At 69.7% G+C, this 55,024-nt stretch carries 60 protein-coding genes (1 of these 60 cut by a window edge); 24 read left to right on the top strand and 36 right to left on the bottom strand.

The window, feature by feature from the left end; genetic code table 11:
• The 6 genes from MKK49_RS14920 to croR form a co-directional block, all read right to left on the bottom strand.
• Window positions 1-706, bottom strand: the 5' portion of a protein-coding gene (locus MKK49_RS14920; protein ID WP_244029710.1) for an ABC transporter permease. Its footprint begins 497 nt before the window's first position; the window shows 706 of its 1,203 coding nt (coding positions 1-706); its start codon is at window positions 704-706; the stop codon falls past the left edge of the window.
• Entirely contained in the window at window positions 703-1,689 is a 987-nt protein-coding gene (locus MKK49_RS14915; RefSeq protein WP_244029708.1) for an ABC transporter ATP-binding protein, read from the bottom strand. Before MKK49_RS14915 ends, MKK49_RS14920 begins: the two co-directional genes overlap by 4 nt.
• A gap of 8 nt (window positions 1,690-1,697) precedes the next feature.
• Entirely contained in the window at window positions 1,698-2,126 is a 429-nt protein-coding gene (locus MKK49_RS14910; RefSeq protein ID WP_244029771.1) for a DUF2141 domain-containing protein, read from the bottom strand.
• Between the two features lie 11 nt (window positions 2,127-2,137).
• On the bottom strand, window positions 2,138-3,730 hold the full coding sequence (gene crtI / locus MKK49_RS14905; protein WP_244029706.1) for a phytoene desaturase family protein: 1,593 nt from the start codon (window positions 3,728-3,730) through the stop codon (window positions 2,138-2,140).
• A gap of 136 nt (window positions 3,731-3,866) precedes the next feature.
• A complete protein-coding gene (locus MKK49_RS14900) occupies window positions 3,867-4,613 on the bottom strand; it encodes a TrmH family RNA methyltransferase (RefSeq protein WP_409565081.1) in 747 nt (248 codons plus the stop codon).
• Between the two features lie 64 nt (window positions 4,614-4,677).
• Window positions 4,678-5,157 carry a 3-hydroxybutyryl-CoA dehydratase gene (croR, locus tag MKK49_RS14895; RefSeq protein ID WP_056175651.1) on the bottom strand — a complete coding sequence of 160 codons (480 nt, stop codon included), beginning with the start codon at window positions 5,155-5,157 and terminating at the stop codon, window positions 4,678-4,680.
• A 216-nt stretch (window positions 5,158-5,373) separates the two neighbouring features.
• Here croR and MKK49_RS14890 point away from each other — a divergent pair, with 216 nt between their 5' ends.
• From MKK49_RS14890 to MKK49_RS14875, 4 genes are all read left to right on the top strand, one after another.
• On the top strand, window positions 5,374-5,778 hold the full coding sequence (locus tag MKK49_RS14890) for a hypothetical protein (protein ID WP_244029703.1): 405 nt from the start codon (window positions 5,374-5,376) through the stop codon (window positions 5,776-5,778).
• A 119-nt stretch (window positions 5,779-5,897) separates the two neighbouring features.
• On the top strand, window positions 5,898-6,500 hold the full coding sequence (locus MKK49_RS14885) for a cation transporter (protein WP_244029701.1): 603 nt from the start codon (window positions 5,898-5,900) through the stop codon (window positions 6,498-6,500).
• Between the two features lie 19 nt (window positions 6,501-6,519).
• Entirely contained in the window at window positions 6,520-7,380 is an 861-nt protein-coding gene (locus tag MKK49_RS14880) for a metallophosphoesterase (protein WP_244029699.1), read from the top strand.
• A gap of 57 nt (window positions 7,381-7,437) precedes the next feature.
• On the top strand, window positions 7,438-7,659 hold the full coding sequence (locus tag MKK49_RS14875; protein ID WP_244029697.1) for a hypothetical protein: 222 nt from the start codon (window positions 7,438-7,440) through the stop codon (window positions 7,657-7,659).
• 3 nt (window positions 7,660-7,662) lie between these two features.
• Here MKK49_RS14875 and MKK49_RS14870 read toward each other — a convergent pair whose 3' ends face one another.
• Entirely contained in the window at window positions 7,663-8,040 is a 378-nt protein-coding gene (locus tag MKK49_RS14870; RefSeq protein WP_244029695.1) for a 4a-hydroxytetrahydrobiopterin dehydratase, read from the bottom strand.
• A gap of 183 nt (window positions 8,041-8,223) precedes the next feature.
• Here MKK49_RS14870 and MKK49_RS14865 point away from each other — a divergent pair, with 183 nt between their 5' ends.
• The 7 genes from MKK49_RS14865 to MKK49_RS14835 all read left to right on the top strand — a co-directional run bounded on the left by MKK49_RS14865 (window position 8,224) and on the right by MKK49_RS14835 (window position 15,407).
• On the top strand, window positions 8,224-9,207 hold the full coding sequence (locus tag MKK49_RS14865) for an ABC transporter substrate-binding protein (RefSeq protein ID WP_244029693.1): 984 nt from the start codon (window positions 8,224-8,226) through the stop codon (window positions 9,205-9,207).
• A gap of 34 nt (window positions 9,208-9,241) precedes the next feature.
• Entirely contained in the window at window positions 9,242-9,979 is a 738-nt protein-coding gene (locus tag MKK49_RS14860) for an ABC transporter permease (protein ID WP_244029691.1), read from the top strand.
• The gene (locus MKK49_RS14855; RefSeq protein WP_244029689.1) at window positions 9,960-10,754 is read left to right on the top strand and encodes an ABC transporter ATP-binding protein; all 795 of its coding nucleotides are present in this window, start codon (window positions 9,960-9,962) and stop codon (window positions 10,752-10,754) included. The genes MKK49_RS14860 and MKK49_RS14855 overlap by 20 nt, the downstream gene beginning before the upstream one ends.
• A gap of 652 nt (window positions 10,755-11,406) precedes the next feature.
• Window positions 11,407-13,209, top strand: coding sequence for a lanthanide-dependent methanol dehydrogenase XoxF1 (gene xoxF1 / locus MKK49_RS14850; protein WP_244029687.1), 1,803 nt, complete (start codon window positions 11,407-11,409; stop codon window positions 13,207-13,209).
• A 134-nt stretch (window positions 13,210-13,343) separates the two neighbouring features.
• Window positions 13,344-13,979, top strand: a complete 636-nt coding sequence (locus MKK49_RS14845; RefSeq protein WP_279595537.1) for a c-type cytochrome, methanol metabolism-related — start codon at window positions 13,344-13,346, stop codon at window positions 13,977-13,979.
• Window positions 13,979-14,833 carry a rare earth element methanol dehydrogenase accessory protein XoxJ gene (xoxJ, locus tag MKK49_RS14840; RefSeq protein WP_244029685.1) on the top strand — a complete coding sequence of 285 codons (855 nt, stop codon included), beginning with the start codon at window positions 13,979-13,981 and terminating at the stop codon, window positions 14,831-14,833. The genes MKK49_RS14845 and xoxJ overlap by 1 nt, the downstream gene beginning before the upstream one ends.
• Window position 14,834: 1 nt before the next feature.
• Window positions 14,835-15,407, top strand: a complete 573-nt coding sequence (locus tag MKK49_RS14835) for a murein L,D-transpeptidase family protein (RefSeq protein ID WP_244029683.1) — start codon at window positions 14,835-14,837, stop codon at window positions 15,405-15,407.
• Here MKK49_RS14835 and folK read toward each other — a convergent pair whose 3' ends face one another.
• The 12 genes from folK to MKK49_RS14775 all read right to left on the bottom strand — a co-directional run bounded on the left by folK (window position 15,408) and on the right by MKK49_RS14775 (window position 24,642).
• Entirely contained in the window at window positions 15,408-15,881 is a 474-nt protein-coding gene (folK, locus tag MKK49_RS14830) for a 2-amino-4-hydroxy-6-hydroxymethyldihydropteridine diphosphokinase (protein WP_244029767.1), read from the bottom strand.
• An 11-nt stretch (window positions 15,882-15,892) separates the two neighbouring features.
• Complete coding sequence (gene folB / locus MKK49_RS14825) at window positions 15,893-16,270, bottom strand: dihydroneopterin aldolase (RefSeq protein WP_244029681.1); 378 nt, start codon at window positions 16,268-16,270, stop codon at window positions 15,893-15,895.
• Window positions 16,267-17,040 (bottom strand): dihydropteroate synthase, encoded by a 774-nt coding sequence (folP, locus tag MKK49_RS14820; protein ID WP_244029765.1) that lies wholly within the window; start codon window positions 17,038-17,040, stop codon window positions 16,267-16,269. Before folP ends, folB begins: the two co-directional genes overlap by 4 nt.
• 165 nt (window positions 17,041-17,205) lie before the next feature.
• Window positions 17,206-17,577 (bottom strand): hypothetical protein, encoded by a 372-nt coding sequence (locus tag MKK49_RS14815; protein WP_244029679.1) that lies wholly within the window; start codon window positions 17,575-17,577, stop codon window positions 17,206-17,208.
• Window positions 17,558-18,238, bottom strand: a complete 681-nt coding sequence (locus MKK49_RS14810) for a hypothetical protein (protein ID WP_409565080.1) — start codon at window positions 18,236-18,238, stop codon at window positions 17,558-17,560. The genes MKK49_RS14815 and MKK49_RS14810 overlap by 20 nt, the downstream gene beginning before the upstream one ends.
• Window positions 18,239-18,276: 38 nt before the next feature.
• A complete protein-coding gene (pqqE, locus tag MKK49_RS14805; RefSeq protein ID WP_244029675.1) occupies window positions 18,277-19,434 on the bottom strand; it encodes a pyrroloquinoline quinone biosynthesis protein PqqE in 1,158 nt (385 codons plus the stop codon).
• Entirely contained in the window at window positions 19,431-20,513 is a 1,083-nt protein-coding gene (pqqC, locus tag MKK49_RS14800) for a pyrroloquinoline-quinone synthase PqqC (RefSeq protein ID WP_244029673.1), read from the bottom strand. Before pqqC ends, pqqE begins: the two co-directional genes overlap by 4 nt.
• 236 nt (window positions 20,514-20,749) lie before the next feature.
• A complete protein-coding gene (pqqB, locus tag MKK49_RS14795; protein WP_244029671.1) occupies window positions 20,750-21,649 on the bottom strand; it encodes a pyrroloquinoline quinone biosynthesis protein PqqB in 900 nt (299 codons plus the stop codon).
• Between the two features lie 45 nt (window positions 21,650-21,694).
• A complete protein-coding gene (pqqA, locus tag MKK49_RS14790) occupies window positions 21,695-21,784 on the bottom strand; it encodes a pyrroloquinoline quinone precursor peptide PqqA (protein ID WP_018043604.1) in 90 nt (29 codons plus the stop codon).
• A gap of 184 nt (window positions 21,785-21,968) precedes the next feature.
• The gene (locus MKK49_RS14785; RefSeq protein ID WP_056095386.1) at window positions 21,969-22,673 is read right to left on the bottom strand and encodes a response regulator transcription factor; all 705 of its coding nucleotides are present in this window, start codon (window positions 22,671-22,673) and stop codon (window positions 21,969-21,971) included.
• Entirely contained in the window at window positions 22,670-24,304 is a 1,635-nt protein-coding gene (locus tag MKK49_RS14780) for a sensor histidine kinase (RefSeq protein ID WP_244029669.1), read from the bottom strand. Before MKK49_RS14780 ends, MKK49_RS14785 begins: the two co-directional genes overlap by 4 nt.
• A 131-nt stretch (window positions 24,305-24,435) precedes the next feature.
• On the bottom strand, window positions 24,436-24,642 hold the full coding sequence (locus MKK49_RS14775; protein ID WP_244029668.1) for a hypothetical protein: 207 nt from the start codon (window positions 24,640-24,642) through the stop codon (window positions 24,436-24,438).
• 170 nt (window positions 24,643-24,812) lie between these two features.
• Here MKK49_RS14775 and MKK49_RS14770 point away from each other — a divergent pair, with 170 nt between their 5' ends.
• Entirely contained in the window at window positions 24,813-25,151 is a 339-nt protein-coding gene (locus tag MKK49_RS14770) for a type II toxin-antitoxin system RelE/ParE family toxin (protein WP_279595536.1), read from the top strand.
• A gap of 39 nt (window positions 25,152-25,190) precedes the next feature.
• Complete coding sequence (locus MKK49_RS14765) at window positions 25,191-25,511, top strand: HigA family addiction module antitoxin (RefSeq protein WP_244029666.1); 321 nt, start codon at window positions 25,191-25,193, stop codon at window positions 25,509-25,511.
• Between the two features lie 7 nt (window positions 25,512-25,518).
• Here the strand turns inward: MKK49_RS14765 and MKK49_RS14760 are convergent, their stop codons facing one another.
• From MKK49_RS14760 to MKK49_RS14745, 4 genes are read right to left on the bottom strand one after another with little or no spacing between them, the layout of a single operon-like run.
• On the bottom strand, window positions 25,519-26,316 hold the full coding sequence (locus tag MKK49_RS14760; protein ID WP_244029664.1) for a formylmethanofuran dehydrogenase subunit C: 798 nt from the start codon (window positions 26,314-26,316) through the stop codon (window positions 25,519-25,521).
• Entirely contained in the window at window positions 26,313-27,269 is a 957-nt protein-coding gene (fhcD, locus tag MKK49_RS14755) for a formylmethanofuran--tetrahydromethanopterin N-formyltransferase (protein WP_244029662.1), read from the bottom strand. Before fhcD ends, MKK49_RS14760 begins: the two co-directional genes overlap by 4 nt.
• A gap of 51 nt (window positions 27,270-27,320) precedes the next feature.
• Window positions 27,321-28,964 (bottom strand): formylmethanofuran dehydrogenase subunit A, encoded by a 1,644-nt coding sequence (locus MKK49_RS14750; RefSeq protein WP_244029660.1) that lies wholly within the window; start codon window positions 28,962-28,964, stop codon window positions 27,321-27,323.
• The gene (locus MKK49_RS14745; protein WP_244029658.1) at window positions 28,958-30,037 is read right to left on the bottom strand and encodes a formyltransferase; all 1,080 of its coding nucleotides are present in this window, start codon (window positions 30,035-30,037) and stop codon (window positions 28,958-28,960) included. Before MKK49_RS14745 ends, MKK49_RS14750 begins: the two co-directional genes overlap by 7 nt.
• Window positions 30,038-30,297: 260 nt before the next feature.
• On the opposite strand from MKK49_RS14745, the gene MKK49_RS14740 reads away from it, so the two are divergent.
• The 7 genes from MKK49_RS14740 (at window position 30,298) to fae (ending at window position 37,372) form a co-directional block, all read left to right on the top strand.
• Complete coding sequence (locus MKK49_RS14740; protein WP_244029655.1) at window positions 30,298-31,365, top strand: beta-ribofuranosylaminobenzene 5'-phosphate synthase family protein; 1,068 nt, start codon at window positions 30,298-30,300, stop codon at window positions 31,363-31,365.
• A 139-nt stretch (window positions 31,366-31,504) separates the two neighbouring features.
• A complete protein-coding gene (locus tag MKK49_RS14735; RefSeq protein WP_244029653.1) occupies window positions 31,505-32,398 on the top strand; it encodes an NAD(P)-dependent methylenetetrahydromethanopterin dehydrogenase in 894 nt (297 codons plus the stop codon).
• A 54-nt stretch (window positions 32,399-32,452) separates the two neighbouring features.
• The gene (locus MKK49_RS14730; protein ID WP_244029651.1) at window positions 32,453-33,601 is read left to right on the top strand and encodes an ATP-grasp domain-containing protein; all 1,149 of its coding nucleotides are present in this window, start codon (window positions 32,453-32,455) and stop codon (window positions 33,599-33,601) included.
• On the top strand, window positions 33,598-34,584 hold the full coding sequence (gene mch, locus MKK49_RS14725; protein ID WP_056095349.1) for a methenyltetrahydromethanopterin cyclohydrolase: 987 nt from the start codon (window positions 33,598-33,600) through the stop codon (window positions 34,582-34,584). The genes MKK49_RS14730 and mch overlap by 4 nt, the downstream gene beginning before the upstream one ends.
• Window positions 34,585-34,753: 169 nt before the next feature.
• Window positions 34,754-35,668, top strand: a complete 915-nt coding sequence (locus tag MKK49_RS14720) for a RimK family alpha-L-glutamate ligase (protein WP_244029648.1) — start codon at window positions 34,754-34,756, stop codon at window positions 35,666-35,668.
• Window positions 35,665-36,501, top strand: coding sequence for a triphosphoribosyl-dephospho-CoA synthase (locus tag MKK49_RS14715; RefSeq protein ID WP_244029646.1), 837 nt, complete (start codon window positions 35,665-35,667; stop codon window positions 36,499-36,501). The genes MKK49_RS14720 and MKK49_RS14715 overlap by 4 nt, the downstream gene beginning before the upstream one ends.
• Before the next feature lie 358 nt (window positions 36,502-36,859).
• The gene (fae, locus tag MKK49_RS14710) at window positions 36,860-37,372 is read left to right on the top strand and encodes a formaldehyde-activating enzyme (protein ID WP_056175161.1); all 513 of its coding nucleotides are present in this window, start codon (window positions 36,860-36,862) and stop codon (window positions 37,370-37,372) included.
• Between the two features lie 130 nt (window positions 37,373-37,502).
• Here fae and MKK49_RS14705 read toward each other — a convergent pair whose 3' ends face one another.
• Window positions 37,503-38,186, bottom strand: a complete 684-nt coding sequence (locus MKK49_RS14705) for a HisA/HisF-related TIM barrel protein (protein WP_244029644.1) — start codon at window positions 38,184-38,186, stop codon at window positions 37,503-37,505.
• 28 nt (window positions 38,187-38,214) lie between these two features.
• Here MKK49_RS14705 and MKK49_RS14700 point away from each other — a divergent pair, with 28 nt between their 5' ends.
• On the top strand, window positions 38,215-39,264 hold the full coding sequence (locus MKK49_RS14700) for a hydantoinase/oxoprolinase family protein (protein ID WP_313899166.1): 1,050 nt from the start codon (window positions 38,215-38,217) through the stop codon (window positions 39,262-39,264).
• Between the two features lie 25 nt (window positions 39,265-39,289).
• Window positions 39,290-39,490, top strand: a complete 201-nt coding sequence (locus MKK49_RS14695) for a hypothetical protein (RefSeq protein WP_244029642.1) — start codon at window positions 39,290-39,292, stop codon at window positions 39,488-39,490.
• A gap of 7 nt (window positions 39,491-39,497) precedes the next feature.
• Here MKK49_RS14695 and MKK49_RS14690 read toward each other — a convergent pair whose 3' ends face one another.
• Complete coding sequence (locus MKK49_RS14690) at window positions 39,498-40,577, bottom strand: polyamine ABC transporter substrate-binding protein (RefSeq protein ID WP_244029759.1); 1,080 nt, start codon at window positions 40,575-40,577, stop codon at window positions 39,498-39,500.
• A 41-nt stretch (window positions 40,578-40,618) separates the two neighbouring features.
• A complete protein-coding gene (locus MKK49_RS14685; protein ID WP_147709357.1) occupies window positions 40,619-40,978 on the bottom strand; it encodes a RidA family protein in 360 nt (119 codons plus the stop codon).
• 223 nt (window positions 40,979-41,201) lie between these two features.
• On the opposite strand from MKK49_RS14685, the gene MKK49_RS14680 reads away from it, so the two are divergent.
• Window positions 41,202-41,468, top strand: a complete 267-nt coding sequence (locus MKK49_RS14680; RefSeq protein WP_244029640.1) for a GlsB/YeaQ/YmgE family stress response membrane protein — start codon at window positions 41,202-41,204, stop codon at window positions 41,466-41,468.
• Between the two features lie 58 nt (window positions 41,469-41,526).
• Here MKK49_RS14680 and MKK49_RS14675 read toward each other — a convergent pair whose 3' ends face one another.
• Complete coding sequence (locus MKK49_RS14675; protein WP_244029638.1) at window positions 41,527-41,748, bottom strand: DUF2892 domain-containing protein; 222 nt, start codon at window positions 41,746-41,748, stop codon at window positions 41,527-41,529.
• Window positions 41,749-42,061: 313 nt separating this feature from the next.
• Between MKK49_RS14675 and MKK49_RS14670 the strand changes: the two genes are divergently transcribed.
• A complete protein-coding gene (locus tag MKK49_RS14670) occupies window positions 42,062-42,484 on the top strand; it encodes a translation initiation factor 2 (RefSeq protein WP_244029636.1) in 423 nt (140 codons plus the stop codon).
• Between the two features lie 181 nt (window positions 42,485-42,665).
• Here MKK49_RS14670 and pnp read toward each other — a convergent pair whose 3' ends face one another.
• From pnp to MKK49_RS14625, 9 genes are all read right to left on the bottom strand, one after another.
• Window positions 42,666-44,837: a polyribonucleotide nucleotidyltransferase gene (pnp, locus tag MKK49_RS14665; RefSeq protein WP_244029634.1), complete on the bottom strand. Its 2,172-nt coding sequence runs from the start codon at window positions 44,835-44,837 to the stop codon at window positions 42,666-42,668.
• A gap of 215 nt (window positions 44,838-45,052) precedes the next feature.
• On the bottom strand, window positions 45,053-45,322 hold the full coding sequence (rpsO, locus tag MKK49_RS14660; protein WP_056095323.1) for a 30S ribosomal protein S15: 270 nt from the start codon (window positions 45,320-45,322) through the stop codon (window positions 45,053-45,055).
• Window positions 45,323-45,855: 533 nt separating this feature from the next.
• Window positions 45,856-47,679: a TniQ family protein gene (locus tag MKK49_RS14655; RefSeq protein ID WP_244029632.1), complete on the bottom strand. Its 1,824-nt coding sequence runs from the start codon at window positions 47,677-47,679 to the stop codon at window positions 45,856-45,858.
• On the bottom strand, window positions 47,676-48,791 hold the full coding sequence (locus MKK49_RS14650) for an AAA family ATPase (RefSeq protein WP_244029631.1): 1,116 nt from the start codon (window positions 48,789-48,791) through the stop codon (window positions 47,676-47,678). Before MKK49_RS14650 ends, MKK49_RS14655 begins: the two co-directional genes overlap by 4 nt.
• A gap of 5 nt (window positions 48,792-48,796) precedes the next feature.
• Window positions 48,797-49,396, bottom strand: coding sequence for a Mu transposase C-terminal domain-containing protein (locus MKK49_RS14645; RefSeq protein ID WP_279595540.1), 600 nt, complete (start codon window positions 49,394-49,396; stop codon window positions 48,797-48,799).
• 662 nt (window positions 49,397-50,058) lie between these two features.
• Window positions 50,059-51,009, bottom strand: a complete 951-nt coding sequence (locus MKK49_RS14640) for a hypothetical protein (RefSeq protein ID WP_244029629.1) — start codon at window positions 51,007-51,009, stop codon at window positions 50,059-50,061.
• A complete protein-coding gene (locus MKK49_RS14635) occupies window positions 51,006-51,752 on the bottom strand; it encodes a hypothetical protein (protein ID WP_244029627.1) in 747 nt (248 codons plus the stop codon). Before MKK49_RS14635 ends, MKK49_RS14640 begins: the two co-directional genes overlap by 4 nt.
• 679 nt (window positions 51,753-52,431) lie before the next feature.
• Complete coding sequence (locus MKK49_RS14630; protein ID WP_244029625.1) at window positions 52,432-52,689, bottom strand: hypothetical protein; 258 nt, start codon at window positions 52,687-52,689, stop codon at window positions 52,432-52,434.
• Window positions 52,682-54,643, bottom strand: a complete 1,962-nt coding sequence (locus MKK49_RS14625) for an AAA family ATPase (protein ID WP_244029623.1) — start codon at window positions 54,641-54,643, stop codon at window positions 52,682-52,684. Before MKK49_RS14625 ends, MKK49_RS14630 begins: the two co-directional genes overlap by 8 nt.
• Window positions 54,644-55,024: the final 381 nt, after the last annotated feature.

The following is a 55,024-nucleotide window of genomic DNA, read 5'->3' as shown; positions in this document are numbered from 1 at the left end:
CCTGGCGCTCCTCGACGAGGGACAGCGCGCCCTGCATGGCGGCGAACAGCAGGAACACCGCCGCGATGGCGCCGGCATAGTAGCTCACCCGGTCGTTGCCGCCGCCCGTGGCCGTGCTCTGCAGTTCGACGAGGGACGCGAACGAGAACGGCTCCTTGCGGGCGCGCTGCTCGGCGAAGGCTTGGTTCAGGAAGGCGCGCTCGTCGGCGCCAATCTTGCCCGAGCGCTCCACGTCGGCGACGATCCGCGCCAGCACCACGTCGGGCAGGGCCGCGTTGAGCACCCGCTGGAACTGGCCGAGCGCGATGGGCGTGGCGAGCGCCCGGGACGGGTTCTCGATGAGCACCACGGGCTGCTCGGCTGGGGCCGCCCCGGCGGGGGCGGCATCGAGGTCGCCGCGCAGGACCAGGGCGACGTCGACCTCGCCCCGGCGCACGGCGCTCGCGGCCCCGGCGACATCCGCGACGGACAGGCGCGCGATCCGCAGGGACGGGTCGGACTCCAGGGCGGCGGCGAGGCGCTCGGTCGTCGCGGTGCGGGCGAGGTCGACGAGGCCGAGATGGATGCGGATGCGCTCGCCGATGGCGCCGGAGAAGATCGCCGCGAAGATCACGAAGATCACGGTGGGCAGCACGAAGGCCATGACCAGGGCGGCGCGGTCGCGCACGAGGCCTAGCAGCATCACCCGGAAGGCGGCGGCGATCATGACGCGGCGCCTTCGCGGCGGCGGAGCCGGACGGGGTCGGCCGGGTCCCACAGGCCGAGGGCGTCGCGGTAGACCGCCTCGAGGCCGGGTGTGCGGATGCGGATCTCGGCGACGGGGACGCCCTCGGCCCGCAGGGCGTCGAGCAGTGCGGCCGCGTTGAGGCGCGGGCCAGCGGCGGGCAGCGCCCGCCAGGTCAGGCCGGTGTCCACGGGCGCGAAGCCCGCCCGCCGCAGGGCCGCCTCGGCCGGGCCGGAGGCGGGGCCCGACAGGGCGACCTCGTGCTCGGGCGCGCCGTCGCGCCGACGCGCCAGGAGGTCGGGCAGGGTACCCTCGCGGACGATGCGGCCTTCGGCCAGGAAGGCGGCCCGGTCGGCGAGGCGCTCGGCCTCGGCGAAATCATGGGTGGCGACGAGCACGGCCGCGCCCGCCCGGCGCAGGCGCTCCAGCACGGCGTGGATCGCCGCGCGGGCGTGGAGATCGACGCCCTGCGTCGGCTCGTCGAGGAGGACGAGGCGGGGCTGCGCCATGAGGCTCGCGGCGATGTTGACCCGGCGCTGGTAGCCGCCCGACAGGAGGCCGACGGGGCGACCGGCGACCGCGGCGATGTCCGTCTGGTCGAGGGCGTCGGCCACGGCCGCGCGCCGGGCGTGCCGGCCGAGGCCGGCGAGGCGGGCGAACACGTCGAGGTTCTCGGCCACGGTCAGGCGGGGATAGAGGGCGATGTCCTGGGGCACCCAGCCGATGGCCCGGCGGGCCTCGGGGGCCGCGAACGGATCGCACCCCGCGATCCGCACGTGCCCCGCCTGCGGGGCGAGGCGGCCGGCGACGAGGCGCATGAGCGAGGTCTTGCCGGCCCCGTTGGGGCCGAGCAGCGCCAGGGTCTGACCGGCGAAGAGATCCAGGTCGACGCCGTCGAGGACGCGCCGATCGCGGTAGCTCAGGGTGGCCCCCCGGACCACGACCAGGGGTGAATCGGGCGGCACGGGGGCGGTCAGCGGCGGGGCAGGGCGCGGGTCAGGCGCACGCGCAACGCCAGCCCGGGTTCGCGCACCGCGACCTGGGCGCGGGCGAAATCCGGCCGGGCCGTGCGCTCGGACGGCCCCGAGAAGCCGTAGGGCTCGGTCGGCAGGCCGAGGCCGGTGCGGTCGAGGCGGCGGTTGCCGTTCTGGTCCTGGAACGCCGCGACGGCGTAGGCGCCGGGCTCGACATCCGCGAACACCACCCGTTCGCTCGCGCCCCGCACGGGGGCCTCCTGGCCGATCCGGCACTCGGCCTCCGACAGGCCGCCCTGGCACAGGGCGACGTAGAGCGTGGAGGGCACCGCCTCGATCCCGTCCACGGTCACCGTCACGGTGGCCGCATGGGCGGGTCCGACCGAGACCACGGCGGTCGGACAGGCCGCGACACACGCCGCGAGCACGAGAAAACGCCTCACGCGGCGTCGCCGGACGTGGCGAGCGGCGCCGTGTTCGGTACGCCGGCGGCCTCGGCGCCGACGCGGCCCGCCGACAGTTCGTCGATGAGCAAGCGGGCGGTGATGCGCGCGCCCTCGTAGATCACCGGCAGGCCCGAGCCCGGATGGGTGCCGCCGCCGACGAGGTAGAGCCCCGGCCCGAACCGGTTGTGCGGGCGGAAGTAGAGCATCTGCATGAGGTCGTGGGCGAGGTTGAAGGTGGCGCCCTCGTGGACGAAGAAATCGTCGCGCCACTCCGTCGGATCGACGATGCGCTCGTAGCGGATGCGCTCCTCGATGTCGCCGAGGCCGAGGATCTTCAGGCGGTCGAGGACGAGGCGGCGATAGGTCTGCCGCGTGGTGGTCCAGTCGATGTCGGCCTTCAGGTTCGGCACCGGCACGAGGACGTAGAGGCTGGTATGGCCCGGCGGCGCCATGCCGCCATCGGTGAAACCGGCGTGCTGGACGTAGAGCGAGGGCTGCATCGGCAGGGTGCCGCCGGTGATCTCGCGGATGTTGCGGGCGTAATCCTCCGACAACAGGATCGTGTGATGGCCGAGCGCCTCCGGTGCCGGGCCCTCGATGCCGAGATACAGCATGAAGGTCGAGCACGAGAGGCGCGCCTTCGCGATCTTGGCGTCGCGCCAGCGCGGGCGGTGGGATTGGGGAACGAGGTCCTTGATCACCTTGGCGAAATCGCCGTTGATCACCACCGCGTCGGCGTGGATCGTTTCCGCGCCGCAGACCACGCCGCAGGCCTTTTTCCCCTCGAACAGCACCCGGTCGACGCTCGCGCCGAGGCGGATGTCGACGCCCATGCGCCGGGCCAGCCCCGCCATGGCCTCCGAGACGGCGCCGCAGCCGCCGACGGGATGGTAGACCCCGTGCTCGTATTCGAGGAACGACAGGATGGTGAACAGGCTCGGGCACCGGAACGGCGACATGCCGAGGTATTTGGTCTGGAACGCGAAGGCGAGGCGCACGCGCGGGTCGGCGAAGTAGCGCTGCAGGTCCCTGTCGACGCTGCGGCCCGGATGGAGGTGGGGCAGGGCGGCGATCATCGCCGGGGAGGCCATGCTGCGCAGGGTGTGGAAGGCCTGCTCCAGCACCGGCTTAAAGAACTTCAGCTTCACCCGGTTGTCGGCGAAGAATTTCCTGACGTTCTTCGCGTCGTCCGGCGCGATGCGGGCGACCTCGGCCTCCAGGCGCTCCATGTCGTTGGTCGCCTGGATCGTGCCCGAGATGCCGCCGTTCTCCTCGAAGACGAGGTGGTATTGCGGATCGAGGCGCTCGAGCTTGACGTGGTCCTCCAGGCGCTCGCCGCAGGATTCGAAGATGTCGGCGAGAATCTGTGGATAGAGGAAGAAGGTCGGCCCAATGTCGAAGCGGTAGCCGCCCGGCGCCTCCACGGTCTTGGTCCGGCCGCCCACCGCCGGGTCCTTCTCCAGCAGCGTGACGTGGACGCCCGCGCGCGCCAGCAGCAGGGCCGTGGCGAGGCCGCCGGGACCGGCGCCGACGATGATGACCCGGCGTCCGGACAGAGTCCGCAAGCCATCCCGTGACTGCAGCAACGCTCGCAACTCCCACTCGACGTCCCGGATTCCAGTCTCCTGGCCCGATCCGGTTTCCTTCGGATACGCCCGACGGCGCGCTCGCGTAATCTTGAGCGTAGCGCCCGGCAGGGCAAGGGCCACGGATTGTCGCGCGTCAGCGCAGGTGGGCCGCCGCGAGATGATGCAGGGCCAGCGCCCCGGCGGTGGCGACGTTGAGGGAATCGAAGCCGGGCGCCATGGCGATCCGCACGGTCCGGGCGCGGGCCATGAGGCTCTGGGGCAGGCCGGGCCCCTCGGTGCCGAGGAGCAGGAGGGCGCGCGGCGGGGGCGCGAGGTCGGACAGCCTCTCGCGGCCGGCGGGGCTCAGGGCCAGGGGGACGAGGGCGTGATCCTCGGCGAAGGCCAGGAGCGCCGCCCCGTCGGGCAGGCGCGCGAACGGCACCGTGAGGGCCGCGCCCGCCGAGACCCGAATCGCCTTGCGGTAGAGGGGATCGCAGGTGGCGGCGTCGAGGAGCACGCCATCGGCCCCGAAGGCGGCGGCGTTGCGGAACAGGCCGCCGACATTGTCGTGGTTGGTCAGGCCGACGAGGCCGACGACGAGGGCCGGCGCCGGGGCGGGCGGCACCGGGAGGCCGGTCTCCGGTCCGGCAAGCCCCACCGCCAGGACGCCGCGATGGATCGGGAAGCCCGCGATGGCGCTCATCACGGCCTTCTCGGCGACGTAGACCGGGACCGGGCCGGTCCGCGCCATGAGGATTTCGGTCAGGCCCTCCACGCGCTCCGGCGACAGCAGGATCGATTCGAGACCGAACCGCGCCCGCCCCGAAAGCATCACCCGCAGGGTGACCTCGCCCTCGACGATGAAGCGGCCTTCGCGCCCGACGAGGTCGCGCTCGCGCATGGCCGTGTAGGGCGAAAGACGCGGGTCGGCGGGGTCGGCGACGGGGATCGGCGGCAAGGGCGGATCAGGCGCTCGGCGGGCGGCCGCCCATGCGGATGGCGAGGGGGTCGGCCTCGGCCTTCGTCGGCACCTTCACCAGGGCCTCGCCGTCGAGGACGATCTCGCCGGCGACCGAGCAGGTGCATTTCAGGCGGGCGCGGCGGCGCTCGGGCACGAGCTCGGCCACCTCGACAGTGACCTGAACCGTGTCGCCGATGCGCACGGGCGCGCGAAAGTTCAGGGTCTGGCTGATGTAGATGGCGCCGGGGCCCGGCAGGCGGGTGCCGAGCACCGCCGAGATCAGGCCGGCGGTGTAGAGGCCGTGGGCGATGCGGGTTCCGAACGGCGTGCGGGCGGCGAAGTGTTCGGACAGGTGGATCGGGTTGCGGTCGCCGGTGATCTCGGCGAAGCCCACCACGTCGGAGGACGAGATCTCCTTGTTGAGGGTCTCGGACAGGCCGACTTCGAGGTCCTCGAAATACAGGACGCGCAGTTCGGGCATCATGGGCAGTTCCCCCGTCTCGTTCGTGGCACGCGGGCATCGCCCGCGCCGGCGGCGCGCCCGTTCGCCGCGCCGAAGATCCCTTTTCGCCTCGCACAGGCGCGCGGCCAAATCCAGTCTTAGGCCGCGCGGAGGCGGGCCGCGGCGCAGGGGCGTTCCGGACAATTCGAGCGGTCGTCTTCACGGGTCCGTGAAGCCCCATCCCGCACACTCCCCGGCATGTCCGATCCAGATCCTTTCGCGCCCCGGCATCTCGGGTCGGCGCTCTCCCTCACGGGCCTCGTCGCCCTGATGACGAGCGAGGGGACGCGACCGGACATCCTCGGCCTGGCCTGCGGCTGCCTTGCGGCGGCGCTCGTCGCCTTCACGGTCGACCTCTGCCACACGCCGAAGCGGCAGCGGTCCCGCAAGGGACGCCGGCCCGGGGCGCCCAGGGCCGTGGCACCGACACCGGTGACGGCCCGTTCGGCCCTGCCGCACGAGCCGCGGGTCCACCCGGCCCTGGCGGCATCGGTCCGCGGGGCACGAACCCCTGGGCCGGAGCCGGTGCCGCCGGTGGCGGCCGTCGTGCACAGGCGCGCCCTGAAGGATGTGCGTAACCGGCGCATCGCCCGCGGGACCTGATCCGCGTCGCGGGCCGCCGGGTGGGCGCCCCGCCCCTCGACAGATCCAACCCTCGACAGGTCCGCCCTCGACAGGGCGGCACGCATCGGCGATGAGGCGCCGGCCGCGAGGACCACACCGTGACCCAGCCAGCCCCCGCCACCGCGCTCCGCCCCGTCGTCGCCCGGGTCGCGGGCCTGAACCTCGGCTTCTTCGGCATCGAGATCGCCGTGGCGCTCGCCATCGGCTCCATCGCCCTCATCGCCGACAGCCTCGACTTCCTCGAGGACGCGGCCATCAACCTCCTCATCTTCGCCGGGATCGGCTGGAGCGTGCGCAACCGGGCCCGCCTCGGCGTGGTGCTGGCCGGCATCCTGGTGATCCCGGGGCTCGCCACCGCCTACGCGGCCTACGAGAAATTCTCGGATCTGACGCCGCCCGCCCCCCTGGCGCTGACCCTCACGGGTCTCGCGGCGCTCGCCGTCAACCTCGCCTGCGCGGCCATGCTGGCGCGCCACCGCGACGGCGGCGGCAGCCTGACCCGGGCGGCCTACCTCTCGGCCCGCAACGACGCCTACGCCAACCTCGCCATCATCGCCGCCGGCCTCTTCACCGCCGTGACCCTGTCGCCCTGGCCCGACCTCATCGCGGCGGCGGGCATCGCGATCCTCAACGCGGATTCGGCCGGCGACATCCTCCGGGCGGCCCGCGCGGAATGGCGCGCGGCGAAAGCGATGCCCTGACCCCCATATCCTGACACCCATGCGCATCTTTCCGATCTCGGACCTCCACCTCGAACGCCGCCGCCTCGACGTGATTCCGCCGCCGCGCCTGCCCTTCGACGTGCTGGCCTGCGCCGGCGACCTGTGGGAGGGCCATCCCGAGCGGGGCCTGGCCGCCATCGTGGCACTGGCGCAGGGCCGACCCATCGTCCTCGTGCCGGGCAACCACGAGCGCTACGCCCCGACCGGCGACGGCCGCACCGCGCCCGAGCTCCTCGCCGCCCTGGAGGCCGAGGTCGACCGCCTGAACCGGGCGGGGCAGACGATCCACCTGCTCCAGGGAAGCGCCGCGGTGATCCGCGACGGGGTGCGCTTCGTCGGCACCACCCTGTGGACCGACTGGCGCCTCGCCGGGCGCTGGCTCGACGCCGGGACGCCCGACCGGCCACAAGATCCCGTCCCGCAAGATCCCATCGCCTACGCCGCCGCGCGCATGACCGACCCCGTCACGGGGTCCCGCGAGTTCCGCGGCGCCATCCGCAACGGCGACGGCTCGGCCTGGTCGCCGGCGGACGCCATGGCGGCCCATGCGCGGGAGCGGGCGGCGCTGGTCGCCGCCCTGTCGGTGCCGCATGCGGGCCCGACGGTGTGCCTCACCCACCACCCCGCCGGCACGGCGGCGGCGGACGCGTTTCGCGGGGCCCCGGGCGTGCCGTGGTGGCTGCCGGCCTTCTACGCCACCACGGTGCTGGACGACCTGCCCGACTCCGCCCGGCCCGACCTGTGGATCTCGGGGCACTTCCACGCGGCGCACGACCTGCGGGTCGGGCGCACCCGCTGGGTCGCCAACCCCGTCGAGGGCAAGACCTACGCGCCCGACACGATCCTCGCCGTCGGCTGAAACCGGAGCCCTGCGCGGCGCGTACCCTGAGACGCCCCTCGGAACCGGAGCCCGCCCGTGAACGCCTTCATCGCCGTCGTCCTCGTCTGCGCCAACGGCATCCCCATCGAGGCCTGCACCGACGAGAAGGCGAGCGAGGTCCGCAAGGTCCGGGTGAGCAACGAACTCGGCTGCACCAACGGCTGGCAGGAGATCATCGCCCGCACGGATCTTCGCGACGAGGTCGGCAAGACGAGCTACCTCAAGACCGAGTGCCGCCGGGTGAAGCAGGCCGAGTGATCGCTACTTCTCGTGCTTGATGTAGGCGAAGCGCGGGTCCGTCGGGGTACCCTCCAGGGCGCCGCCCTCGGTGCCGGGCTGCCAGCCGACCACCTCCTCGATCTTCCGCGCCAGGGCGAAATCCTTCTCGGTCACGCCCTTGGCGGCGTGGTTGGTCAGGCGCACCTCGACCCAGGCGTAGGAGGCCGTGAGGTCGGGGTGGTGCCAGGCGGCCTCCGCCAGATGCCCCACAGTGTTGATGACCATGAGGGTGCTCTTCCAGCTCGCGGTCTTGTAGGTGCGCTTGATCCAGCCCTCCTCGAGGCGCCAGGCCGGCAGTTCGGTGGTGAGGCGCGCCTCGATGGTGGCGTCGTCGAGGACGGTATCGCGCGGTTCGGCCATGGTCGGGTCTCCCATTGCCCGCCTGACGCGGCCGGGCTCACGGCGGCGACCCTGCGACGGGGCGGGCGCGTTCGCAAGATCGCGGGCCGTTTCGCCTCAGGCCGGGAGCGGTCGCGCCGGTGGACGGCCGAACCGGGACATTCTATTGAGACTCTCAACAGAATACCGAAGGAGGGTACGCCTATGCTGTCACGGCGCGGATTGCTCGCGACGGCGGCGTGGCTGCCCCTGGCCGGCCGCTCGGCCCACGCGAATTCCCCGAAGATCTCGGTGGGAAGCCTGCCCTTCGGCACGGTCTCGTGGGAGGCCGCCGTCATCAAGGCGCGCGGCCTCGACGCGGCCAACGGCTTCACCCTCGACGTGGTCAAGCTCGCCGGCAACGACGCCGCCCGCATCGCCTTCCAGGGCGGTCAGGTCGACACCATCGTGGGCGACCTGCTCTGGGCGGCCCGCCTCGGCAACGAGGGACGGAGCATGCGGTTCTTCCCCTATTCCACCACCGAGGGCTCCCTGATGGTGCCGGGGTCGAGCCCCATCGCCAGCCTCAAGGACCTCAAGGGCAAGCGCCTCGGCGTCGCGGGAGGGCCCCTCGACAAGAACTGGCTTCTCCTCAAGGCCCAGGCCCGTGATGCCGCCGGGATCGACCTCGAGACCGAGGCCACCGTCGCGTTCGGGGCGCCCCCCCTGCTGGCGCTCAAGCTGGAGCAGGGCGAGCTCGATGCCGGGCTGCTGTACTGGACCTACTGCGCCCGCCTGGAGCCCAAGGGCTTCCGCCGCCTCATCGGCTCGGACGACATCATGCGGGCCTTCGGCGCCACGGGCTCCATGGCGCTGATCGGCTACCTTCTGGCGGGCGAGACCGTTTCGGCCAAGCCTGAGGCGGTCGCCGGCTTCACCCGCGCCTCGAAGGCGGCGAAGGACATGCTCGCCCAGGACGCCTCGGCCTGGGACGTGGTCCGCCCCCTCATGGCGGCGGAGGATGAAGCGACCTTCGAGGCCCTCAAGCGCGATTTCCTCGCCGGCATCCCGCGCCGGCCCCTCGCGGTGGAGCGGGTCGACGGCGAGCGCCTCTACGGCGTCCTGGCCCGCCTCGGCGGCGAGCGCCTCGTCGGCACCGGCACCACCCTGCCGCCGGGCCTGTACTACGACGGCACGGCGAATGGCTGACGGGCCGCGCCGCGCTCCGGGGCACCCCTAGCACATGGGGTTTGCCACCCGTCTCGTCTCGATCCTCGTCCTGCTGGCCGGATGGCAGGCGGCCGCCGTCGCCGCCGGGTCGCGGCTGCTGCCGGCGCCGCTCGCGATCCTGGCCTTCATCCGGAGCGAATCGGCCTCGGGCGACCTGTGGTGGAACGTCGGCATCACCCTCGCGCGGGTGGGCGTCTCCTTCGTGCTCGCCATGGTGCTCGGCGTGCTGCTCGGCATCGCGCTGGGGCGGTCGCGGCGCCTCAACCTCGTCCTCGACACGCCGCTCCTCATCCTCCTCAACACGCCCGCCCTGGTCATCACCGTGCTGGCCTACATCTGGGTCGGCCTCAACGAGGCCGCGGCGGTGCTGGCCGTGGTGCTCAACAAGCTGCCCAACGTGGCGGTGATCCTGCGCGAGGGCGCGCGCGGCCTCGATCCGCAGCTCGAGGAAATGGCCCGGACCTACCGCTTCGACCGCCGCACCTGGATCGCCCACGTGCTGGTGCCCCAGCTCCAGCCCTTCGTGGTGGCGGCCGCCCGCTCCGGCCTGTCGCTGGCCTGGAAGATCGTCCTGGTGATCGAGCTGCTGGGGCGCCCCAACGGCGTCGGCTTCGCCATCAACTACTACTTCGTCCAGAGCCTGAACGTGGCGGCCATCGTCGGCTACAGCATCGTGTTCATGAGCGTGATGATCGCCATCGACATCCTCATCCTCCAGCGCCTCGAAGCCCATGTCCGACGCTGGCGCTGAGCTCCCGTCCAACGCCGGCGCCGAGCGCCCGTCCGACGCCGGCGCCGAGCAGGCGGCTTTGCGCGTCGAGATCATCTCCAAGGTCTACGGTGCCGGCGGCCCCGAGCCGGTCGAGGCCGTGCGCGACCTCGCCTTTTCCATCCACGCGAAAAGAATCACCTGCCTCATCGGCCCCTCGGGGGCGGGCAAGACCACGACCTTGCGCATCCTGCTCGGCCTCGACGCCGCCTACGACGGCAGCGTGACGCCCGATCCGGACGAAGCCGGCATCGCCATGGTGTTCCAGGAGCCGCGCCTGCTGCCGTGGCGCACCGTCGAGCAGAACGTGCGCCTCGCCCTGCCGCGCCCCGCGCGCGGCCGCGACCTCGATGCCCTGTTCGAATCCCTCGGCCTGACGCCGTGGCGGACGCGCTATCCCGGCGCCCTGTCCCTCGGCATGGCCCGGCGCGTCGCCCTCGCCCGGGCGCTCGCCCAGGCGCCCCGCATCCTCGTCCTCGACGAGCCGTTCGTCTCCCTCGACGACACCTCGGCGGCGGCCCTGCGCGCCCTCGTGGTCGGCAGCGTCACCGGGACCGGGATGGGCGTCCTGATGGTGACCCACAACGTCGCCGAGGCCATCGCCATCGCCGACCGCCTCGTGCTCGTCTCGGCCCGGCCGGCGAGCCTCGTCGCCACGGTGCCCCTCGGGCGGCCGCGGGACTCGCGCGACCGGGCCTGGACCGACGCGACCCGGGCCGATCTGGCGGGCCGCTACCCGGGCATCATCGCCGTCTGAGGGGGCGGGACCCGTCCCGGACGCGTCCGTCCCCGAAAAAAGACGGACCGGCGCGATGCGGCGAGACAACGCATCAATGCGCGAGACCGCCGATCCCATCGATTCTGCCGCAGCCCGACGGCGCCGACGCGGAAAACTGCTGATGCATTATTCTGCTCCCGATCCAAGACGACCAGGATGAAATACCAAATACCAAGACGCACGCGTCCGCGAGCCGCCATCTACGCGGAGGCGAACCCGGAAACCCACCAGACCATGCGTTCCGCACATAGGATAGCGCCGGATCGGCAAAACTATTTGATGACAGAATTATCGTTTTTGCATCGCACCATGGTTTGCGCTGCAGCATTAGCCTTCGATTCACCAAGGTCACGTCCGGCCGAGCTTCGGCCTAGCCTCACGAAGCTCACAGAAAGCGAGTTGACGGGCCGGGAATTTTTCTTAGAGTTCATTCAAGCTTCGGTTTCGAGGGGCGCCGCAAAGGGATAGCGGCCCTTGGCCTGGATGAGCGGCATGGTACTTCAGAGTTCCGGCCGCCCCTCCGCCCGCTACGGAAGCGCACCAAATCCCTGTCGCAAACAGCAGGTCGCACCGACAGACGCAGATCGAGAGATGCGCGGATGCCAGGTGTCAAGACTTGTCGGAGGAATGCATGAGAGCGGTTCACCTTCTCGCCCTGGGCGCCGGCCTGGTGGCCTCGAGCCCGGTCCTCGCCAACGAGGACGTCCTGAAGCGCACGGCCAACCCGGCCGAGCAGGTTCTTCAGACCGTCGATTACGCCAACACCCGCTATTCGAAGCTCGACCAGATCAACGCCAGCAACGTCAAGCAGCTGCAGGTGGCCTGGACGTTCTCGACCGGTGTGCTGCGCGGTCACGAGGGCTCGCCCCTCGTCGTCGGCAACATGATGTACGTCCACACCCCCTTCCCGAACATCGTCTACGCCCTCGACCTCGACAAGGACGGCGTGATCGTCTGGAAGTACGAGCCGAAGCAGGACCCGAGCGTCATCCCGGTCATGTGCTGTGACACGGTCAACCGTGGTCTGGCCTACGCCGACGGCGCCATCATCCTGCACCAGGCCGACACCACTGTCGTCTCGCTCGACGCCAAGTCCGGCAAGGTGAACTGGTCCGTCGTCAACGGCGACCCCAAGAAGGGTGAGACCAACACCGCCACCGTCCTGCCCGTGAAGGACAAGATCATCGTCGGCATCTCCGGCGGCGAGTTCGGCGTGCAGTGCCACGTGACGGCCTACGACGCCAAGTCCGGCAAGAAGGTCTGGCGCGGCTACTCGGTGGGCACCGACGACCAGCTGATCATGGACCCCGAGAAGACCACGTCGCTCGGCAAGCCGGTCGGCAAGGACTCTTCGATCAAGACCTGGGAAGGCGACCAGTGGAAGACCGGCGGCGGTTGCACCTGGGGCTGGTTCTCCTACGATCCCAAGCTCGACCTGATGTACTACGGCTCGGGCAACCCCTCGACCTGGAACCCCAAGCAGCGTCCGGGCGACAACAAGTGGTCCATGACCATCTGGGCGCGTAACCCGGATACAGGCATGGCCAAGTGGGTCTACCAGATGACCCCGCACGACGAGTGGGACTACGACGGCATCAACGAGATGATCCTCACGGATCAGAAGGTTGACGGCAAGGAGCGTCCGCTGCTCACCCACTTCGACCGCAACGGCTTCGGCTACACCCTCGATCGCGCCACCGGCGAGCTCCTGGTCGCCGAGAAGTTCGATCCGGTGGTGAACTGGGCCTCCAAGGTCGACATGGACAAGGGCTCCAAGAACTACGGCCGCCCGCTCGTCCAGGCCAAGTACTCCACCGAGCAGAACGGTGAAGATACCAACTCCAAGGGTATCTGCCCCGCGGCCCTCGGCACCAAGGACCAGCAGCCTGCTGCGTTCTCGCCGAAGACCAACCTGTTCTACGTGCCCACCAACCACGTCTGCATGGACTACGAGCCGTTCCGGGTGTCCTACACCCCCGGCCAGCCCTACGTCGGTGCGACGCTCGCCATGTACCCGGCCCCCAACAGCCACGGCGGCATGGGTAACTTCATCGCCTGGGACGGCGTCGGTGGTAAGATCAAGTGGTCGAACGCCGAGCAGTTCTCGGTCTGGTCGGGCGCTCTCGCCACCGCCGGTGACGTGGTGTTCTACGGCACCCTCGAGGGCTACCTGAAGGCCGTCGATGCCAAGACCGGTAAGGAACTCTACAAGTTCAAGACCCCGTCGGGCATCATCGGCAACGTGATGACCTACCAGCACAAGGGCAAGCAGTTCGTCGGCATCCTGTCGGGTGTCGGTGGCTGGGCCGGCATCGGCCTCGCGGCCGGCCTGACCGACCCGAACGCCGGTCTCGGCGCGGTGGGTGGTTACGCCGCCCTCTCGAACTACACCAACCTCGGCGGTCAGCTGACCGTGTTCGCGCTCCCGAACTAATCGGTCGCACGAAGCTTTGAAGGTTAGGGTGCCGGCGCGGGTTTCCGCGCCGGCACCTTTATGATTAGGTCCTTATCAAGAACAATTCGAACATCGGTCCAACGGGCCGATGGATGCTCCTGGGAGAAACGTCGTTGCAGTACCAAAGCAAAGCCGCCATCCGTCCGCTCGTCGCCGCCCTCGTTCTCGCGCTCGCCTCCACTGCCGCCGTTCAGGCGCAAGATGCCAAGCCCGCCGACGCCAAGTCCGCCGACGCCAAGCCTGCGGATGCCGCACTGGCCAACCAGCTCGATCCCAATGCGGCCGACAAGGACGCCAAGCTCCTCGACAAGTATCAGGCGGTGAAGGTCGAGGACGGCAAGTACTTCGACAAGGACGGCGCCCCGACCTACCACATCACCAATGACGGCAAGAAGTTCGACTGGTACGCCTATTCCGGCTACCGCCGCTATCATGCCGAGTGCCACGTCTGCCACGGCCCCGATGCTATGGGCTCGACCTACGCGCCCGCCCTCAAGGATTCGCTCAAGCGCATCTCCTACGAGGAGTTCATCGGCATCATCGCCGGCGGCAAGCAGGACATCAGCGCGAGCGGCACCAACGTCATGCCGGCCTTCGGCGACAACAAGAACGTCATGTGCTACGCCGACGACCTCTACACCTACCTGAAGGCCCGTGCCTCCGGCGCCATGCCGCGCGTGCGCCCGACGGACAAGGAAGAGAAGCCCGAGGCCGCCAAGAAGGCCGAGAAGGAGTGCCTGGGCGGCTGATGATCCGCACAGGCTCGACCACCGGCCTCGCCCTCGCGCTCCTGCTCACCGCAGCAGGGGCGCGACCCGCGTTGGCGCAATCGCTGCCGGACCTCGTCACCACGGACACCCTGCGGGTCTGCGGCGATCCGGGCAACATGCCGTTCTCCCAGCGCAAGGAGGACGGGTTCGAGAACCGGATCGCGGCGATCATCGCCGAGGAGCTGAAGGTCAAGGTCCGCTACTACTGGCTGACGCAGGGGCCGGGCTTCGTGCGCAACACCCTCGGCACCGGCCTGTGCGACCTCATCATGGGGTCGGCGTCGGGCGGCGAGCTCGTGCAGCACACCAACCCGTACTACCGCTCCGCCTACACCCTGGTCACCCGCACGGGCGAACTCGACGGGGTGACGCGCCTCGACGATCCCCGTCTCAAGGGCAAGGCCATCGGCGTCATCGGCGGCACGCCCCCGGTGAACCGGATGGGGGAACTCGGCCTCGTCAGTTCGATGAAGGCCTACGCGCCCTACCAGCTCGATCCGGCCCGCAAGCACCAGACCATCGCGGCCGAGGTGATCGCCGATCTCGCCGAGAAGCGGGTCGACGCGGCCATCCTCTGGGGTCCGGCCGCCGGCTGGCTGGCCAAGCAGAGCGGCGTGCCCATGACCGTGGTGCCGCTCCTCGAAGAGCCCGACCGGCCGCCGCTCACCTTCCGCATCGCCCTGGGGGTGCGGATGGAGGAGAACGACTGGAAGCGGACCCTCAACACCATCCTGCGCAAGCGCCGCGCCGACATCGAGACGGTGCTGCGGGACTTCGATGTGCCGCTCCTCGAGGAGGAAGGCAACAAGCTCCTCGACGCGCCGAAACCCTGACATGGCGGGCCCTGGTCCGCATCGAGGCCCACGAGGGCGGCGGTGGATCGGGTCCATCGCCGCCCTCGTCGTTCTCGGCGTCCTCGGGCTCGCCCTGGTCGATCAGCGGCAATGGACGCGCGTCGAGCCGGACCTCGTCGTGGCCCCGGAGCGGGCCGACCGCATCCTCGTGGAGAAGGCCGCGCGGCGCCTGACCCTGCTGCGGGAGGGCCGCGTGCTCGCCACCTATCCGGTCTCCCTCGGTTTCTCGCCGATCGGGCAGAAGGCGCGCGAGGGGGACGGACGGACGCCCGAGGGGATCTACGCGATCGCTTATCGCAACCCGCGCAGCGTCGCGCACCTGTCCCTGAAGGTGTCCTACCCGACGCCGGAGCAGGCGGCCGAGGCCGCGGCGGAGGGCCGGGAGCCCGGGGGCGATATCATGATCCACGGCGTGTTCAACGGCTTCTCCTGGGTCGGCCCCCTGCACCAGCTCGTCGACTGGACGAACGGGTGCGTCGGCGTCACCAATGCCGAGATGGAGGCGATCTACGCCCGGGTCGATGTCGGCACCCCGGTGGAGATCAGGCCCTGATCAGTCGCGCACGATCCCGGTGGCGTCGAGCTTCGACAGGGCCTGCGCCACCGTCTCCGGGCCGATGACGAGGTCGGGGGCGATCTCGGCGAGCGGCACCAGCACGAAGGCTCGCTCGCGGACGAACCGGTGCGGCAGGACGAGGCGCTCGTCCGCGATGGTCGCGCCGGCGTAGGACAACACGTCGATGTCGATGACGCGCGGTCCCCAGCGGCGCTCGCGCACCCGGCCCATGGCGGTCTCGATGGCGAGGCCGGCTTCCAGCAGGTCGTGGGGCGAGAGCGAGGTCTCAATGCCCAACGCCGCGTTGAGGAACCAGTCCTGGTCGGTGTCGCCCCAGGGCGGGGTGCGGTAATCGGCCGAGCGCGCGGTGATGCGGATGCCCGGCGTCACCGCGAGGCGCGCCACCGCCTCGGCCAGGGTCGCGGCCTTGTCGCCGATGTTGCTGCCGAGGCCGAGATAGGCTGCGCTCATGGGGAGAGCGGTCATGCCCCGGCCCCGGCCCGGTGGCGGGTGATCTCGATGGCGACGCCCTCGATCACCGCCGGCACCGGCGCGCTCGGCTTGTCCACCCGTACGCTCACGCTCCGGATCGGTTCGTGCGCTGACAGGATTTCGGCCGCGATGGCCTCGGCCACGGCCTCGATGAGGGCGAAGCGCCGCTCGGTGGCGATGCGGGTGACGATCTCGGTCAGATCGGCGTAGCTGACGGTCAGGGCCACGTCGTCGGAGCGGCCGGCGGGGGCGAGATCGAGGCGGCAGTCGAGGGAGATGTAGAAGCGCTGGCCCAGGCGCGCTTCCTCCTCCAGAAGGCCGTGATAGGCGAAGACCGCGATGCGCTGGACGAGGATGCGGTCGCTCATGACGCGCGCCTCATCACGGCATCCACCACCCGCAGGGCGTCGACGTGGGGGGCGACGTCGTGGACCCGCACGATCTGCGCGCCCAGGGTCGCGGCCAGCACGTGGCTCGCCACCGAGCCGTACAGGCGGTCCACCGGCTTCGTCTCCGTGTTGTGCAGGCGGCCCAGCAGGGATTTTCGCGAGACGCCGACGAGGACCGGAAAGCCGAGGGCGACGATCTCGGGCAGCCGCCGCAGGGCTTCGAGGTGCTGGTCCCAGCTCTTGCCGAAGCCGATTCCCGGATCGAGGACGATGTCGGAATCGCGGATGCCGGCATGCCGAGCGATGGCGAGCGAGCGCTCGAAGAAGCGCAGCATGTCGGCGACGATGTCGATCTCGGGCTCGATGGTCTCGCGGTTGTGCATCACCATCACGGGCGCACCGTGATCGGCGGCGACATGGGCGATGTCGGGCTCACGCTGCAGGCCCCAGACGTCGTTGACGATGCGGGCGCCGGCTTCCAGGGCCACGCGGGCGGTGGAGGCCTTGTAGGTGTCGATGGAGATCGGCAGGGCCAGGCGACCCGCGAGAGCGCGGATCACCGGCAGGATGCGGGCCTGCTCCTCCTCGGCCGAGACGGGGGTGTGGCCCGGACGGGTCGATTCGCCACCGATGTCGACGAGGGCCGCGCCCTCGGCCACCAGGGTCTCGGCCTGCGCACGGGCGGGTCCGGGGTCGGCGAAACGCCCGCCGTCGGAGAAGGAATCCGGCGTGACGTTGAGGATGCCCATCACGAGCACGCGCTGCCCGAGATCGGGCAGCAGGGTCTGCAGGGTCGAGGGAGGAGGGGGCACGGAAGCTCGATCGGGTGAGGGCGCGGTCCGGATTGCTTTGGCCCGATTACGCCCCCGGAGCAACGCCGGAAGAGCCGAAGCCCGGTGGCCCGAAACCCGGCGTCACACCCCGCCGCGGTAGCAGCGGATCTCGGCCTCGGCCTGGGCGCGGCGCAGCTCGGCGACCTTGTCGTCGAACACCTTGGTCGACTTGAACTCGTTGGCCCGCTGGCCGATGCCCTGGCGCATGGAGAGCACGGTGCTGGCCTGGACGTAATGGTCGTAGGACAGGATCGACGCCAGGGCGTCGAGGGAGCACGAGCAGCGCGACAGGGATTCGCGCGACTGGCCGTTGGCGGCCATGCAGCCGAAGATGTAATCGGCCCGCGCCTCCGTCGGGTAATCGTTCTCGAGTTCGGCGGCCCGCAGGGGCGCCGCGACGCCCGACAGGAGGACAGCCGCGAGGGTCAGACGCTCAACCAGCGTTCGGATCATAGGTCAGGCTCTCTTGCAGGAGTTCGCCGCCCTCGGCGTTCTTCGACTGCGCCTCGATGGAGACGAGTTCGCCGGGCACGGCATCGGACGTCACGAAGGTGTAGCGGATGTTCTCCATCCCGCGCATGCGCTCCTTCATCCGGTCTTCCACAAAGGGCTGCGTTTCGATGCGCCAGGCCGAGACCTTCTGGCCCTTGTAGTCGATGGTGGTCGGCGTCACCGTCGCGTTGTCGCGAAGTCCCTTGCGGATGGCGTTCTTGATGTAGCGCGGGTTGGCCGAAAGCACCCGCGCCATGTCCATGAGGTGATGCTCCAGGAACAGCGTCATCACGGGGTTGCCCGGCATGTCCTCGAACGGGCCGGCGGGGAAGCGGTTGGCCCCCGAGAACATCTCGACGCGGATGTCGCGGCCCTCGGCGCTCTTGCCGGGTTCGATGCCGAGCTTGATCGTGTCGTCCATGGGCGGCCCGAACGGCCCCTTGGAGATGCCGCTGCGGCGGATGTAGCCGTAGGTGAGCTTCGTGCCCGGGGGCACGTTCTTCATCTGCGGCTGCTCGAACAGCAGGTCGGAGGCGTTCGGCGCGGCGGTGCTGGCCTTGGTCACGGGCGGGCTGTCCGCGGCGGGCGGCGTCTGAGCCAGGGCAGGGGTGCCGCCGAGCATCAGCAGCGCGGCAAGGGTCGCGGCAAGGGTGTTGGGCTTCAAAGGGGCGCGTCCTCGTTCAGCTGCGTCCGCACGTTGGGCTGCACGTTACTGCCGATGGTCCGGTAGGTGTAGTCGGGCGGGCTCTCGGCCGCCTCTTCCGTGGCGAGATCACGCACCTTGGCGTGAAGCGGCGACAGGGAGCAGGCCGGATCGGTGGCGGCGGCGTCGCCGGCGAGCGCCAGGGCCTGGCAGCGGCAGCCGCCCCAATCCTTCTCGCGCCGGTCGCAGGACCGGCAGGGCTCCTGCATCCAGTCGGTGCCGCGATAGGCGGTGAAGGCCGGCGAGTTCGCCCAAATGTCGCCGAGCGAGTGGTCGGTGACGTACCAGAATTCGAGCTGCTTGATGGTCTCGGCGGCGTGGCACGGCAGGACCTTGCCGGCCGGCGTCACGTTCATGAGCTTGCGGCCCCAGCCGCCGGCGCAGGCCTTGGGGTACTTGGCGTAGTAGTCCGGCACCACGAGATCGATGACGAGCTGGCCCTTGAGCCGCTCGCGGGCGGCCTCGACGATGCGGATCGAGCGGTCGACCTCGGCCTTGTTCGGCATCAGGGCGGCGCGGTTGACGTAGGCCCAGCCGTAATACTGGGTGTGGGCCACCTCCAGACGCTTGGCCCCGAGCTTGACGGCGAGATCGATGAAGCCCTCGACCTCGTGGATGTTGCCCCGGTGGATCACCGAATTGAGGGTCAAGGGCAGGCCGAGCTGGGTCACCCGCTCGGCGAAGGCGAACTTCTGGGGTTGCGCGTTCTTCAACCCGCCGATCTTCTCGGCATTGGCCGCGTCGACGCCCTGCACCGAGAGCTGCACGTGGTCGAGGCCGACGTCGTAGAGCGCGTCGAGCTTGGCGAGGGCCCCGCCGACGCCGGACGTGATGAGGTTCGAGTACAGCCCGAGCTTGGCGCAGGTCTGGGTGATCTCGACGATGTCGTTGCGGGCGGTGGGCTCGCCGCCCGAGAGATGGACGTGCAGCACGCCGAGCGCCGCCGCCTCCGTCAGCACCCGCTGCCACGTCGCCGTGTCGAGCTCGCCCGAGCGCCGGTCGAGTTCGAGCGGGTTCGAGCAGTACGGACAGCGCAGGGGGCAGCGGTGCGTCAGTTCGGCCAGGAGCCCGACGGGCGCCGGCAGGACGGGGGCGGTCGGCGTGATGGCGTTCATCGCTCAAGAACCCGTTTGGTGGCGAGGTCGTTCAGCATGACGAGGATGTCGGCCTCGATCACCGCGCGGTCGGCGGTGAACTTTTCGGCGAGCAGGCCGGCGATGTCGCGCACGGTGCGGGCGCCGTCGACGTATTCGAGGACCGCCACGGCGTTGGCATCGAGGTCGAAGGTGCGCTCGGGGGCGAGCAGCACGTGCTCGCCGCGCACGGTGTCGTGGCGCAGGCGCACGCCGCGGGGCAGGCGCGGCACGTCGTGCGGGCCCAGCGTGCCGGTGCCGGCGGCCTGCGCCGGGGTGGGCTCAGGCACGAGGCCGGTGCCGGGCGTCCAGGCGTCGGGCGGGGTCAGGCCGGGGGCGACGTAGGCGAAGTACAGGGCATCGAGCTGCGTCCACAGCACGTTGCACTTGAAGGTCAGCGCCGCCATCGCCTGCCGCTGCAACTCGGGCGTGGTGGCATGCTTCTGCACGTAATCGAGGGCGAAATCGGCGTCGCGCGGGGCCTGGGTCAGGCGCTTGTCGAAGTAGGCCAGCGTGTCCTTGGTGATGAAGTCGTAGTTCTTCAGCATCCCGGCGACGCGCTCGGAGATGATGGTCGGCGAGAACATCTCGGTGAGCGACGAGGCGATGGCTTCGAGCAGCGAGCGCTCCTTCACGAAGTGGACATAGGCGTCCACGGAGAAGCGGGTCGCGGACAGGATGCCGTGGGTCGACTCGACATAGGCGCGCGAAAACCCGACGCCCTCGGCGAGCTTGAGCCAGCGCTCGATGCCGCCGTCGCCGGGGGCGTCGCCGTCGTGATCGACGATGCGCTGGCGCCAGATCCGGCGCAGGGACGCGTCCTCCATCCTGGCCAGCACGGCCGCATCCTTGATGGGGATCATCGCCTGGTAATAGTAGCGGTTGAGCGCCCAGGCCCGGACCTGATCCTTGTTCAGCTTGCCGTCGTGCAGCAGGCGGTGGAACGGATGCAGGTTGTGGTAGCGCCGCGCGCCGATGTCCCGCAGGGCCGCCGCGAGCTCTTCCGGGCTCAGCAGGCGCTGGGTCTCGTCGGCGACGGGGGTGGGAAAAGGCGCGGTCATGGCGTTGTCCGGATCCGGCGGTGGGCGTTCCGACGTCTGGGTTCCGACGTCTGCGTTCGGAGGTCTGCGTTCGGAGGTCTGCGTTTCCTGGGCGCTTCTTGTAGATGGTGTCGCGGCGCCTGTCAGGCCAACGACGCCATGAGCACAATTATATTGCGCATCATATATCAACTCGCGCAGTAAATTGCCAGCGGGACCCGCGTTTCAAGGGGTGCGGCCCGCTATCCCGCGGTGGGTCAGAGGGACAGGCTCAGGCCGTCATGGGCCACGATCCAGCCCTCGGCCTCGACGGAGGCGCGCTCGGGCGAATCCTCCACCAGCACCGGGTTGGTGTTGTTGATGTGGACGAAGACGCGGCGGCCGATCTCGGTGTCGGCCAAAGCCGCGATGGAGCCATTCTCGCCGGTCATCGGCACGTGGCCCATGCGCCAGCCGGTCTTGGTGCCGACCCCGGCGCGGATCATGTCGTCGTCGAGGAGGACGGTGCCGTCGAAGAGCAGGGCATCGGCGCGGCTGATCTGCCCCTTGAGCCGGTCGGTGACGCGGGCGCAGCCGGGGATGTAGGCGAGACGCTTGCCGTTCGCCTCGATCATCGCCCCGACGGTGGTCTCGGTCTCGGCGCCGAGTTCCACGGTCTTCCCCTCGAGCCACAGGGGAACCTTGCCGGGCACGGAGAACAAGGTGACGGAGAGCCCCGGCACCGGCTCGAACGCGGCATCGAGGGCGATGGGCTCGCGCCCGACGACGCCCTCGGCCATCACGTCGAACACCCGGTTGGCGTTGACGGAATCGAGGATGCCGGCGGTGGCGTAGAGGGTGAAGGGCTGGCCCTCGCGCAGGGTCAGCAGGCCGGCGACGTGGTCGACGTCGCCGTTGGTCAGCAGCACCGCGTGGATCGGCGAGTGGCGGAGGCCCTCGCGCGGATGCAGCACGGGATTGTCGAACAGCTGCTGGCGGATATCGGGGGAGGCGTTCACCAGGAGCCAGCGTTCCCCATCGGGGGAGACGGCGATGCTCGACTGGGTCCGCGGCCTGACGCGGGTGGAATCCTCGCGGGCGAGGGAGCAGATAGGGCAGCGGCAATTCCACTGGGGAAGGCCGCCGCCCGCGGCGGAGCCGAGGATCACGACATGCATGGTTGAACCGACGCCGTCCCGCTCCTCAGGCTCGCTCCGACAACCTCAGTTGAAGGTATCGATCTCAGCCGACTCGTAGCTCGTGACTTCCATGCCAACGCAGATCTCGGAAACGACGGGGGCAGCCCAGGTCATGGTGTTTCTCCAGAGTTTCTTTTGAACAGCAGCGCCCCGAACCACCTTAAGAGGATCGTAAGACACTGACGGCGCAGTGGTTTCTGTCGCGGGAGCTATATCGACAATTCCGCCGTCGACTTCAAGCTTTAAATTGCCGGTTCGTCCCGCCATCCTCTCAGAAAGCGCTTAAGCTCGATCGGCCTCAGTGCCGGAAATCCTGGCCCTTGAGGTCGAGCATGAAGCCGCGTCCGCGCACGGTGACGATGACCGGGCCGCCCAGACGGACGAAGTCCGACAGCTTGGTGCGCAGGTAACCCACGTAGACATCGACGACATTCAGCGACAGGCCGCCCTGGCCGGCCCAGAGCTTGTCGAAGATGTCGCCGCGCGACACCGGCTGGTTGGCCTTGTCCATGAGCAGCGCCAGCAGCTCGGCCTCGCGCGGGGTGAGGCGCGCCGTCGCATCGGCGAACCCGACCTGGCGGATGTTGAGATCGAGGACGAGGCGGCCGGCCGTGACGATGGTGCGAGGCTCGTCGGATTCCTTGCGGCGCAGGAGGTGCGTCTGCAGGCGGGCCAGGAGCTCGTCGAACACGAACGGCTTGACGATGTAGTCGTCGGCCCCGAGGGCGAGGCCCTCGGCACGGTCGCGGACCTCGTCCCGGGCCGAGAGGAACAGGATCGGGCCGGGATAGCCGCCCTCGCGGAGCGACCGGCAGACATCGTGGCCCGAGCCGTCCGGCAGGGTGATGTCGAGGACGACGGCTTCCGGTGCAGAATCGCGCGCGGCGATGAGCGCGTCGTCGACGCAGCCGGCGACCCCTACGGAGAACCCCTCCGCCTCGAGGCCCCGCGCGAGCATGGCGCGGATGTCGCTGTCATCCTCGACGATCAAGACCCGGGTCATGCCGTGGTTTCCTTCTCAATCCGGTGGGAGGCCGACGCCGCGTCGTCGTCGGCGGCAAGTGCCACGGGAAGTGCCACGGGAAGTGCGAGGGCGACCTGCGCCCCCCGATCCTGAGGCCCGGCCCCCAAGCGGATCGTGCCATCATGCCGCTCAACGACCCAGCGCGCCAGGGCTAGGCCGATGCCGAACCCGGTCTCGCCGGACGGGCTCTCGCGGCGGAAGCGCTCGAACAGGGCCTCGCCGGTCTGCGGAAAACCGGGGCCGTCATCCGTGACGGTGACGGTCGCCGGGCCGCCCGGGCCGACCGCGAGGGCGAGGGTGACGCGGGTGAGGCCGCTCGCGTGCCGCAGGGCGTTGTCGACGAGGCTCTCCAGAACCTGCCGCAGCCATTCCCGGTCAGCCAGCAGGGTCGCGTCCGAACCGATGGGTTCGAGGACGAGGCTCACGCGGCGGCGGGCGGCCTCCGAGGCCATGCCGTCGACGGCGTCCGTGAGGATGACCGAGGCGAGGACGGGCCGCCGGTCGAGTTCGATCTGCCCGGATTCGGAGCGGGCGACCCGGAGCAGATCCTCGACCCGGCGCTGGAGGCGGAGCGACCGCTTGCGGATGGTGGCGAAGACCGGGGCGAAGTCGGCTCCGGGGCGCCCGGCCGAACGGGCGGCGATGTCGCATTCGCCGAGGATCACGGTCAGCGGCGTGCGCAGTTCGTGGCTGACATCGGCGAAGAACCGCCGACGCGACCGGTCCACCGCCTCCAGGCGCGCGTTGGCGGCGCGCAGGTCCGTGGTGCGGGCCGCCACCGTATCCTCCAGGGCGGCCCGGTCGGCGGCGAGCCGCCCCTCGCGCCGGGCCAGCCGCGCCGCCATGCGGTTGAAGTTCGCGACCAGCAGGCCGAGTTCGTCCCGCGTCGCCACGGAGAGGCGGGTGTCGAGCTCGCCCCGGCCGACGGCGCCTGCGGCCTGACGCACCGCCGCGATGCGGGCGAGCGTCGGGCGCGTCACCGCCCGGTAGAGCCCGAACACGATGGCGAGCGCCGCCGCCACCGCCGCCAGGGAGGCCACCCGCAGGGTCGCCGACAGGTCGCGCGCGGCGTCCGACCCGGCGATCATCGAGCGGCGCTCGACCTCGATGAGGAAGGAGAGGGGCTGCCCGGTCATGGCGCCGAAGCCGTTGAGGGCGCCGCGGATCGCGTTCCGGCGCTGCTCGTCCTCGGAGCGGCGCAGGACCTGGGCGACCTGCCGGTCGAGGACGGCGCGGGCCGAGCGCAGCTGCGCCAGGGGACGCGCGCGGGCGGCGTACTGCGTCCGGTCGAGGGGATCGTCGCTGCCCGCGATGCTGCGCCCCAGGGCCTCGTCCACGGCGACCAGGGCCCGATCGACGTTGGTGCGGGCCACCGACAGGCCTTCCGGCTGCGCGTCCGGGTTGCTCACCGCCTCCAGGGCGGCGAGGCCGTACTGGGTCATGCGGCCCGACAGCTCGACGAGGAGTTCGAGGCGCCCCTGCGCCGCCAGCGTCCGGTCGATGGTCCGCTCGGCGGCCCCGATCGATCCGAGCACGCCGAGGGCCGCCAGGACCACGAGCAGGGCGGTGCTGCCGAGGAGCAGGGCGAACCGAACCTTCAGCGAGCGCATTGTCCGGCCAATTTTTGCTGCTTCCTCCCGACCACGACAGATGACCCGCAGATCATCGTCGCGCGTGAGGGATGTCTAGGCGCAGGAGACCAGTTTTCGCAAGTGCAGGGGCCTGGAAGGCGGAGACGCGATCACAGATCGCGCGGAACGGAGCCCCGCACGGCGCAACGCCAGCGGCTCACGTGCCACTCGGGATGCTCGGCTTGCCACTTGGCGAGGGCGCTCTGGGAGTTGCGCAGGCACACGGTCGGGCTGCGGGCCTCGAACGAGAGATCGATCTTGTCCTCGCGGCATTGCGTCGGCTCGGACAGGAGACAGATCGAGAGCAGGATGAGCATCGGCCGAGCCTGTGGATGACGGGGAAAAACTGCGGACGCGCAAGATGATGCGACATTCCTGGTCGGATCACTCTCTCGATCCGGCAGAACCGGGACAATTGTGCAATTCGTCGCCTCCCGGTGAGCAACCCACTTCGCGCGTGTCGCGACTCCGTCGATACACGGTCAGGTTGACAAATCTGTATCACCCAGAGATACAGGACCGATGGGGATCGAGATCAGACGTGGCGATCAGGAGCTTCGCGAACGCGGCGACGAAGGCGGTCTTCGAGGGCAAGACGCCCAAGGACCTTCCGACGTCGATCATGTCCGTCGCGCGGCGCAAGCTGGGGATGATCGCGGCCGCTGACGCCTTGAACGATCTGAAGGAGCCGCCCGGCAACCGACTCCATCCGCTGCTCAAGGACCGGGCGGGACAGCACGCCATCCGGATCAACAATCAATACCGCGTCTGCTTCGTTTGGACCGATACCGGCGTCGAACAGGTCGAGATCACGGACTATCACTGAGTGTCTGGCATTCGCCAGCGGATTGGGGCTCGAAGAGCGATGAGCATCGTGCTTGCGACGGAAGAAATTCTCCCCCCCCTTCACCCCGGTGAGGTTCTCCGGGAGGAGTTCCTCATTCCGTTGGGTTTGACGGCCGGTGCCGTGGCACGGGCCTGCGGTGTGCCACGCACGCGCATCGAGCGCGTAGCGTCCGAGGACATCGGGCTGACGACGGACACCGCCTTGCGTCTAGGGCGCTATTTCGGAACCACGGCCGGGTTCTGGCTCAATCTCCAGAAGCGTTTCGAGCTGGAAACGCTGGAGCGCGCGATCGGACCTGACCTCGACCGCATTACCCCCCTGGCCCGTGACGCCGCCTGATCCGTAATCAGGCCGCCGACACCCACAACTCGCCCTTGCCGAGGGTCGCGAGGTCGCCCGAGTAGCGGGTGAGCGCGCCGGCGGCGAGGTCGGCATGGGCCGGGCTCAGGGGACGGAGCGACCGGGCGAGGAGGCGCAGGAACACGAGGTCGTGGGTGCCGGTCGCGACGAAGCTCGGGGTCAGGGTGCCGACGCCGCCGGTGAGGAGGGTGCCACGCCGCATGCCGAAGCCCGGATGGTCGCCCACCGACCCGGCCGCGATGGTGCCGGCGATCATCCGCGACCCCGCATGCGCCCCCGCCGTGCCGACGAGGATGAGGCCGCGCCGCATGCGGTCGCCGAGGTGGTCGCCGGCCGCGCCCTTGATGATCAGGGTCGCGCCGTCGAGGCCGGCCTTGGCGGCGTAGACCGCTCCGCCGGCGTGATCGCCGGCATCGCCCTCGATGGTGATGGTGCCGCCGGTGGCGCCCGAGGCCGCGAACGGGCCGGCCGAGCCCGTGACCGTGACGCTGCCGCTGCGCATGCCGGCGCCGAGGCGCTGGCCGACATCGCCGACGACGCGGATAGTGCCGCCGTCCAGCGACGCGCCGACCCGGTCGAGGCGCGACGACCCGCCCTCGATGACGAGGTCTTCGGATTTATCGAGGGCGATGGTGAAGCAATCGCCTAGGGTCAGGCCGCGGCGGCTGGTGCCGACGGGGAGTCTGGCCGCCTCGGCCTCGCTGAGGCCGCTGAGCGACAGTGGGGTGACGTGCAGGAAGTCGAGCCGCTCCGGCGGCTCCTGGCGCAGGGTGAGGGTGCTCATGCCGCTCCAGCCTCGCTCACCGGCCCCGATGAGAGCAGGTCCTTCAGGTGATAATGGTGGCGGCCGAGATTGCCGCCGTAATTGCCCGCGGTGACCGCCACGAGCCCGTGGGCCGCACCGGCCTCGGTGGCCGCATGCAGCGCCGCGCGCATGGATTCGGCGACCCCGTGCGAGGTCAGGGCGTCGATGACGATCTCCAGGACGACGCCGACCTCCGCCGACAGTTCGGTGCCGGCGCGGCCTTTCAGGGTCGGACAATAGGCGTCGTTGGTCGACGCCATCATGCCCTTGGTGCGCGCCCCCACCTTCGAGCCCGAGCGGACGATGCCGCCGGGGAAGGGCAGGATCGCGCCCGAGACCGTGCGGGCGGCGTCGACGGCGATCTCGGCGACCTTCAGGGTCTCGGCGTGGTTGCGGCCGAGGAACAGCAGGTTGCCGCCGCCCACCGCCCCGTCCACGGCGCGGACGAAGTCCTCGCACAGGAACTCGCCGTCCATGACCGGGATGCGCCAGTAGCGGCGCGCCTTGCCGCTCACCGGATCGGTCAGGCGTTTCGCCACGGCGAAGCCGTCGCCGAAGTAGCGGATGGCCCCGCCGAGCTTGATCTTCGTGGGGCCGTCCACACCGGCGTAGCAGGCGGTGCCGGGGCAGGTGAGGATGCACTGGCCGACGCGCTTGAGGAGCTGGTCCTTCAGGCCGTTGGGCTCGAACCCGAACAGCAGGACGCGCACGCCGGGGCGACCGTCCGGGGTCTCCTCGGGCGACAGCTCGCAATCGATGCCGGCCTCGGCGCCGCAGCCGATGACCGAGGTCGCGAACCCCGTCATGGTGACGGCGGCGATCATCGCCCATTTCGCCGTGTCGTTGGTGATGATGATCGCCGTGCCGGCGACGTCGAACGCCTCGGCGAAGGTGTCGATCACCGGGATTCCGTTGAGGGTGAGTTCCGCCATGTCAGCCACCGGTCCTCACGCAACGCCCACCCTTCAAACCCGACATGTCCTTCAAGCCCGACATGCGACCTCCTCGAACACGTCCGCCTTCGGGAAGGCCTCGTCCGGCACTTCGAAGCTGCTCAAGCCCGCGCCGAACCGGTCCTGCAGGTAGGTCTCCGAGCGCGCGACCATGGCCTTGTCGGACTCGACGTTAAGTTCGAGGGTGCGCCCGGAGGTCCAGGTCACGACCTCGCCGTCCTCGACGATGGTGACGCCGTCCTTGAGCACGCGTTTGGCCCGGGCGAACATGGCGGTGCGGTCCCGGTCGTCGCGGTAGATGGCGACGTCGGCCCGTGCGCCCGCGCGCAGGTGGCCGCGATCCGCGAGCCCCAGGAGCTTCGCCGGCCCAGAGCGGGTGAGCTGGGCGATCTCCGAGAAGCTGTACTCGCGCTCAATGGCGCAGAGGCCCGAGCGCTCGCCGATGACCTTGTGGAGGCCGGCGATCTCGCGGTCGCGCTTCTCCTTGTCCATCAGCAGGTGAATGATGTGCGGGTAATCCGTGAACGGTCCGCCATTGGGGTGGTCCGTCGTCAGGATCGTGCGCTCCGGCTCCTTCGAGAGCAGCATGAGTTCGAGGCCGATGGCCCATTGCAGCGAGCTCACGGCGCCGCGCGGCTTGTAGAGGAACGGCACCACGCCGCCGCCTTCCGCGTCGCCGGCGGTGAGGATCCACTTCTTCGGATTGGCGCCCTTGCGGCCCGCGAACTGGCGCAGGATGTCGAGCGAGATGGTCACCGTCTGGCCGAAGGCGACCTGGCCGACATCGAAGGTGGCGTTGGGGTGCTTCTCCATCGCCTCCGTGATGCGCTCGGCCGCCGAGCGGAAGCCGCCCGTGGCCGAGTTCTCCGGGTCGGTGACGCCGTAGGCGTAGAACTGGGCATGGGCGAAGTGGATGCGCCGGCCCTCGGCCGCCTCGAGGGTATCGACGAAGGACGCGTCGGCGCCCGGAATGCCGAGGTTGTTGCAATGGACGTGCAGCGGGTGCGGCACGCCGATCTCCTCGACCGCGTCGAGCAGCGCGGTCATGATCTTGCGGGTGGACAGGCCGTAGACGGGGATCTCCTCGTCGAGGCTGAGCTTGAGCATCCCGTCCTTGAAGGCCGAGGCGCCGCCCGCGTTGATGCACTTGACGCCGAGCCCGCGGGAGGTGGCGACCGCGAGGGCGACGAGGTCGCGCACCGCCGCCTTGCCCTCGCGCTGGCGCAGGAGCTGGAGCAGGTGGTCGTCGTTGCCCATCACCGTCAGCGCGCCGCGATCGAGCAGCGGGATGTCGGCGAGTTCGAGCTGGGTCGCGAGGGCGCTGGCCGGCGGCATCGCCGGCTCGACGGCGATGGTGTAGCCCATCCGGGCGTAGTTCGCGCCGATCCAGGCGGCCGACCCGCCGGCATGCGCGAAGGGATGGCCCTCGGGCGCCGCCTCGCTGGTGTAGAGCTCCGGCAGGAGCAGGCGGCTCATCACCACGTTACCGCCGGCGATGTGCGAATGGACCTCGACGCCGCCGGCCATGACCACGCAGCCCGTGGCGTCGATGGTCTGGTCAGGCGCACGCTCGGAGGCGGCGACGACCCGCCCGTTCTCGATCCAGACATCGCCGACGGCGTCGCGTCCGGCCGTCGGATCGACGACCCGTCCCCCCTGGATGCGGATCAGCATGAGGCGGCCTTCTTCTGCACGAGGCGGTCCTGAATGGCACCGAGCACGCCGGCGGCCGTCAGCTCGGCCGGTTGTCCGATGGGCGGCGCGTACGTGATGGTGGCGCGCCGGTCGTTCCACAGGGCTCCGCCGGCGCTCTCGCCCGGCACGCCGACGGCGATGACGATCTCGGCGGCGTCGCCCGTGGCCTCGGGGCTGCCCTCGCCGACGATGGCGATGGCGGGCAGGGTGCCGAGCCAGTCCGGCCGGGGCGCGGGGAGGGAGGCGAGCCACAGGGCGGCATCGACCTCGCCGGCGGCGATCTGGCGGGCGCCGTCGAAGCGCCAGGGATCGTGCTCGGGCACGTGGCGGCCGAAGCCGACGCGGGGTGCCTGGCCGGTGGTCCAGGCGGCGAGCTGGAGCAGGGCGCGGCCCTGATAGGGGTCGGAGACGGGAAGCGTGAAGAAGCGCGTGACCTCATTGAGATCCTTGACCATGCCCTGGAGCATCTCGACGCCGAGCTCGCCGAGTTCGGCAGCGTCATAGAGCACGACCCCGTACTGGGCAGCGGCGAGGCGCCTGGCGAGGTCGCCATAGGCGGTCTCGCCGGCGAGATGCCCCTTCAGGTAGGCGCGCAGGTGCGCGACGGAGACGGCGAGGCCGCCGGCCTCGGCCGGATAGGCCACGTGCCGGGTGGCGCCGTTGCGCGGGCCGCCGAGCGACAGGAGGGTGCGCTCGGTGCCGGCGGCGCGGCCCCGCGTCGGCGCGGACTCGGCGATCTCCTGAACGATGGGCCGGTCCCACGGCGCGTTGCCGACGATGAGGATTGCGTCCGCCCGGCCCGTGGTCTCGGCGGGCGTGGTGAGCATGGCGCCCGTCCGGCTCAAGGACCCCAGTTCGGCGTAGAGGCTTTGGCCCGCCGCGGGATCGACGGTGGCGCCGATGGCGTCGGCGAGGTGATAGGCCGCGCGCACGGCGCTCAGTTCGGCGCAGAGCCCCGCCACGAGGGGCGTGCGTGCCGCAGCGAGGAGCGTCGCGGCGGCGTCCACCGCCGAATCCGCATCCGTCGCACCACCCTTCACCCAGGCCGCCATTGCCTTGCACCTTGGAAAATCGAGGGCCCGGCGCGCACCACGAAAGCGGGCGTCGCGCACGGCGGGACCGAGCCGGTCCAGAACGATCGGGCGGCACGTTTGCATCGGGGCCGCCCCCCAAGCAAGTCCCGGGGCCGATGCCGGACCGATTGCGGCTGGAAATTTTCGTGTTGCCGCCGCGCCGGAAGTTTGGACGAACGCCGCGTGATGCGCCCCGGAGGACGGATGCGTTCGCGGCGCTTGCGAGGCGTCCGCGCTCTATGGGAGAAGCCCCGCTGCCGGGCAATCCGCTCCGCAACGGTGCGGTGACCGAGCCGTGCGATGCGGCCCGTAGAAGGAAAGGGATCGACGTGACGCAGATCCCGGATGGGGCAGGGGACGAAGCGGAGACGAGGGGCGTGCGGGTGCACGCGCCGGGCCGCCTGCATTTCGGCTTCCTCGATCTCCACGGCGGCCTCGGACGGCGCTTCGGCAGCCTCGGCCTCGCCCTCGACGCCCCCGCCATCACCCTCACGGCGCGCAGGAGCCCCGGCCTGACGGTGACGGGACCGGAAGCGAAACGCGCGCATGGCTACGCCCTGGCGGCGGCCGGTCATCTCGGGATCGACGGTCACGCCGCGATCAGCATCGCGGAAACGATGCCGGCCCATGCGGGCTTCGGCTCGGGCACGCAGCTGGCGCTGGCGGTCGCGGCGGCCCTGGCCCGTCTGGCGGACCGCCCCTTCGCACCGGAGGCCTTCGCCGATGCCCTCGACCGGGGCAACCGCTCCGGTGTCGGCCTCGCGGCGTTCACGCAAGGCGGCCTCATCGTCGATGGCGGCCGCGACGGCCACGGCACGCCGCCGCCCCTCATCGCGCGGCTGGCCTATCCGGAGGCGTGGCGCGTCGTCCTCGTCCTCGACACCGGCATGACCGGCGTGCACGGGACCCACGAGGTCGAGGCGTTTCGCGACCTGCCACGGTTCCCGGAAGCCCAGGCCGCCGAGATCTGCCGCATCGTCCTCATGCAGGTGCTGCCGGCCGCCGCCACCGCCGAGCCCGAAGGGTTCGGCGCCGGGATCACCCGAATTCAGCGCCTCATCGGCGATCATTTCGCGCCCCATCAGGGCGGGCGCTACGCCAGCCCCGCCGTGGCCGAGGCGTTGGCCGCCATCGCGGCGCAGGGGATCAGTGGCTACGGGCAGAGCTCCTGGGGCCCGACCGGCTTCGCCCTGGTGCCTTCGGACGATGCGGCGCGGAGGCTGGTCGCATCCCTGGAGCGGCCCGGCCCGTTGCGCTTCCTCATCGCCCGCGGCCGCAACACCGGCGCCACGGTGACGCCGCTTTAAGACGACGCAAAGACGGCACAGGCTATCGACCTGCGCTCGATCGGGCCGGCGACCACCGGCTTTGACATTTCACCACCCCGGCGCACGATCGGGGCAATTCTTCTAGAACTGACTGCGACCGCACGGAGGGAAACCCGCCATGGCCCGCTCGATCCTGCACATGATCACGCCCCTGAAGCACATGAGCCCGTTCGACGTGAACATGGCCGTCGATGCCGGGTTCGAGACCATCGCCACCTACACGGAGGCGACGCTCCCCGACGTGACCTCGCTGGTGCAGGATTCGATCTTTTCGCGGTCGCCCCAGGACGGGACGCGCACGGGCATCTTCATCGCCGGCAAGAACGCCGAGGACGCCCTCGACATGGTCGATCGGGCGAAGAAGGCCCTGGTGCCGCCGTTCGCCAACCACATCTTCGCCGACCCGGCCGGCTCCTTCACCACGGGGGCCGCCATGGTCGCCGAGGTGACCCGCGCCCTGAAGGCGAAGTTCGACACGGAGCTCACGGGCAAGCGCATCGTCATCTTCGGCGGGGCCGGCGTCGTCGCCTACGTGGCGGCGGTGATCGGGGCGCTCAACGGCGCCGAGACCACCATCGTCGGCCATGACGGCGAGGAGCGCGTCAGCAAGATCGCCCACACCATGCGCTGGCGCTTCGGCGTCGAGGTCGGGTCCGTGGACGGGTCCACCGTGGAGGCCCGGCGCGCGGCCATCACGAAGGCCGACGTGATCCTCTCGGCCGGCCCCGCCGGCGTCTCGATCCTCACGGCAGAGGATCTCGAATCCGCGCCGAACCTCCTCGTCGCCTCCGACGTCAACGCCGTGCCCCCGGCCGGCATCGCCGGGATCGACGTCAACGCCGTCGACGTGCCCCTGCCGGTGGGCAAGGGCGTCGGCATCGGCGCGCTCGCGGTCGGCAACGTGAAGTACCAGACCCAGTCGCGCCTGTTCCGCCGCATGCTCGAGGCCAGGGAGCCCCTCTGCCTCGATTTTCGCGATGCCTACACGGTGGCCGTCGAGGTGGCGGGCTGACGGATCGGGCGGACGCCGGCCGGCGAGGCCCACGCCCTGTCCGAACCTGACGGATTGGCGGGCGGCGGCACGATCCTCATCGCCGCCCAGTCCGGCCGCGCGCTGGCGCAGGCGGCGCGGCGGGCGGGGTTGCGGCCCCTCGTCCTCGACCTGTTCGGTGACGCCGACACCCTGGGCCTCGCGGAGCATCACCGCCCCGCATCGGGCCGCTTCGGTGACGGGCGCCTCGGCGGCGCAGGGACACTCGCCGACCTCGACGCCCTGGCGGCTTTGGCCGGCCGGCCGCCCCTCGGCCTCGTCCTCGGCAGCGGCTTCGAGGGCGCCCCCGACCTCATGGCAGCCCTCGCCGCGCGGTACCGCCTGCTCGGCGCATCGCCGGACACCGTGGCGCGCCTGAAGGACCCGCTCGGCTTCGCCGGCCTCTGCACCCACCTCAGCGTCCCCCATCCCGCCGTCACCCGCGATCCCGTGCCCGACCGGGCGGGCTGGCTCCTTAAGCGGGCCGGCGGCTCGGGCGGCACCCACATTCGCGCGGCGACCGCCGGGCCGGCGCCGCCGGGCGCCTACTTCCAGGCCCGCGTGCCGGGCCGGGCCCACGCCCTCGCGTTCCTGGCGGATGGGAAGACCATCGCCATCGTCGGCCTCACGGAGCAGTGGAGCGCCCCCTCGGCCCTGCGCCCGTTCCGCTACGCCGGCGCCTTGGAGCGTGCGCGCCACGAGACGCAGGCCCTCGCCCCGCGCATGGTCGCGCGGATCGCCGAGGCGGTGGCACGTCTCGTCGCCGAGACCGGCCTGCGCGGACTCGCCAGCGCCGATCTCCTGGTCTCGGGCGAGGATTGGTGGCTGACGGAGATCAACCCGCGCCCCGGCGCCACCCTCGACGTCCTCGACCGGCGCCCGACGCCCCTGCTCGCCCAGCACATCGCGGCGAGTCTCGGCCGCCTCCCGCCCGTGGAAGCCGCGCCGGTGGATGCGGCGGCCACGGAAATCTGTTACGCGGCCACCGGCTACGCGCCGATGCCGCCGATCGACTGGCCGGCTTTCGTTCGCGACCGCCCAAGATCCGGCAGCCCAGTGGCGCGCCATGCACCGCTGTGCACCCTGTTCGCAACGGGGCCGGACTCGGCCGCCACGAGAGAGATGTTGCGAAGCCGGGCCGCCTACCTGCGGACCCTGCTCGATCTGACGGAGGAACACCCATGACCACGCGTCCGACGGCGCCCAAAAGCCCCTATCCGAGCGTCAACGCGCTCACCGCTCCCCTGGTCGAGCGCCTCGTCGCCGATGCCGACGTGCTGCGTCTGGCCGTGACCACGCAGGACGGCGCCCGCATGGTCGATGCCGGCGCCTCCGTGCGCGGCTCCATCGAGGCGGGGCGCCGCATCGCCGAGATCTGCCTCGGCGGCCTCGGGACCGTCACCATCGCGCCGTCCGGTCCCGTCGCGGCCTGGCCCTACTCCGTGGTGGTGCATTCGTCCGATCCGGTGATCGCCTGCCTCGGCAGCCAGTATGCGGGCTGGTCGCTCGCCGACGAGACCGGCGATTCCGGCTTCTTCGCCCTCGGCTCCGGCCCCGGCCGGGCCGTCGCCGTGGTCGAGGATCTCTACGCCGAGCTCGGCTACCGCGACACCGCCACCCAGACCGCCCTGGTGCTGGAGGCGGCCGGCGGCCCGCCGGCCTCCGTCATCGCCAAGGTCGCGGAGGCCACGGGCCTCAGCCCTGAGCACCTGACCTTCATCTACGCGCCGACCCAGAGCCTGGCCGGTGCGACCCAGGTTGTCGCCCGCGTCCTCGAAGTGGCCCTCCACAAGGCCCACACCGTCGGGTTCGACCTGCACAAGATCGTGGACGGCCTCGGCTCGGCGCCGCTCTCGCCCCAGCACCCGGACTTCATCCAGGCCATGGGCCGCACCAACGACGCCATCATCTACGGCGGCCGGGTGCACCTCTACGTCGAGGCCGACGAGGCCGACGCCCGCCAACTCGCCGAGCAGCTGCCGTCGACCACGTCGGCCGACCACGGCGCGCCCTTCGCCGACATCTTCGGCCGGGTGAACGGCGATTTCTACAAGATCGACGGCGCGCTGTTCAGCCCGGCCGAGGTCATCGTCACCTCCGTCACCACCGGCAAGAGTTTTCGCGGCGGCCGGCTGATGCCGGAGCTGGTGGAAGCCTCGTTCAGCTAGGATTGAAAACCCCTTCTCCTGCGAACGAAATGCCGGCGTGAAGCGCGACAGGACTCCCTCTCCTTCCAGGAGAGGGGACCCGCGCTGCCCGCGAGAGGTGTGAAAACCGCAGCCTCTCCGGGGGACGGTCGTCGCAGAGCGACCGGAAGAGGGACAGGAAAGACAAAACATGCGGATCGGGCTCGCGGCCGACAACGGCAATTGGCACAAGGCGCGCCTGAAGGCCGCCCTGGAGCACCTCGGCGCGGAGCCGGTGCTGTTCTCCCTCGCCGACGTCGCCATCGAGACGGGCGGGCGCGAGCCCCTGCGGGTGCCGGGCTTTCCCGACGCCCTGCCGGACGGTGTCCTCCTGCGGACCGTGGCGGGCGGCACCTTCGAGGCCACCACCATGCGGTTGGGCGTGCTCCACGCCCTGGTCGCCTCCGGCACCACCGTGTGGAACTCGCCCGCTTCCATCGAGCGCTCCGTCGACAAGGCGATGACGAGCCTGCTCATCGACCGGGCCGGCCTGCCGACGCCCGACACCTTCGTGTGCTCGAAGCGCGAGGCGGCGGCCGCGATCGTGGCGCGGGAAGCCGGCCCCGGCCGGCCCCTGGTGCTGAAACCCCTGTTCGGCTCGCAGGGCGAGGGGCTCCAGCTCATCGAGACCCCCGACGACCTTCCCGGCGAGGACGCCGTCTCGCGGGTCTACTATCTCCAGCGCTACGTCGCCCGCAGCGACGGCCTGTGGCGCGATTACCGGGTGTTCGTCTGCGAGGGCCGCGCCATCGCGGGCATGATCCGCGAGGGCGACGGCTGGATCACCAACGTCCATCGCGGGGGCCGGCCGCTGCCCTGGGCGATGCCGGCGGCGGCGGCCGAACGCGCCGAGGCGGCGGCGGCGGCTGTGGGCGTCGACTATACCGGCGTCGACCTCGTCGAGGACGGGCAGGGCGGCTTCCTCGTCCTCGAGGTCAATTCGATGCCGGCGTGGTCGGGCCTGCAGAAGGTCACGGAGGTCGACATCGCGCTGGCCGTGGCGCGCGGCTTCCTCGCCGCCGTGCGGGCGGCCCGGCCACCGCGCCTCGTCTCGGCCCTGGGATGAGGGCCCCGGGGACGACCGGCCTCACGGCCATCGGCGCGGCCTACCGGGCGAGCTGTCTCGCCGAACTCGACGCCCTCAAGCCCGGCAACGTCCACGCCTTCGCCGACGGCCACCGCATGGCCACGGTCGATTTCGTCACCAGCGCCGAGGTCTCTGCCCCGCACCTGGCGCGGACGGGCGCGCGGGTCGGGGCGCGGGTCCGTGCCGCCATGGCGGCCACCCTGGCGGCGGTGGGCCAGAACACCAATCTGGGCATCCTGCTCCTGTGCGCCCCCCTGGCGCGGGCGGCCGAGACCGGCATGCCCCTGCGCGACGCGCTCGCGGCGGTGTTCGACGACCTCGACGGGCGGGATGCGGAAGAGGTCTACGCCGCGATCCGACAGGCCAATCCGGGCGGCCTCGGAAAGGCGCCCCGCCACGACGTGACCGACCTCGAAGCCCCCCCGTCCCTGCGAGAGGCCATGGCGGAAGCGGCCCCGCGCGATGCCATCGCCCGCGCCTACGTCACCGGTTTCGCCGACCTCTTCGATCTCGGCCTGCCGGCCCTCGCGGCGGCCCGCGCCCGGGGCCTGTCGGAGCCCTGGACCACCACGGCCGTGTTCCTCGCCTATCTCGGACACGTCCCGGACAGCCACGTGGCGCGCAAGCACGGGCTGGCCCGCGCCGAGGCCCTGCGCGACGAGGCCGCCGCCCTCCTCGACCTCGACCTCGCGGTCCCGCCCGTGGATGCCCTGATGGCGAAGGACCGGGCCTGGAAGGCGGCCGGCCTCAACCCCGGCACCAGCGCCGACTTCACCGTCGCGACCGTGTTCCTCGATCGGCTGCTGGCCTGATACGGGCTCCGGTCTGATCACCGGAGCCCGTATCAGGCAGCCTGCCCGGCGCCTGAGCGAAGCCCAGATCCTCCATCCCGAAGGGCTCGAACGGATCTGGCATGACCCGTGCCGACGGAACATTGGCAACGGATTCACCGACGTCAGCTTTTGTTCCGGCCAAGATCAAATAATTTGCCGAAAACCGCGCGCCGCGCAGGGTTGTTCCGGGCAAACGCCCAGAGTAGGGTCCGCGCCGCGATCCGGGCTAACCGGTCCGCCCTTTCGGGGGCTGGACGCCGTGAACAAGGATAGCTTTCGGCCGCGCTCGTCTTCGAGGGCGGTCACGTCTTTTCAAGACTCCTGGGAGAAACCCCACATGGCGAAGATCAACAAGGTTCTGGTCGGCGAGGCTCTCGTCGGCGATGGCAACGAGGTCGCTCACATCGATCTCATCATCGGACCGCGCGGTTCGCCGGCCGAGACGGCTTTCTGCAACGGCCTCGTGAACAACAAGCACGGCTTCACCAGCCTGCTCGCGGTCATCGCGCCGAACCTGCCCTGCAAGCCGAACACCCTGATGTTCAACAAGGTCACCATCAACGACGCCCGTCAGGCCGTCCAGATGTTCGGCCCCGCCCAGCACGGCGTCGCCAAGGCCGTGCAGGACGCCGTCGCCGAGGGCATCATCCCCGCCGATGAGGCCGACGACCTGTTCATCCTGGTCGGCGTGTTCATTCACTGGGAAGCGGCCGACGACGCCAAGATCCAGAAGTACAACTACGACGCCGTCAAGCTCTCCATCCAGCGCGCCGTGAAGGGCGAGCCCACCGCCGCTCAGGCCACCGAGCAGCGCAACTCGGCTTCGCACCCCTTCGCGTCGAACGCTTAGATTGGGGGCAGTCCTGGGCAGAGTGAGCCTCCGCCCGCACCGCGGGGCCTGATCCAGCGACTGGCATCCATCTTCCTCGGACGATGAACTTCTGATGTGGGGCGGCTTCGGCCGCCCCATTCTTTTTGGCTCACGCGACGAACGCGCCGTCGTGGATCGCCGACGCCACCAGGGCGCCGGCGACGCCGATCCCCGCCAGCGCCGCCACGTCCGCCGGTCCGCGCACGCCCCCGGCCGCGTAGAGGCGCGTCGCGGGGCTCGCGGCCCGCAGGGCACGCAAGCGGTCGAGATCCGGCCCGGCCCCGACGCCGACCCGCCCCAGGGTCATCACGACGACGTCGCGCGGCCAGTGGGTCGGTTCGTCGTGCAGGGCATCCGGCCCGAGCCGCGCGCACCCCCGCGTGTCGAGGGAGAACACCGCTTGGTCGCCGAGTGCGCGCACGAGGCCGGCATCCGTCTGGCTTTCGCTGCCGATCACCGGCCGCCCGAGGTTCATGCCCAGGAACGACTCCACCCCGGCGGCCTGCGAGAACCCGGCATCGACCCAGAGCCGCACCGCCGGGCAGGCGGCGCGGATCGCCTCCAGGCTCGCCCGGTCGGGCGGGGCGCCGTCCATGATCGCATCGAGGTCGGCGACATAGAGAACGGTCGCACGCACCGCCCCCAGGAGCCCGCGCGCCACGGCCCCGGGCGACGATCCCTTTGCCAACGGCGTCACGATCGGGGCATAGGAGGCGCGCTCCCCGGCCCGCGCCCGCACCACCTGCCCGTGGCGCAGGTCGATGACCGGGATGATCTCGAATCCGTCCGCCATCCCGTTCTCCGTTCGCAGGCCCGCTTCCGTGACAGCAGCATCCGCGTCCACGCAAACTCCGGTGATCGGCTGGGATCTCGGCGGGGTCCATGTCAAGGCGGCTCGCATGCGCGACGGCCGGGTCGAGACCGTGGTGCAGGCGCCCTGCCGCCTGTGGCGCGGCCTGCCGGCCCTCGACGAGACCTTTTCGCAGCTGCCCGACTGGGCCCGGGACCCGGCCGACCACGTCGTGACCATGACGGGCGAACTCACCGACTGCTTCGCGGACCGCGCCGACGGCGTGGCGCAGCTCGCCGGCTGGGCCGCCGCCCATCTCGCCGGGTCCGTGCGGATCTACGGCGGTCGCGCCGGTCTCGTCGCGCCGGAGCATGCCCGTGCGGCCGCCGCCGACATCGCGTCGGCCAACTGGCACGCCACCGCCGCCCTCGTCGGCCGGTACCGCGCGCACGCGCTTCTGGTCGATATCGGGTCGACCACCGCCGACCTCATCCCCGTGGTCGGCGGCCGCCCGGCGGCCACGGGCTACAGCGACGCCGAGCGCCTGGAGACGGGCGAACTCGTCTACACGGGGGTGGTGCGCTCCCATCTCATCGCGCTCGCCGACCACGCCCCGTTCCGGGGCCGCCGCACCCGGCTCATGGCCGAGACCTTCGCCACCATGGCGGACGTCTACCGCATCACCGGCGACCTGGCCGCGGGCGCCGATCAGCAATCCAGCGCCGACGGCAAGGGCAAGTCCCTGGCCGAGAGCGAGATCCGGCTGGCCCGCATCATCGGCCGCGACCACGGCGAGGGGACATCGGCCGACTGGCTGGCCCTCGCCACCCATTTCGCGGAGGCGCAGCTGCGCCCCCTGCACGACGCGGCAGCTCTCCTGCTCTCGCGCGACGACCTGCCGGCTGAGGCGCCCCTGGTCGTGTGCGGGGCCGGACGCTTCCTCGCCGAGCGCCTGGCGGCGCGCCTCGGCCGTCCGGCCCTCGCGCTCACCGACCTCATCGCCGACCATCTGCCCCGGACCGGGGCCGATTGGGCCTCCACCTGCGGCCCGGCCGTGGCCGTCGCCCTCCTCGCCCGATAGATCTCAGCGTCCCACGGAGCCCGCCATGAGCGCCACCCACCGCCTCGCCCGCATCCTCGCCGCCCGCTCGGGCGAGGACATCGAGCTCGCCTTCGCCACGCAGGACGGCCAGACCCTCAAGGTCCTGGCGACCTCCGATCAGATCGACCGGCTGGTGGACGAACTCGAGGATATCCTGAACTCGCCGGTCGGCCCGGAGGCCGACGAGCCGCCCGCCGTGGCGTGACCCGGCCTCAGCGCCCCGTGCGCACCCGGGTCCAGGCCCGGGTGACGAAGCGCTGGGTACGGTCGTCCCAGGCGGTGTTGACGAACAGGCGCTGCAGCGTCGCGTCGTCCGGGTAGATGCCGGGATTCCCCAGGATCTCCGCCTTGACGAACTTCTTCGCCGCCGCGTTGCCGCTGGCGTAGGAGACGAAGTTGGTGTTGGCCGCCGCCACTTCGGGCCGCATCATGTAGTCGATGAACGTGTGGGCCTCGGCCGCGTGGGGGGCGTCCTTCGGGATCGCGAAGGCGTCGAACCACATGAGTGCGCCCTCGCGGGGCACGTAATAGGCGATCTCGACGTCGTTCTTGGCTTCCTCGGCGCGTCTCTTCGCCTGCATCACGTCGCCGGAATAGCCGACCGCGAGGCACAGGTCGCCGTTGGCGAGACCGTTGATGTATTCCGACGAGTGGAACTTGCGCACGGCGCCGCGCACCTTGAACAGGGCGTCGGTGACCTGGGTGATGTCGTCCCAGCGCTTGGTGTCGGGCTTGAGCCCGTAGGCCGGCAGCAGGCTCGGGATCAGGTCCTCGGGCGAATCGAGGAGCATGACCCCGCAATCCTTGAGCTTGTTCAGGAGGCCGCCGTTGAGGACGAGATTCCAGGTGTTGAGGGGCTGAGCCGCGCCGAGGCGCTCGCGCACTAGGCCGAGATTCACCCCGATCCCGGTGGTGCCCCACATGTAGTCCACGGCGTAGGCGTTGCCGGGATCGTAGGTGGCGAGCCGCCCTGCGATCTCGGGCCAGGCATGGACGAGGTTGGGGATCTTCGCCTTGTCGAGGGGCTGAAACACCTGCGCCCGGATCAGGCGCTGCAGGAACGGCCCCGACGGCACCACGAGGTCGTAGCCCGAGCGACCCGCGAGCAGCTTGGTCTCCAGGATCTCGTTGTTGTCGTAGGTGTCGTACACGACCTTGATGCCCGTCTCCTTGGTGAAGGCGTCGAGCATTTTCGGGTCGATGTAGTCCGACCAGTTGTAGATGTTGATCACGCGCTCGGGGGGCGCGGTCTGCGCGCGCGCGGGGGCGCCCCAGCCGAGGGCCAGGGCCAGGAACGCCCCGACGACGCGGCCGGGGCGGGCGCGCGCGCGGATCACGCGGCGGCCTTGACGGCGACGACGACGATCTCGACGAGGTATTCGGGGCCGGCGAGGCGCGCTTCCACCGTGGCGCGGGCCGGCTTGTTGTCGGGCGAGACCCACGGCTCCCACGCCGCATTCATCTCCGCGAAGGTCGCGATGTCGGAGAGATAGATCGTCGCCTGCAGGATGCGGCTCTTGTCGCTGCCGGCAAGCGCCAGGAGCCGGTCGATGGTGTCGAGGATCTCCTGCGTCTGCGCGGTGACGCCGGCGCCGACGGTGGTGTTGGCCGTCTGGCCGGCGAGGTAGACCATGTCGCCATAGGTGACGGCCTGGCTCATGCGCGGGCCGGATTCGAAGCGCTGGATCGTCATGCTGAGCGTGATGCCTCTCGCGGCCCGTCCATCGCGGGCCATGGGCGAGCGTTGTGCCGCGTCGCGGGGGCGACCGTAAAGGGGGCGATGCGCCCCGTGTTGCGCCGTTGCGACAATCTTGCCACTCCCGGCGCAACCAGTGCTGCGGTGCGGCGTTTCATGATCACAAAACGGCCAAGTCTGGACCACCGCGTCAGGATCGCCGCGTAGCGAGGACCAATCCATGGGTATCATCTGGACCATCATCATCGGCTTCGTCGCCGGTGTCGTCGCCAAGTTCATCATGCCGGGCGACAAGGAGCCCGCGGGCTTCATCATGACGACGATCCTCGGCATCGTTGGCGCCTTCGTCGCCACGTTCCTCGGTCAGGCCCTCGGCTGGTACGGTCCGAACCAGGGTGCCGGCTTCATCGGCGCCGTGGTCGGCGCCATCGTGGTGCTCGCCATCTACGGCTTCGTCGCCGGCCGCCGCACCACCAACACCTTCTGATCCGAGCCCTTCGGGGCCGGAACGGGAAAGGGGCGCCCTCGGGCGCCCCTTTTTTCGTTCAGGCCGTGTGGCTCACCTGCTTGATCGGGCAATGGCCCGTGGCGCCCCGGATGGCGAGGCCGGCGCCGATGATGAGGGCGGCCAGGCTCAGGAACTTGTTCGGGCGCGGCTGGGCGGCGGCGGCGGCGATGCCGAGGCCGAGCACCACGGACACCGCCCGCTCGGTGGTGGTCAGGTTGGTCTCACCCTCGAAGAGGCTCGGGATCATCGGGTCGGACATTCTGGAACGGACTCCTGTGACGTGTTCATATCGCGTCGCGAGGCGAACGCCGCGTGAGGGCTGGCGTTCCGATGTCGTACGGCGATGATGCGTGGGACCGAGCCCGTGGCAGGCCGGTGCGATGGCCGAAGCCCGCCCCGGTCCACCGGACGGCCGGAGACGCACGCCATCGAAGTGCAATCGATGCGCTAAATTCCTGAAGAAATACCCGCACAGGCTGCAAAAAAGTCTTGTCGTCGCCCCGGGGCGTCCCCAAAAGCGCCTGCGCCGTCGGAGAATGCGGCAGGGGGCGAGATCGATGAAGATTTTTTGCATGACCGTCGCGGTGCTGTGCGCCGCGAGCGTCGGCGGATGCGGAAGCATCACGCGCGGCACCACCGAGAAGATGGCCTTCCTCTCCGAGCCTCCGGGCGCGGCGATGACCACCACGAAGGGTTATGCCTGTCCGGCGACTCCGTGCTCCCTCGACGTGGAGCGCGCGGACGAGTTCGACGCGACCTTCGTCAAGCCGGGCTACCAGCCGGCCGTGGTGCCCGTGCGCACCAAGGTGGTGGGCGCCGGAGCGGCCGGGATGGCCGGGAACGTACTCGCCGGCGGCCTCATCGGCGTCGGCGTCGATGCCTATACCGGGGCGGCCCTCGACCACACGCCCAACCCCGTCAGCGTGACCCTGGTACCCGACGCCCTCCCGAGCGCCGCGCGCGCCCGGCGCCGGCGGGGCCAGCCGGGGGTCTGAGCGCCGCTCGCGGAGCGCCCCGCCGTTGTGCCGGAACTCGCGGTGACCGCGTGTCTCGCGCACCCTCCGATCCCGGGATCGGCGGACGCAGATGCAAGAAGGGCGCGTCTCCCCGCGGAGCCGCGCCCTTCTGTTTCTGATTGCGGCCGGGTGCGCCGTCGAGCGCCCCGGCCCAGCCGACTCAGGCGTCCTGGCGCGGGCCGCGGGCGCGGTCCTGCTCGGCGTTCCGCTCGGCCTTGAGCTTCTCGGTCAGGTCCTCGCCGGTCTCCTGGTCGACGACCTTCATGGAGAGGCGGATCTTGCCGCGGTCGTCGGCACCGAGGAACTTGACCTTCACCTTCTGGCCGTCCTTGACCACGTCCGTCACCTTGGCGACGCGCTGGGCGGCGAGTTCCGAGATGTGGACGAGGCCGTCCTTGGCGCCGAAGAAGTTCACGAAGGCGCCGAACTCCATGCACTTCACGACGGTGCCGTCGTAGATCATGCCGACCTCGGCTTCCGCCACGATCGAGCGGATCCAGTTGTAGGCCGCCTTGATGGCCTTGCCGTCGGCGGACGCGATCTTCACCGTGCCGGTGTCGTCGATATTGATCTTGGCGCCGGTCTTCTCGACGATCTCGCGGATCACCTTGCCGCCGGTGCCAATCACTTCCCGGATCTTGTCGGTGGGGATCTGCATGGTCTCGATGCGCGGCGCGTACTCGCCGAGCTCGGGACGGGCGTCGGTCAGGGCCTTGGCCATCTCGCCCAGGATGTGGACGCGGCCTTCCTGCGCCTGATGCAGGGCGACCTTCATGATCTCCTCGGTGATGCCCGCGATCTTGATGTCCATCTGCAGCGAGGTGATGCCGGCTTCCGTGCCCGCCACCTTGAAATCCATGTCGCCGAGGTGATCCTCGTCGCCGAGGATGTCGGACAGCACCGCGTAGCGCTCACCCTCGAGGATGAGGCCCATGGCGATGCCCGCCACCGGACGGCGCAGGGGCACGCCCGCATCCATCAGCGACAGCGAGGCGCCGCAGACGGAGGCCATGGAGGACGAGCCGTTGGACTCGGTGATCTCGGACACGACGCGGATCGTGTACGGGAACTCGTGGGCCGGGGGCAGGATCGGGTGGATGGCGCGCCAGGCGAGCTTGCCGTGGCCGATCTCGCGGCGGCCCGGGGAGCCCATGCGGCCGGTCTCGCCCACCGAATAGGGGGGGAAGTTGTAGTGCAGCAGGAAGGTCTCCTTGTAGGTGCCTTCCAGGGCGTCGATGAACTGCTCGTCCTCGCCGGTGCCGAGGGTGGCGACCACGAGGGCCTGGGTCTCGCCGCGGGTGAACAGCGAGGAGCCGTGGGCGCGCGGCAGCACGCCGACCTGGGACTCGATGGGGCGCACGGTGCGCACATCGCGTCCGTCGATGCGCGAACCGGTGTCGAGGATGTTCCAGCGCACGACCTTCGACTGCGCTTCCTTGAACGCGGCCTTGACCTTCTCAGGCGCGAACTTCTGCTCGCCCTCGGCCGGGCAGAGCGCCGCGACCACCTTCGCCTTCACGGCGTCGACGGCCTTGTAGCGCTCCTGCTTGATCGTGTTCTTGTAGGCCTCGCGGAGTTCGGCCTCGCAGACGCCGAGCACGGCGGCCTCGACGTCGCCGTTCTCGGGCGCGGCGAAGTTGCGGGGCTCCTTGGCGGCCTTCTCGGCCAGGCGCACGATGGCCTCGATGACCGGCTGGAAGTGCTTGTGGCCGAACATCACGGCGCCGAGCAGAACCTCTTCGCTCAGCTCCTTGGCCTCGGACTCGACCATCAGCACGGCGTCGGTGGTGCCGGCGACGACGAGGTCGAGGGAGGAGGCCTCGAGATCGGCGACGAGGGGGTTCAGGGAGTACTGGCCGTTGGCGTAGCCGACGCGGGCGGCGCCGATGGGGCCCATGAACGGCACGCCCGAGAGGGTGAGCGCAGCCGACGCCGCCACCATGGCGAGGATGTCGGGATCGTTCTCGAGGTCGTGGGTCAGGACGGTGACCACCACCTGCGTGTCGTTGCGCCAGCCCTCGACGAAGAGGGGGCGGATCGGACGGTCGATGAGGCGGGAGACCAGGGTCTCCTTCTCGGACGGACGGCCCTCGCGCTTGAAGTAGCCGCCGGGGATGCGGCCGGCGGCGTAGGCACGCTCCTGGTAGTTCACGGTGAGCGGCAGGAAGTCGATGCCGGCCTTGGGCTCCTTGCCCGAGACGACGGTGGCGAGCACCGAGGTCTCGCCATACGTCGCCATCACGGCGCCGTCGGCCTGACGGGCGACCTTGCCCGTCTCGAGGACGAGCTTGCGGTCGCCCCACATCAGCTCTTCACGTTGTACGTCGAACATATCTTTTCCTTGCCATCATGCGGTCGGGCGAACCCGGCGCCGCCAGGGGCAAGACGGCAAGGGGCTTTTTCGATGTCCGAAAAGCCCCTTGCGATCCTGTCCCCGACCGGCACGCCTCCAAGTCGCCCGGGTTTTGGGAGGCCGGACCCATTCCGGCAGCCCGATCCATGGAAACGCGGCCCCGGGCCGGGCCCGGAACCGCGTCAGATGCCGGTTTAGCGGCGGATGCCGAGGCGCTCGATGAGACCGCGGTAGCGGGCCTCATCCTTGCCCTTGACGTAGTCGAGCAGCGAGCGGCGCTGCGAGACCATCTTCAGGAGGCCGCGGCGGGAATGGTTGTCCTTGCCGTGGGTCTTGAAGTGGCCGGTGAGGTTGGTGATCCGCTCGGTGAGGATCGCCACCTGGACCTCCGGGGACCCGGTGTCCTTGCCGCCCGTCGCGTATTCCTTGATGAGCGCGGTCTTGCGCTCTGCCGAGATCGACATCGCATGTCCCTTTCGGTGGGGTTTTCGGATCGTGCGAGCCCCGACGAGGCGGGGGGATCGCGAACACTCGCGGGAGGCCGGTGCCGGGATGTCGTCCAGCACGGTCAGTCCACAAGCAGCTTGTGCCCCGGCCCCGTTCACACGGGTCGAAGCGCGCGGACCATACACGAAAGCGCGGACCATGCCACCCCTGCGGGCGGTGACATCCTACGGCGTCCTTGCGCCCGACCCGCTTCGCGAAACGCCGCCTTCGGAGGGCCGGACCGTCCAGGCGATCGAGGCCTGAAGACGGCCCGCGAAGTCCCCGGACACCCCGTGGACCCCTTGCTGCCACGCCACCATAAAGTTAGCAAAAACACCCGGCCCAAGTCATTGATTTCGTTGGGCGCAACTTTGCATGCACAAGGTTACATGGCACTCAGTGGAAGTCATATATGGCATTCTGGATTGAAATGAATCTTATGGACCGCTCATGCAAAAGGCCCCGGGGGTCAGCCGGGGCCTTTTGCATGAGCGAGTTTAGCGGGATCAGCCTAAGACGTTATTTTGATGAATGTACCCATATTTCCTGAACGATCTAACCGAATGATTTTTGCTCCAGATTTTTTTAAACGATCAATCCTGCTGTAAGGGTTCGGATCCGAGTAGCAAATCAAACTGCATTCACTGGCGTAATTATCCGAAAACTCCTGAAAAGATCTTTTCGAAATAACTTTCACCGCACGGCGACTGGCAGCATCGACAGCACGTTCGATTACCAGAATGCCCAGTTCGATCAGTTTCAACAGCGCCCCCGGTTTCACTTTCAACTCGGCCCGGGCTTCCGGAAGTGTCGGTCCCAGGAACGTATGTTCGTGGACAAGGGCCGCGACCTCACTGGAACTGACCAGGATCGACAGGATACCGTCTTCGCCGGGTTTGCGCCCGACCATGGCGAGCCGCTGGCCCAGGAGCAGGTGGATCACCTCGACTTCCGTACAGGTCCCCTCGATGGCGGCCTCGGCGATACCGACCATGTCCTCAGGAAATTCCTGAACGGGGGCTGCCGCAGCGAGCAGGCGCGAGAGGAATACGTCGAGCTCTACAGCCTCGAAAGCGTGTCGCCATCCGCCACGGGCGGTAGGCTGTGCGGGGCGCACGAAACCGTGGGCCACGAGCGATTGGAACAGGGGCATGCCGCAGTCGAGGCGGTCCATTGCCTCGTGCTGATCGAGCCCCGGCGATGCCTCGGTTGCCGACAGGCTGCATGTAGGGGGCGCGAGGGTGGCCTGGTGATGCTTCATGGCGTCGATCTCGATGAGAGGCGCGGTAGGAAGGAGCCGGCGGCGCCGACTGGGGGCCCCCTGGAGGTCCAGGGACGCTACGCTGCCGGGGAGGGTGATCCAGTGTCCCGGATGAACCCGCCTCGGTTTGTCCACGACATCGGCGGGCGGGCCCGCATCGAGAATATCCCCGATCAGATTTTGGAGGACGTCGTAGGACGCGTCACGCTTGTGACGGGCCAGCCAGCTTCGGAGATCGCCCATCGGCGAGCGCGGGCTCGCACTCACGGAGCGCCCGTAGGGATAGGCTCGCTGAAGCTCGTTCAGGAAGGCCCTGATCCCGGTACCGCCCAGGCCGGCGATGGCGATGCCCGCGGCGCCGGCGAGATGCCAATCGCCCTCATCGAGGCGTTCGAAGAAGAGCCCCCGACCGTGAATCGAAAGCGCGCCGATCACTTCGCAGAACCGGGCGGCGACGTGCAACTCAAGCGCGTCGAGAAACGGAGCATTGCCGAGGTGGCCATCCAGGCGCGTGAGCACGTACTGCTCAAGCTCTGACGTCGGCCGCCTGTCGGCTTCCCGTTCGAGCGCGTCGAGGCGCCCCATGTGGGGGCACAGCACCGCGGTGAAATCCTGATCCGCAACGAAATCGCCGGCACCGAGGTCGACCAGTCCCAGTTCGTAGATCGGGCAGGTCCGGATAGTCCTGACCTTCCAGATCAGCCTGTCGTAGGCTGCGACGTGGTGCGAGAAGCTGGATTCCGCGATGTCCGCCCGGAGGCAGGCCGGACAGACGTGGAAGTCCTTCCTCCGGAGAGACGACGGCGGAATGCGGTGGCCGCGGATGGAAAAGCCGCCAGGCACCTTCCGCAGGCTTGCTGCCTCCAAGGCGGCCGCTGGGACGGCGGAGACCTGTGCCAAGCGGGCCAATTCGGACGGCTCGCCATACAGGATCGGTCCCCGCGCCAAGCCGATGTCGGCGCAGAAGTGCCTCATGTGAGGGATCCCGTTGCGGGCGGCGAGGCGCGACAGGAAGCCGGGCGTGCTTTCCCCGGGCATCAGCGGAATGGTCAGGGTGAGCGGGGTGCCTGTCATGCGATGCCCCCCAGCTTGCGCTTGCGCGGCTTGCGGGTCGGCGCCGCCTCGGGCTCCAAGGGTTCCTTCCTCGCGAGCACCCGGGTGACGTCGATGGCGGCGTAATCGGGTGCCAGGTAGGGGTTCCACGGCGCGAAGGATCCCGTCCGGAACGCGTAGGCATCCGCGAAGTGCGTCAGATCGAGCGTGGGCTCCCCCTTCCTCGGGGCGGAGCCGATGGCGTTCTTCCTGAGGGCGAAGCGGATGGCGTTGTGGATCTCCTCGATGGTGATGCCGAGGAGGTAGCAGCCCGCATGGACGAGCCTGGGCACGATGGTCTGTTGGACGTCGCCGCCGACGTTGAGGCCGGCGATGTCGGCAAGCGCCACCACGGTCGCCCCGACGAGTTCGTTGTCGGCGGGCACGGTGAGACGCTCGAAGGTCTGCCAATAGCCACGTCGGACGAGTTGGCGGTCGGGATGGAGGAAATCCTCGATCCCGGGCAGCCCCGTGATGATCAGGCCGATGGGATGGACCTCGTCCACGAGCAGCGCCTTCCAGAGGTTGCGCAGCTTGATTCGCTCGTCGACGTTGATGGCCAGCGGGGCGTCCTGGCCCTCGTCGAGATGCAGGACCAGGACCCCCAGCGCCTGAAGTCGACGGCGCACGATGCCCCAGACCGCGGGGCCGGGGAGATGGGAGCGCGCCAGCTGATAGCGGGTCGCCCAGAGGACGGCCCGGCCGAGTTCGCCGACGCCGCAGGGAGAGGGGACGCGGACGGTAAGCACCGGACAGTGCGCATTCGCGATGCCGTATCCGGGTGCGTAGGGGCTGTTCTTGAACAGCCTGCGCATCGCCGTGGTCTTGCCCGCGCCGCTTTCGCCGATGACCACCATGATGTTGCCTTCGAGACGCTCCGCACGCTCCTCTGAAGTCTCGGGATGGTCGGGCTCCCTGCGTTCGACCAGATCCTCCATCAGGCAGTCGAAATGCTGCTCGATAAGGGCATCGCGGTCGGTGCGGACGTAGGCGTGCCGGACATTCTCCATGAGCCGCGACCGTCGCCGCACCTCGGGGGGCATGATGTCACGGATCGCGGCCGCGGGATCGTGAGTGAATTCCTGGCTGGACATGACCGCTACCTCTCGACGGTGAACTTGCTCGAACCCGTCCCCAAAGAGGGCAGGTGGTCGGGCCCGGTGACGGGAATGCCGCCATCGAGGGGATCCGGGCGCTTTCCGACGTCCCCCGGTGCAGCCTTGTCGGGCATGGTCCAGCCCAGCATGACCTCGCGCTCGGCGATGAGGACATCCTCCGCTGTCGGCGGCAGCGCCGAGATGCCGGCCCTGGCCATGGCCTGCTTGGTCAGGAGGTTGGCGGCACGGATGGCGGCATGGACCACCCCCTCGGTGATCACGGCCCCGGCGGCGTGCTTGGATGCGAGATCACGGGAGGTCCGGATCCAGGCCTCCATGGTGACGTCTTCGAAACCCTCGCGGGTGCAGGAGGCGACGTGCCAGGCGTTGCCGATGCGGACGGAGATCTCCGCCATGTCTTCCGGGTCGAGCTTGACCTCCATGTCCACGAACCCGTGGTCGAGGAAGTGGTCCTTGAGGGGCTCGCACCAGTACCAGAGACCCATGACCCGGATGCCGCCGTTGCCCAGCTTGCGGCTCAGGGGGATGCCGAAGATGGAGCGGACCTTGTTCCGGTCGGGCGCCGGCTGGAGGCCGTACATCCGCGTGAGCCGGTTCCATGCGTCGTGCGGCGTCTCACCGGCGAGGCCGTCGTGCGGGCTTCCGTGATACGCGTCGACGATCCAGCGGGTGAGGAGAGCGGCCAACTCCGGCGTCTCAATGCACGTGCGGCCTTCCTTGTCGTATTCGCCGAGGGCCACGACGTTGTGGAAGGTCTTGCCCGGAAGGCGAGCCACCGACTGCGTGCTGAGCGTATGGTAGAAGCTCTCCTTCGTTCCCCGAAGCGACGGCACGCCGCCCGACGGGAAGTCCGGTGAATGGCCGAGCAGCGCCACCGCGTTGATGAACTCGAAGTTGTTGAACTGCGGTCCTCCATCGAGGTTCAGGCTTTCGAAGCTCGCATGGTGGTCCCACGGCAGCGTTGCGCCCGAGGCATGGGCGAACGCGCGCTTATCGGTGACCGCCATCCGCAGCACAGCGAGCGCCGCGGCGACGCTGGGCGTCTCGGACAGGCATGCACCGACGATGACCTTGCTGGCCACGTCGATGGCCGAGCAGAAATGCATCCGCCCGATCTCCCTGCGAACCTTGTTGCTGAGGCGGTCCCACAGCCCCCGGGCGGTGAGGAGCGACTGGAGGTCGACCAGCCAGCTATCCATTTCGAGGCGTTCGTAGGGACGCACGACCGTGACGCCGGAGGTGATCACGGCGAACCGGCGCTTGGCCTTCTCGATGCCGTAGCGGCCGGCATAGACGTGGAACTTGCCCAGACCCGCGATGTACAGGCCAAGCGCCTTGCGAGACGGGCACGTAACCTTCTCGGACTTCGGTCGGTCCAGGTTGTATCCGTCGATGTCGGCCGCGAGGTCGCGATAGAGGTCCGCGATCCTCGGACGCTCCGCGGTAGCGTAACGATTGCCGTGCAGGACCATGAGCCGGAGAGCCTCCCCGACGATCTTGGGAGTGCGGCAGCCGCTGCGATAGCGACCGTCTCGCGCAAGCTTGCGGGCCTGGTCCCGAGCTTTTCCAGCAGCTTCAGCCAGCGAAGGAGGGAACGGTCGCTCGGCGGCTCCCTCAGCTCCATCACTACCTTGTTCCCGACGTAGGCCTTGCGCTTGGCCGCGGCGCGGGCCCTGCGCTTGGCCAAGTTGCGGGACTTGGACGAAGCTCCGCCGGTGCCGGACTTGGGCGCGCGCTTGGTCCCCTTGGGCACCAAGGCGACGTCCAGCAGCCGGATCGCCTTGGTGTTCTCGGCGATGGCCTGCTTCAAGGACTCGGGGGTCCGATTGTACGTGCCGGCCTTCTCCTGGCGCAGGAAGCGAATGCAGTGCTCCCACTTAAAGACCACGTCCGAGAGTTCCTTCGCGGCGAGGTCGTCGAGGTTTTCCAGGCCGGTCGCGAGCCGCGACCGTGCGCTCTGGGGAGCGAACCAGTCGGGATCGACCGCCCAGTCCCGGCGCTTGCTCAGGTGCCAGATCTCCTCGTGGGAGAACTCCTGCGCCAGGTCCGGGGCGTCGATCCGATGGAAGACATGGCCGCCCGGGGCCGCGAGGGGATTGCCGTACTCGACGTCACCGATGCGGATGCGGTCGTACCGGCCGAACCGCAGCATGGGGATCCGCGGCTGATGGGGGATGTTGGACATGTCGTTCACGACTGGACCTCCAAGTTGGAGACCAGGGCGACCCGGGTCTCGTATCCGATGCGGGAGTGGTCGACGACGCGCAGGGTGCCGTCGTCGATGAGGCGCACGACGGCGCGAAAGCCACGGCCTTCGAGGCCGCTGGCAGCGACCAGGCACCCCACGGTGGTGGTGCCGATGAGCGTGCTGACGATGTCCCTGACGGAAGCGTCGTAGTCGGTGGCTCCGTCGGCGCGCACGCTGTGGATCAGCTTGGCGTCATGGACGGCGCTCCGGGACGCGTCGGCATCCGTCATCAGGATGACGCGGTCTGCGACCGAACGCGGGACCTGGGCGGCGATGAGACGGAGCTGATCCTCGAACTCGGGATGACGCTCGATCCACTCCAGCTTCTTGACGGCGATCAGGCCTCTGTCGCCATTCCGGCGCACCGCCTTGAAGTCGAAGTAGTGCTTTCGCGGCAGCCCATCCTCGTCGAGGAAACGCACAGGCTCGACCTGCTCCGTCACCTCGACGACGTCGGGCCGGGCCAGGAGCACGAGCAAGACCCGGCGCTCGATGTCGCTCTCGTAGGTGACGATACGGGGGACTTCGCCGCGGGTGACGAGCGCGCCGCGGAGCGAGCCCTTCCTCGGGACGACGATCCTGCGAGAGGCGTCGGAGATCCGGGGAGGGATGAAGGGCGGCGGCATGGAACGGCCGCCCGCATTCGGGCCAGCGTCGCTGGCCCGCTCAATGGTGTCGATGGTGGTCATTTTCGGTCTTACCCAGTCTGGGCGAGGCCGTGGTCAGGCGCAGCGATGGGCGGGCACTTGCTTTCGGCGTTCAGGCGTGCACGATCGCTGCGTGACCCGGCACTCACGGGTCTCGTCTGCCGACCGTGAGGTCGGCGGTGAAGACGTCGCCACCGCGTTGGCTTCGCGGGCATCGGCGGGACGACGTCAGGATCAGCGGGCGCTTCGAGGTTTCCCCCTCTTGGCGCCCGTTTTCGTTCAGCGGCTCTTTTTCATCGTTCTCATCTCGTTTCTCCGGATCGCATGGGGCGGAAGCCTTTCCCCTTGACCTGGGGCGAGATTTCCTGGCCGCCCCCACAAACATCCATGAATTGAGGAATGCAGTCCAGGCACGGCGGAAAAGTGGGACATCGGAACCAGCCGAAAAAGCTGTTTGTTTTCAACAAATCCAAGGATTGAATAGCTAATCCATAGATTTTGCCGGACGCCTATTTAATTCCCATTATGGAATATATACCTTGTCGTTGGCCACGGTCCGTTTTCGCGAGAAAACAGCTGCGGTCAAAGACTTGGCGATGGCGCGCGGTCGCAACCGAGCGCGAAACGCCCGCCAAAAAGTTATCCACAGCAAGCGCCGAAGATTCTGCAGGGACACGGTTTTCGGCCCGGCAAATAGGCCTTCCCGGTCCGGCATCGGCCATCACAGACGATCATTGTCGCCTCCAGGGGCGCGTGCCTGGCCGGCTGTTTCGCGAAGCGGTTGACGCGCCGGAAGGCTGATCACGTTTCCGACCGGGCGCAGCCGAGCGTGGCGCAGGGCGACACGCTCGGCCTCGATATGGGCCGCGACGCCGACGCCGATGACGGCCCGCTCAACGGCATCCTGATAGACGTTTTCGCCGAGTTCGCGCCGAACGGTGACGAGGCGCTCCAGCAGGTCGAGGACGGCCTCATCCATGGCTCACCCCCATGGTGCTGGCGACGAACCGATCCAGGGCAGCCTCGTAATCCCCGACCAGGCGGAGGAAGGCGGGGGCCTCGACGATGCGGGTCTTCATTAAGAGCCGCGCAAGGTCCTCGATCAGGCTTCGGTGGCGCCGGACGCAGGCCAGCGTGTCGGCGTAGAGGCGCGCCAAGTCACCCTCGACCGCCTTTCTCAGGGCGGCATCGAAGTCGAGAAGGCCCGAGGCCCGGTCGACATGGGACCTGTGGAGCAGGCTGTCGCCCAGACCGTAGGACGTACGGATCGCCGTGGCGATGCCGGTCGCCTGCGCAAGGTCGTGGTGGGCGCCCGTGGTCGGTCCCAGCCCGAACTCCTCCTCGCCGGCACGGCCGGCCAATGCCGCCATGATCCTGGCGTCGAGGGTCTCCTTCGACATGACAGCCGACCCGTGATCGTCCAGTTCGGTCGTGCCGCCCATCTGGCCGGTTGCGACGATGGTGACCCGGCGTATCCGGCCTCCCCCCATCATATGCGCCACCACGGAATGCGCGGATTCATGGACGGCACACCGATATCGGTCGGCTTCGGAGCGGTCGTCGGCCGGCAGGACTGCCTCCAGAAGGTCGCCGATCCGAAGGGAGCGGCCCGCGAGCCTCGCCGTCCGTCGCGCCTGGGCGATCCAGGCGGTGACGTCGGCGCCCGTGCTTCCGACGCCAGCGGCCGCGACACCGGTCAGGTCGATGCCGGCGAGGTCGTCGCCCAAGTGTTGGCGTAGGATCCCGGCGATGCCGGCGGCATCCGGCCTGCGGACGTGGATGAGGCGTCCCAGGCGGCCCGGCCTAAGCAGGGCCGGATCCAGGCGGTCGGGAAAGTTCGTGCACCCAATGAGGATGACGCGCGATCCAGGGGCGGCCGTGGTCTCGACGGCGCGTAGGTAGGCGGCCTGCAACGGCATCCAATACGTGCTGTCCCGGTCGCTCGATGCGGCCTTACGCCCAGGCATACCATCCAGCTCATCGAGGACGAGGACGCACCCGTTTCCGCCGTGGGACCGTGCGGCCGCGAAGGCCTCGGTCATCGCCGCCAAGGTCTTGTCCAGGTACCCCGAGCCCTCGAACCATGCCGCCACGCTGGTTTCCAGAAGTGGGAGCCCGGTGCTGACGGAAAGGCTGTGCGCTAGGCTGGTCTTGCCCACGCCGGGGTCGCCGAACACGACCACGGACTTGTCCGCTTGGGCCCAGAAGTCGGCCGGAGCCATGGTTCGATAGTCGTCGACCAGGCGTCGGGCCCATACGCCGGCTTCGCCCTGGCCATGCAACTCATGGACCGGTGGGACGCGGCGAAGGTTGGCACCCGGAGACGACTTCGCTGCGATGGCGCGTTCGAGGCGCCGGACGCATCCGGCCGGCCCGCCGATGCCGTTCCTGAGGGCGGATGCGATGTCGGGCAGATCCAGGATCTCGACCTGGGCCGGAACACGCCGGGCGGCCTTCCCGGTGAGCTTGCGGATGGCGGTGGAGACCATGGCCGCGGTCGGCCGGTTCAGCCTGATGCGCAGGTCGGCGGCGGCGATGAACGCCGGCGGGACATGCGCATCCGGGGCGTGGCAAACCACGACGACGCGCTGGCCGGAAGCGATCACGTCAGCGAGTTCGGCCGCCCCGTCGGTGGGCTTGCGAGTGCGGCCCATGCCGTCCCGCGCGTCGGTCATGCCCCAGTCGAAGGCCAGGCACAGCGCGCTGCGGACCTGCAGGACCCAGGCTGCGGTCGGGGGCTCGACGAGCACCGCGAGCCCGCGCTCGTTCTGGAGGCGCTTCCGTGTCGCCCTCGTCAGGGCCTTCTCAAGGATGAGGCTGGCGAGCACCTTCGAGGGGTTTTCGCGATGCTCGACCGTGGGGATGTCGAGGTCTTCATTGCCGAGGAACGCCTCGGCGGTTTCGGGATCGGACTTTCGTGGGCGTCTGGTCATGGCTGCCTCCACGCGGGGGCAGCCGGTCGCGCTGGTGGCGACGGGTCAGCCCATGGCGGGTGTCGGAAAGGCGCGAGCGCGCCCGGGACAGGTCGCGACAGGGGTGGTGCCCTGCCGGGAGGCATCTAATTTTCGGAGGGGCAAACGCATTGTGGTTATGGGGAGGGATCCAAAGGCTCGACCTCCCAAGGCTCATGATCGCAGGGATCAGGCCGGGGTGTCGTTAACTCAAAAAGGGCTGTGGCCTGCCCCCGTTCGGTGGCCCATGTTCGAAGTTAGTGCATCGTCGGTCGCGTGACGATGGCAGGGCGAGCGGACGGCACTGATCCGCTCGGTTCGGTTGGCCAGATGAGGACCTCTGGCGCAGGCGGCTGGTAGCCG

Source organism: Methylobacterium sp. J-090 (assembly GCF_022829345.1).
Lineage (GTDB): Bacteria > Pseudomonadota > Alphaproteobacteria > Rhizobiales > Beijerinckiaceae > Methylobacterium.
Note: the sequence above shows the minus strand (reverse complement) of the source record. Positions and strands in the feature narration are given on the sequence as shown.

Coding starts and splice junctions, on each gene's coding strand:
- MKK49_RS14900 (WP_409565081.1), bottom strand. CDS start 4,613: ATGCGCGAGCGCGACCTCGTCGGGCGCGAAGGCCGCTTCATCGTCGAG.
- croR (WP_056175651.1), bottom strand. CDS start 5,157: ATGATGCCCGAACTGCGCGTCCTGTATTTCGAGGACCTCGAAGTCGGC.
- MKK49_RS14890 (WP_244029703.1), top strand. CDS start 5,374: ATGTCCGATCCAGATCCTTTCGCGCCCCGGCATCTCGGGTCGGCGCTC.
- MKK49_RS14880 (WP_244029699.1), top strand. CDS start 6,520: ATGCGCATCTTTCCGATCTCGGACCTCCACCTCGAACGCCGCCGCCTC.
- MKK49_RS14870 (WP_244029695.1), bottom strand. CDS start 8,040: ATGGCCGAACCGCGCGATACCGTCCTCGACGACGCCACCATCGAGGCG.
- MKK49_RS14865 (WP_244029693.1), top strand. CDS start 8,224: ATGCTGTCACGGCGCGGATTGCTCGCGACGGCGGCGTGGCTGCCCCTG.
- MKK49_RS14860 (WP_244029691.1), top strand. CDS start 9,242: ATGGGGTTTGCCACCCGTCTCGTCTCGATCCTCGTCCTGCTGGCCGGA.
- MKK49_RS14855 (WP_244029689.1), top strand. CDS start 9,960: ATGTCCGACGCTGGCGCTGAGCTCCCGTCCAACGCCGGCGCCGAGCGC.
- xoxF1 (WP_244029687.1), top strand. CDS start 11,407: ATGAGAGCGGTTCACCTTCTCGCCCTGGGCGCCGGCCTGGTGGCCTCG.
- xoxJ (WP_244029685.1), top strand. CDS start 13,979: ATGATCCGCACAGGCTCGACCACCGGCCTCGCCCTCGCGCTCCTGCTC.
- MKK49_RS14835 (WP_244029683.1), top strand. CDS start 14,835: ATGGCGGGCCCTGGTCCGCATCGAGGCCCACGAGGGCGGCGGTGGATC.
- folK (WP_244029767.1), bottom strand. CDS start 15,881: ATGAGCGCAGCCTATCTCGGCCTCGGCAGCAACATCGGCGACAAGGCC.
- folB (WP_244029681.1), bottom strand. CDS start 16,270: ATGAGCGACCGCATCCTCGTCCAGCGCATCGCGGTCTTCGCCTATCAC.
- folP (WP_244029765.1), bottom strand. CDS start 17,040: ATGGGCATCCTCAACGTCACGCCGGATTCCTTCTCCGACGGCGGGCGT.
- MKK49_RS14815 (WP_244029679.1), bottom strand. CDS start 17,577: ATGATCCGAACGCTGGTTGAGCGTCTGACCCTCGCGGCTGTCCTCCTG.
- MKK49_RS14810 (WP_409565080.1), bottom strand. CDS start 18,238: ATGCTCGGCGGCACCCCTGCCCTGGCTCAGACGCCGCCCGCCGCGGAC.
- pqqE (WP_244029675.1), bottom strand. CDS start 19,434: ATGAACGCCATCACGCCGACCGCCCCCGTCCTGCCGGCGCCCGTCGGG.
- pqqC (WP_244029673.1), bottom strand. CDS start 20,513: ATGACCGCGCCTTTTCCCACCCCCGTCGCCGACGAGACCCAGCGCCTG.
- pqqB (WP_244029671.1), bottom strand. CDS start 21,649: ATGCATGTCGTGATCCTCGGCTCCGCCGCGGGCGGCGGCCTTCCCCAG.
- pqqA (WP_018043604.1), bottom strand. CDS start 21,784: ATGACCTGGGCTGCCCCCGTCGTTTCCGAGATCTGCGTTGGCATGGAA.
- MKK49_RS14785 (WP_056095386.1), bottom strand. CDS start 22,673: ATGACCCGGGTCTTGATCGTCGAGGATGACAGCGACATCCGCGCCATG.
- MKK49_RS14780 (WP_244029669.1), bottom strand. CDS start 24,304: ATGCGCTCGCTGAAGGTTCGGTTCGCCCTGCTCCTCGGCAGCACCGCC.
- MKK49_RS14775 (WP_244029668.1), bottom strand. CDS start 24,642: ATGCTCATCCTGCTCTCGATCTGTCTCCTGTCCGAGCCGACGCAATGC.
- MKK49_RS14765 (WP_244029666.1), top strand. CDS start 25,191: ATGAGCATCGTGCTTGCGACGGAAGAAATTCTCCCCCCCCTTCACCCC.
- MKK49_RS14760 (WP_244029664.1), bottom strand. CDS start 26,316: ATGAGCACCCTCACCCTGCGCCAGGAGCCGCCGGAGCGGCTCGACTTC.
- fhcD (WP_244029662.1), bottom strand. CDS start 27,269: ATGGCGGAACTCACCCTCAACGGAATCCCGGTGATCGACACCTTCGCC.
- MKK49_RS14750 (WP_244029660.1), bottom strand. CDS start 28,964: ATGCTGATCCGCATCCAGGGGGGACGGGTCGTCGATCCGACGGCCGGA.
- MKK49_RS14745 (WP_244029658.1), bottom strand. CDS start 30,037: ATGGCGGCCTGGGTGAAGGGTGGTGCGACGGATGCGGATTCGGCGGTG.
- MKK49_RS14740 (WP_244029655.1), top strand. CDS start 30,298: ATGGGAGAAGCCCCGCTGCCGGGCAATCCGCTCCGCAACGGTGCGGTG.
- MKK49_RS14735 (WP_244029653.1), top strand. CDS start 31,505: ATGGCCCGCTCGATCCTGCACATGATCACGCCCCTGAAGCACATGAGC.
- mch (WP_056095349.1), top strand. CDS start 33,598: ATGACCACGCGTCCGACGGCGCCCAAAAGCCCCTATCCGAGCGTCAAC.
- MKK49_RS14720 (WP_244029648.1), top strand. CDS start 34,754: ATGCGGATCGGGCTCGCGGCCGACAACGGCAATTGGCACAAGGCGCGC.
- MKK49_RS14715 (WP_244029646.1), top strand. CDS start 35,665: ATGAGGGCCCCGGGGACGACCGGCCTCACGGCCATCGGCGCGGCCTAC.
- fae (WP_056175161.1), top strand. CDS start 36,860: ATGGCGAAGATCAACAAGGTTCTGGTCGGCGAGGCTCTCGTCGGCGAT.
- MKK49_RS14705 (WP_244029644.1), bottom strand. CDS start 38,186: ATGGCGGACGGATTCGAGATCATCCCGGTCATCGACCTGCGCCACGGG.
- MKK49_RS14695 (WP_244029642.1), top strand. CDS start 39,290: ATGAGCGCCACCCACCGCCTCGCCCGCATCCTCGCCGCCCGCTCGGGC.
- MKK49_RS14685 (WP_147709357.1), bottom strand. CDS start 40,978: ATGACGATCCAGCGCTTCGAATCCGGCCCGCGCATGAGCCAGGCCGTC.
- MKK49_RS14680 (WP_244029640.1), top strand. CDS start 41,202: ATGGGTATCATCTGGACCATCATCATCGGCTTCGTCGCCGGTGTCGTC.
- MKK49_RS14675 (WP_244029638.1), bottom strand. CDS start 41,748: ATGTCCGACCCGATGATCCCGAGCCTCTTCGAGGGTGAGACCAACCTG.
- MKK49_RS14670 (WP_244029636.1), top strand. CDS start 42,062: ATGACCGTCGCGGTGCTGTGCGCCGCGAGCGTCGGCGGATGCGGAAGC.
- pnp (WP_244029634.1), bottom strand. CDS start 44,837: ATGTTCGACGTACAACGTGAAGAGCTGATGTGGGGCGACCGCAAGCTC.
- rpsO (WP_056095323.1), bottom strand. CDS start 45,322: ATGTCGATCTCGGCAGAGCGCAAGACCGCGCTCATCAAGGAATACGCG.
- MKK49_RS14655 (WP_244029632.1), bottom strand. CDS start 47,679: ATGACAGGCACCCCGCTCACCCTGACCATTCCGCTGATGCCCGGGGAA.
- MKK49_RS14650 (WP_244029631.1), bottom strand. CDS start 48,791: ATGTCCAGCCAGGAATTCACTCACGATCCCGCGGCCGCGATCCGTGAC.
- MKK49_RS14645 (WP_279595540.1), bottom strand. CDS start 49,396: ATGTACGGCCTCCAGCCGGCGCCCGACCGGAACAAGGTCCGCTCCATC.
- MKK49_RS14635 (WP_244029627.1), bottom strand. CDS start 51,752: ATGACCACCATCGACACCATTGAGCGGGCCAGCGACGCTGGCCCGAAT.
- MKK49_RS14630 (WP_244029625.1), bottom strand. CDS start 52,689: ATGGATGAGGCCGTCCTCGACCTGCTGGAGCGCCTCGTCACCGTTCGG.
- MKK49_RS14625 (WP_244029623.1), bottom strand. CDS start 54,643: ATGACCAGACGCCCACGAAAGTCCGATCCCGAAACCGCCGAGGCGTTC.